The sequence below is a fragment of the Paludibaculum fermentans genome (assembly GCF_051172195.1).
GTDB classification, from domain to species: Bacteria; Acidobacteriota; Terriglobia; order Bryobacterales; family Bryobacteraceae; genus Paludibaculum; species Paludibaculum fermentans_A.
Genome location: NZ_JBPJAQ010000002.1, coordinates 1,727,942 through 1,785,612, shown reverse-complemented (window position 1 = coordinate 1,785,612; position 57,671 = coordinate 1,727,942). Strand labels below are relative to the sequence as shown.

General features: G+C 61.0%; 48 protein-coding genes (1 of these 48 cut by a window edge). 20 read left to right on the top strand and 28 right to left on the bottom strand.

Features of this window, described 5'->3' with window-relative positions:
- Nucleotides 1–229 precede the first annotated feature (229 nt).
- Together ACR9Y2_RS33695 and ACR9Y2_RS33690 are read right to left on the bottom strand one after the other, a co-directional pair.
- Complete coding sequence (locus ACR9Y2_RS33695) at nucleotides 230–1,162, bottom strand: sugar phosphate isomerase/epimerase family protein (protein WP_435046274.1); 933 nt, start codon at nucleotides 1,160–1,162, stop codon at nucleotides 230–232.
- Complete coding sequence (locus ACR9Y2_RS33690; RefSeq protein WP_435046273.1) at nucleotides 1,159–2,745, bottom strand: Gfo/Idh/MocA family protein; 1,587 nt, start codon at nucleotides 2,743–2,745, stop codon at nucleotides 1,159–1,161. Before ACR9Y2_RS33690 ends, ACR9Y2_RS33695 begins: the two co-directional genes overlap by 4 nt.
- Before the next feature lie 150 nt (nucleotides 2,746–2,895).
- Between ACR9Y2_RS33690 and hisC the strand changes: the two genes are divergently transcribed.
- The 8 genes from hisC to gpmA all read left to right on the top strand — a co-directional run bounded on the left by hisC (nucleotide 2,896) and on the right by gpmA (nucleotide 12,223).
- Nucleotides 2,896–4,017 carry a histidinol-phosphate transaminase gene (hisC, locus tag ACR9Y2_RS33685; protein ID WP_435046272.1) on the top strand — a complete coding sequence of 374 codons (1,122 nt, stop codon included), beginning with the start codon at nucleotides 2,896–2,898 and terminating at the stop codon, nucleotides 4,015–4,017.
- Nucleotides 3,990–5,090 carry a 4-hydroxyphenylpyruvate dioxygenase gene (gene hppD / locus ACR9Y2_RS33680; RefSeq protein WP_435046271.1) on the top strand — a complete coding sequence of 367 codons (1,101 nt, stop codon included), beginning with the start codon at nucleotides 3,990–3,992 and terminating at the stop codon, nucleotides 5,088–5,090. The genes hisC and hppD overlap by 28 nt, the downstream gene beginning before the upstream one ends.
- Before the next feature lie 118 nt (nucleotides 5,091–5,208).
- On the top strand, nucleotides 5,209–7,596 hold the full coding sequence (locus tag ACR9Y2_RS33675) for a hybrid sensor histidine kinase/response regulator (protein ID WP_435046270.1): 2,388 nt from the start codon (nucleotides 5,209–5,211) through the stop codon (nucleotides 7,594–7,596).
- Between the two features lie 14 nt (nucleotides 7,597–7,610).
- On the top strand, nucleotides 7,611–8,843 hold the full coding sequence (locus tag ACR9Y2_RS33670) for an HDOD domain-containing protein (RefSeq protein ID WP_435046269.1): 1,233 nt from the start codon (nucleotides 7,611–7,613) through the stop codon (nucleotides 8,841–8,843).
- A 39-nt stretch (nucleotides 8,844–8,882) separates the two neighbouring features.
- A complete protein-coding gene (locus ACR9Y2_RS33665; RefSeq protein ID WP_435046268.1) occupies nucleotides 8,883–9,665 on the top strand; it encodes a HipA family kinase in 783 nt (260 codons plus the stop codon).
- On the top strand, nucleotides 9,643–10,038 hold the full coding sequence (locus ACR9Y2_RS33660; protein WP_435046267.1) for a DUF3037 domain-containing protein: 396 nt from the start codon (nucleotides 9,643–9,645) through the stop codon (nucleotides 10,036–10,038). The genes ACR9Y2_RS33665 and ACR9Y2_RS33660 overlap by 23 nt, the downstream gene beginning before the upstream one ends.
- 139 nt (nucleotides 10,039–10,177) lie before the next feature.
- Nucleotides 10,178–11,464, top strand: a complete 1,287-nt coding sequence (gene eno, locus ACR9Y2_RS33655) for a phosphopyruvate hydratase (RefSeq protein WP_435046266.1) — start codon at nucleotides 10,178–10,180, stop codon at nucleotides 11,462–11,464.
- Nucleotides 11,465–11,473: 9 nt separating this feature from the next.
- Nucleotides 11,474–12,223 carry a 2,3-diphosphoglycerate-dependent phosphoglycerate mutase gene (gpmA, locus tag ACR9Y2_RS33650; protein ID WP_435046265.1) on the top strand — a complete coding sequence of 250 codons (750 nt, stop codon included), beginning with the start codon at nucleotides 11,474–11,476 and terminating at the stop codon, nucleotides 12,221–12,223.
- A gap of 99 nt (nucleotides 12,224–12,322) precedes the next feature.
- Here gpmA and ACR9Y2_RS33645 read toward each other — a convergent pair whose 3' ends face one another.
- From ACR9Y2_RS33645 to ACR9Y2_RS33615, 7 genes are all read right to left on the bottom strand, one after another.
- Nucleotides 12,323–14,599, bottom strand: a complete 2,277-nt coding sequence (locus ACR9Y2_RS33645; protein ID WP_435046264.1) for a response regulator — start codon at nucleotides 14,597–14,599, stop codon at nucleotides 12,323–12,325.
- Nucleotides 14,596–16,797, bottom strand: coding sequence for a sensor histidine kinase (locus ACR9Y2_RS33640; RefSeq protein ID WP_435046263.1), 2,202 nt, complete (start codon nucleotides 16,795–16,797; stop codon nucleotides 14,596–14,598). The genes ACR9Y2_RS33645 and ACR9Y2_RS33640 overlap by 4 nt, the downstream gene beginning before the upstream one ends.
- A 4-nt stretch (nucleotides 16,798–16,801) precedes the next feature.
- On the bottom strand, nucleotides 16,802–17,836 hold the full coding sequence (locus tag ACR9Y2_RS33635) for a phosphate/phosphite/phosphonate ABC transporter substrate-binding protein (RefSeq protein ID WP_435046262.1): 1,035 nt from the start codon (nucleotides 17,834–17,836) through the stop codon (nucleotides 16,802–16,804).
- Entirely contained in the window at nucleotides 17,837–18,814 is a 978-nt protein-coding gene (locus ACR9Y2_RS33630) for a phosphate/phosphite/phosphonate ABC transporter substrate-binding protein (protein WP_435046261.1), read from the bottom strand.
- 3 nt (nucleotides 18,815–18,817) lie between these two features.
- On the bottom strand, nucleotides 18,818–19,786 hold the full coding sequence (locus tag ACR9Y2_RS33625; RefSeq protein ID WP_435046260.1) for a phosphate/phosphite/phosphonate ABC transporter substrate-binding protein: 969 nt from the start codon (nucleotides 19,784–19,786) through the stop codon (nucleotides 18,818–18,820).
- A 2-nt stretch (nucleotides 19,787–19,788) separates the two neighbouring features.
- Nucleotides 19,789–20,658, bottom strand: a complete 870-nt coding sequence (locus ACR9Y2_RS33620) for a PhnD/SsuA/transferrin family substrate-binding protein (RefSeq protein WP_435046259.1) — start codon at nucleotides 20,656–20,658, stop codon at nucleotides 19,789–19,791.
- Between the two features lie 113 nt (nucleotides 20,659–20,771).
- Entirely contained in the window at nucleotides 20,772–22,250 is a 1,479-nt protein-coding gene (locus ACR9Y2_RS33615) for a TolC family protein (protein WP_435046258.1), read from the bottom strand.
- Between the two features lie 316 nt (nucleotides 22,251–22,566).
- On the opposite strand from ACR9Y2_RS33615, the gene ACR9Y2_RS33610 reads away from it, so the two are divergent.
- Entirely contained in the window at nucleotides 22,567–24,018 is a 1,452-nt protein-coding gene (locus tag ACR9Y2_RS33610; RefSeq protein WP_435046257.1) for a hypothetical protein, read from the top strand.
- An 18-nt stretch (nucleotides 24,019–24,036) separates the two neighbouring features.
- Here ACR9Y2_RS33610 and ACR9Y2_RS33605 read toward each other — a convergent pair whose 3' ends face one another.
- Complete coding sequence (locus tag ACR9Y2_RS33605) at nucleotides 24,037–25,341, bottom strand: Gfo/Idh/MocA family protein (protein WP_435046256.1); 1,305 nt, start codon at nucleotides 25,339–25,341, stop codon at nucleotides 24,037–24,039.
- Nucleotides 25,342–25,404: 63 nt separating this feature from the next.
- Between ACR9Y2_RS33605 and ACR9Y2_RS33600 the strand changes: the two genes are divergently transcribed.
- On the top strand, nucleotides 25,405–25,914 hold the full coding sequence (locus tag ACR9Y2_RS33600; protein WP_435046255.1) for a DinB family protein: 510 nt from the start codon (nucleotides 25,405–25,407) through the stop codon (nucleotides 25,912–25,914).
- A gap of 53 nt (nucleotides 25,915–25,967) precedes the next feature.
- Here ACR9Y2_RS33600 and ACR9Y2_RS33595 read toward each other — a convergent pair whose 3' ends face one another.
- The 4 genes from ACR9Y2_RS33595 to ACR9Y2_RS33580 all read right to left on the bottom strand — a co-directional run bounded on the left by ACR9Y2_RS33595 (nucleotide 25,968) and on the right by ACR9Y2_RS33580 (nucleotide 31,069).
- Nucleotides 25,968–26,687, bottom strand: a complete 720-nt coding sequence (locus tag ACR9Y2_RS33595; RefSeq protein ID WP_435046254.1) for an ATP-binding protein — start codon at nucleotides 26,685–26,687, stop codon at nucleotides 25,968–25,970.
- A gap of 120 nt (nucleotides 26,688–26,807) precedes the next feature.
- The gene (locus tag ACR9Y2_RS33590) at nucleotides 26,808–29,225 is read right to left on the bottom strand and encodes a VIT and vWA domain-containing protein (protein ID WP_435046253.1); all 2,418 of its coding nucleotides are present in this window, start codon (nucleotides 29,223–29,225) and stop codon (nucleotides 26,808–26,810) included.
- Nucleotides 29,226–29,291: 66 nt separating this feature from the next.
- On the bottom strand, nucleotides 29,292–30,593 hold the full coding sequence (locus ACR9Y2_RS33585; protein WP_435046252.1) for a hypothetical protein: 1,302 nt from the start codon (nucleotides 30,591–30,593) through the stop codon (nucleotides 29,292–29,294).
- On the bottom strand, nucleotides 30,590–31,069 hold the full coding sequence (locus ACR9Y2_RS33580) for an RNA polymerase sigma factor (RefSeq protein WP_435046251.1): 480 nt from the start codon (nucleotides 31,067–31,069) through the stop codon (nucleotides 30,590–30,592). The genes ACR9Y2_RS33585 and ACR9Y2_RS33580 overlap by 4 nt, the downstream gene beginning before the upstream one ends.
- Before the next feature lie 94 nt (nucleotides 31,070–31,163).
- Between ACR9Y2_RS33580 and ACR9Y2_RS33575 the strand changes: the two genes are divergently transcribed.
- The 5 genes from ACR9Y2_RS33575 (at nucleotide 31,164) to ACR9Y2_RS33555 (ending at nucleotide 36,523) form a co-directional block, all read left to right on the top strand.
- Nucleotides 31,164–31,685, top strand: a complete 522-nt coding sequence (locus tag ACR9Y2_RS33575) for a Fur family transcriptional regulator (protein ID WP_435046250.1) — start codon at nucleotides 31,164–31,166, stop codon at nucleotides 31,683–31,685.
- A 65-nt stretch (nucleotides 31,686–31,750) separates the two neighbouring features.
- On the top strand, nucleotides 31,751–32,086 hold the full coding sequence (locus tag ACR9Y2_RS33570; protein WP_194451280.1) for a hypothetical protein: 336 nt from the start codon (nucleotides 31,751–31,753) through the stop codon (nucleotides 32,084–32,086).
- 110 nt (nucleotides 32,087–32,196) lie between these two features.
- A complete protein-coding gene (locus tag ACR9Y2_RS33565; RefSeq protein WP_435046249.1) occupies nucleotides 32,197–32,790 on the top strand; it encodes a LolA family protein in 594 nt (197 codons plus the stop codon).
- Nucleotides 32,791–32,793: 3 nt separating this feature from the next.
- Nucleotides 32,794–33,903: a heparan-alpha-glucosaminide N-acetyltransferase domain-containing protein gene (locus ACR9Y2_RS33560; RefSeq protein WP_435046248.1), complete on the top strand. Its 1,110-nt coding sequence runs from the start codon at nucleotides 32,794–32,796 to the stop codon at nucleotides 33,901–33,903.
- A 112-nt stretch (nucleotides 33,904–34,015) separates the two neighbouring features.
- A complete protein-coding gene (locus ACR9Y2_RS33555; protein ID WP_435046247.1) occupies nucleotides 34,016–36,523 on the top strand; it encodes a hypothetical protein in 2,508 nt (835 codons plus the stop codon).
- A gap of 9 nt (nucleotides 36,524–36,532) precedes the next feature.
- Here the strand turns inward: ACR9Y2_RS33555 and ACR9Y2_RS33550 are convergent, their stop codons facing one another.
- Entirely contained in the window at nucleotides 36,533–37,462 is a 930-nt protein-coding gene (locus ACR9Y2_RS33550) for a pentapeptide repeat-containing protein (RefSeq protein WP_435046246.1), read from the bottom strand.
- 57 nt (nucleotides 37,463–37,519) lie between these two features.
- On the opposite strand from ACR9Y2_RS33550, the gene ACR9Y2_RS33545 reads away from it, so the two are divergent.
- Nucleotides 37,520–38,821 carry an acetyl-CoA hydrolase/transferase family protein gene (locus ACR9Y2_RS33545; protein WP_435046245.1) on the top strand — a complete coding sequence of 434 codons (1,302 nt, stop codon included), beginning with the start codon at nucleotides 37,520–37,522 and terminating at the stop codon, nucleotides 38,819–38,821.
- Here ACR9Y2_RS33545 and ACR9Y2_RS33540 read toward each other — a convergent pair.
- The 5 genes from ACR9Y2_RS33540 to ACR9Y2_RS33520 form a co-directional block, all read right to left on the bottom strand.
- Entirely contained in the window at nucleotides 38,818–39,684 is an 867-nt protein-coding gene (locus ACR9Y2_RS33540) for a universal stress protein (protein WP_435046244.1), read from the bottom strand. The genes ACR9Y2_RS33545 and ACR9Y2_RS33540 overlap by 4 nt on opposite strands.
- Nucleotides 39,685–39,702: 18 nt before the next feature.
- Nucleotides 39,703–41,139 carry a NapC/NirT family cytochrome c gene (locus ACR9Y2_RS33535; RefSeq protein ID WP_435046243.1) on the bottom strand — a complete coding sequence of 479 codons (1,437 nt, stop codon included), beginning with the start codon at nucleotides 41,137–41,139 and terminating at the stop codon, nucleotides 39,703–39,705.
- Nucleotides 41,140–41,184: 45 nt separating this feature from the next.
- On the bottom strand, nucleotides 41,185–42,846 hold the full coding sequence (locus tag ACR9Y2_RS33530) for a cytochrome b/b6 domain-containing protein (RefSeq protein WP_435046242.1): 1,662 nt from the start codon (nucleotides 42,844–42,846) through the stop codon (nucleotides 41,185–41,187).
- Nucleotides 42,847–42,969: 123 nt separating this feature from the next.
- A complete protein-coding gene (locus ACR9Y2_RS33525) occupies nucleotides 42,970–43,251 on the bottom strand; it encodes a hypothetical protein (RefSeq protein ID WP_435046241.1) in 282 nt (93 codons plus the stop codon).
- Nucleotides 43,252–43,290: 39 nt separating this feature from the next.
- Complete coding sequence (locus ACR9Y2_RS33520; protein WP_435046240.1) at nucleotides 43,291–43,653, bottom strand: hypothetical protein; 363 nt, start codon at nucleotides 43,651–43,653, stop codon at nucleotides 43,291–43,293.
- A gap of 398 nt (nucleotides 43,654–44,051) precedes the next feature.
- Between ACR9Y2_RS33520 and ACR9Y2_RS33515 the strand changes: the two genes are divergently transcribed.
- A complete protein-coding gene (locus ACR9Y2_RS33515; RefSeq protein WP_435046239.1) occupies nucleotides 44,052–45,398 on the top strand; it encodes a sigma-54 interaction domain-containing protein in 1,347 nt (448 codons plus the stop codon).
- On the opposite strand, the gene ACR9Y2_RS33510 is transcribed toward ACR9Y2_RS33515, so the two are convergent.
- Nucleotides 45,395–46,360, bottom strand: coding sequence for a nucleoside hydrolase (locus tag ACR9Y2_RS33510; RefSeq protein ID WP_435046238.1), 966 nt, complete (start codon nucleotides 46,358–46,360; stop codon nucleotides 45,395–45,397). The two genes, ACR9Y2_RS33515 and ACR9Y2_RS33510, sit on opposite strands and share 4 nt — an antisense overlap.
- 7 nt (nucleotides 46,361–46,367) lie before the next feature.
- Nucleotides 46,368–47,171, bottom strand: a complete 804-nt coding sequence (locus tag ACR9Y2_RS33505; RefSeq protein ID WP_435046237.1) for a DUF5829 family protein — start codon at nucleotides 47,169–47,171, stop codon at nucleotides 46,368–46,370.
- A gap of 56 nt (nucleotides 47,172–47,227) precedes the next feature.
- On the opposite strand from ACR9Y2_RS33505, the gene ACR9Y2_RS33500 reads away from it, so the two are divergent.
- A complete protein-coding gene (locus ACR9Y2_RS33500) occupies nucleotides 47,228–50,158 on the top strand; it encodes a TonB-dependent receptor (RefSeq protein ID WP_435046236.1) in 2,931 nt (976 codons plus the stop codon).
- A gap of 85 nt (nucleotides 50,159–50,243) precedes the next feature.
- Here the strand turns inward: ACR9Y2_RS33500 and ACR9Y2_RS33495 are convergent, their stop codons facing one another.
- From ACR9Y2_RS33495 to ACR9Y2_RS33480, 4 genes are all read right to left on the bottom strand, one after another.
- On the bottom strand, nucleotides 50,244–51,455 hold the full coding sequence (locus ACR9Y2_RS33495) for an AAA family ATPase (protein ID WP_435046235.1): 1,212 nt from the start codon (nucleotides 51,453–51,455) through the stop codon (nucleotides 50,244–50,246).
- A 145-nt stretch (nucleotides 51,456–51,600) separates the two neighbouring features.
- The gene (locus tag ACR9Y2_RS33490; RefSeq protein ID WP_435046234.1) at nucleotides 51,601–52,287 is read right to left on the bottom strand and encodes a 7-carboxy-7-deazaguanine synthase QueE; all 687 of its coding nucleotides are present in this window, start codon (nucleotides 52,285–52,287) and stop codon (nucleotides 51,601–51,603) included.
- The gene (queC, locus tag ACR9Y2_RS33485) at nucleotides 52,284–52,964 is read right to left on the bottom strand and encodes a 7-cyano-7-deazaguanine synthase QueC (protein WP_435046233.1); all 681 of its coding nucleotides are present in this window, start codon (nucleotides 52,962–52,964) and stop codon (nucleotides 52,284–52,286) included. Before queC ends, ACR9Y2_RS33490 begins: the two co-directional genes overlap by 4 nt.
- Nucleotides 52,961–54,133, bottom strand: a complete 1,173-nt coding sequence (locus ACR9Y2_RS33480) for an MFS transporter (protein ID WP_435046232.1) — start codon at nucleotides 54,131–54,133, stop codon at nucleotides 52,961–52,963. The genes queC and ACR9Y2_RS33480 overlap by 4 nt, the downstream gene beginning before the upstream one ends.
- Nucleotides 54,134–54,248: 115 nt before the next feature.
- Between ACR9Y2_RS33480 and ACR9Y2_RS33475 the strand changes: the two genes are divergently transcribed.
- Nucleotides 54,249–55,928: a hypothetical protein gene (locus ACR9Y2_RS33475; protein ID WP_435046231.1), complete on the top strand. Its 1,680-nt coding sequence runs from the start codon at nucleotides 54,249–54,251 to the stop codon at nucleotides 55,926–55,928.
- A gap of 204 nt (nucleotides 55,929–56,132) precedes the next feature.
- Nucleotides 56,133–56,570 carry a hypothetical protein gene (locus ACR9Y2_RS33470; RefSeq protein WP_435046230.1) on the top strand — a complete coding sequence of 146 codons (438 nt, stop codon included), beginning with the start codon at nucleotides 56,133–56,135 and terminating at the stop codon, nucleotides 56,568–56,570.
- A 54-nt stretch (nucleotides 56,571–56,624) separates the two neighbouring features.
- Here ACR9Y2_RS33470 and ACR9Y2_RS33465 read toward each other — a convergent pair whose 3' ends face one another.
- Together ACR9Y2_RS33465 and ACR9Y2_RS33460 are read right to left on the bottom strand one after the other, a co-directional pair.
- The gene (locus ACR9Y2_RS33465; protein ID WP_435046229.1) at nucleotides 56,625–57,086 is read right to left on the bottom strand and encodes a GlcG/HbpS family heme-binding protein; all 462 of its coding nucleotides are present in this window, start codon (nucleotides 57,084–57,086) and stop codon (nucleotides 56,625–56,627) included.
- Between the two features lie 104 nt (nucleotides 57,087–57,190).
- A protein-coding gene (locus ACR9Y2_RS33460; protein ID WP_435046228.1) for a dihydrodipicolinate synthase family protein crosses the window boundary here: on the bottom strand, nucleotides 57,191–57,671 show its 3' portion. It continues 407 nt past the right edge of the window; the window shows 481 of its 888 coding nt (coding positions 408–888); the start codon falls outside the window, past its right edge; its stop codon occupies nucleotides 57,191–57,193.

Sequence of the window (57,671 nt, the reverse complement as noted above, 5' to 3'; positions counted from 1 at the left end):
GAAAGGTCTTACTGGATGCTATTTTCTCCGCCTGGATGCGCACTGCCTGGGGATTGGCGGAGATCAGGAACCCTTGGAACTGTCCACTTGGATCAGTACCCTCTCTACCCTCTGGCGCCATAGTCCATTATCTAACCACCGCACCCCTATCGGCAACGCCGGAACGAGTTCGTTACATACCGGATGGTTGCCCTGGCGGAATCCACACCGGTTCCGCCAGAGCTAGCGGCTAAGCCAGGGCGTCCTGGCAGAACTTGACACACGTCTTCATTTCGGCCAGCACGCTGGAACCGGCCGGAACCTCATACTCCAACTCGATGTTTGCCGGCCACTCGTACTTCTCCTTTTTCATCAGCTGCAGCACTTCTTTCAGAGGAGTGTCGCCCTGGCCCCAGGGCGCGTTCCCCCCGCCCTTCGTACCGAACTTCTTGTCCTTCAGGTGAAAGCTGGTGATGCGGTCGTGATGTTCTTTGATAAATGGGATGGGCGACCCGTTGATCGCCTCGGTGAAGTGGCCCACATCCAGATTGATCGAGTTGTATTTCGATTGCGACAGCGCCACATCCCAGCTATGCGCATCCACATGCGTGTGGTTGTGGTAACCGATGAAGATCTTGTGTTTGGTCGCATATTCGCCTACGCGCTTGGAGTGCTCCGCCTTTGTGGGCAGCTCCATCGTGATGCAGTTAGCGCCCAGCGTCTTCGCCACCGTGCAGATGTACTCATACTCGTCATCCGACATAGAGGCTTCGAGTGGGAGCTTGAAAATGTCGATCTTGACACCGGCGTCGTTGTAAAGCTTACGGAATTCCTTGTACTTACCCATCGATGCCGATAGCCGCCACTTCTTGCGCTCATCCGCAAACTTCTGCATCGCTTCGCGGCGCTCCGGCGTCATCTCACGTCCAGCACTTGCCGGGAACTTCGGCGGGGCGGGCGCACCCGCAAATGACTCCGCGGGGTCGGACATCAGTTCGATCGAGCTCAGACCAAGCTCGACGCAAAACTTCAAAACGTCCTGCGCCGTGCTCGGCAAGGCGCGGAAGCTGTAGGTGATCGCGCCGATCTGCACGCCCCCGAACTTGGAATTCGCCGCTGCCCGAAGTGTGGCAGCCGGCAGCGCGGCCATTGCGGCTTTACCCAATTCCCTGCGCGTCATCATACCTTCACCTCCCAGCCCTTTCTGTAGGCGGGCTTCACCCATTGATTCGCCGCCTTGTTGTTGCTGAACTCGCCTTTGGCGTTGTCCCACAGCAGCTTGCCCTCGACATGAACCGCGGCCGAGCCCAGTACGAGCCATTCGGTATAAGGCGCCGCGATGGAGAAGTTGGAGCAGGCCGGCGCTCCCCCCTTGCAGGCGCGCACCCAATCGTGGAGATGCGCCGCATGGTTGCTGCCTGTGCTCGCACCGGGCGAACGCGATAGATATGGATCCGGCAGCTTGTATTCGCTCCAGCGCGCCCCGGGCAGCAACCCGACGCCCTCACCCCTTCCGCTGGTGCCCATATACCCCTTCGAGCCGGCGAAGATCAGATTGTACCCGCTGCGATTGGCTGGACCCGCGGGCCTGACTGCCGGACGAGGCGCCTGGGCTGGGGCCACGCCGCCCGTACCCATGCGGAAGCCACCCTGCCCTTGCATGGGCCCCACCTGCGGGCCCTCACCGGGAACTTTGCGTGCGTCCTCGATAGTCATGCCGGGCGGCAGATAGGCGTCGCCATTTGCGTGGTGATACCAATACACCGTCACTGGAGGCATGCCGGGACGTGCCGCGAAGTCGTACCTGATCGTGAGCTCGTCCGGGAAGGTGAACGGCGGCAAGTCACTCTTTTTGATACACTCCACGCTCACCAGGTATTTAGGGCTCAACTGCAGCGCCCAATTGGCGGGGCCCAGGATATGGACGCCCCAGTCGCCGATCAGGCTGCTGCCGAAATCGTAGAATCCGCGCCAGTTGAACGGCAAGTAGAATCCGAAACCATCCGTCGAATTCGGCCGGCCAGCTTTGGCATTGCGATCCGCCACAAAAGCCGCGTAGTCGGCATCTCCTGCCGCGAATGGCCTCGAGGCGGCTGTGCCCAGCCAAAGGTCCCAGTTGAGCGTATCCGGGACGGGTGCCGGTGGCGGCACCTTCGTCATGCCCTGCGGCCAGCTTGGCTTACCGGTCCAGGCGTGAACTTCCTTCACCTCGCCGATCTCACCGGCCCAGAAGATCTCGCAGGCAACGCGTGTGGCATCGTGCGAATAGCCTTGATTTCCCATCTGAGTGGCGACGTTATACCGCTCGGCTGCCGCCGCCATCATGCGCGCTTCGCCCGAGAGCCGGGTCAGCGGCTTCTCGACATAGACGTGCTTGCCCGCCTGCATGCAGTGGATCGCGCAGTAGGCGTGCATGTGGTCCGGTGGGCCAACGACAATGGCGTCGATGTCCTTGCCGGACTTGTCCAGCATCTCCCGAAAATCCCGGTAGCGCCTGGCGTCGGGAAATCGTTCGAACGATTCCTTGCCGCGGGCCCAATCCACATCGGCCAGCGCAACTACATTCTCAACACCGGAATGGGCTAGCTTCAGATCGGCGGCAGGCTGTCCGCCGGCGCCGATCGCGGCCAGGTTCAGCTTCTCATTTGGGGATTTGTAGCCCATGGCCTTCAGCGAGGCAACACTGCCGAAACCGCCCAGGGGGATCGCACCGGCCAGCAGTGCGCCATGGAAGAAATGCCGGCGGGACAAATGGGATGATGACAAGGGAAAGAACCTCTCAAAGAGCCTATCGTAATCAGCGCAATCGGCGCACCTGCCAGCAATGCACCCACAGCCGCGGCGGGTGACGGACGCCGGTCCAATTCCCAGCCGCTCGACGAGCCCGGCACGGTGTCTATAATAGGTGACGACCGAATGCCTCTAGTCCCGCCGTATATCGAAGCCCTCCGCCCCTATGTGGCGGGCATGAGCCCGGAGGCGGCGCGGCTTCGTTACCACCTCGAGCACGTCGACAAACTTGCGTCCAATGAAAACCCGCTAGGCCCATCGCCCCTGGCGGTGGAAGCGATGCAACGGACCCTGGCCGGACTTCACTTCTATCCGAGCGGAGGGGCGGCGCTCCGCCAGCGGATGGCCGAACTGTATGAAGTCAAAGTGGAGAACGTCATCGCGGGCAGTGGCAGCGAAGGCATTATGGCGAATATTATTCGCACCTTTCTGCTGGATGACGACGAAGTACTGACCACCGAAAACGCCTTCATCGGCTTCCGCGTCCTGGCCCAGTCACGGGGTATCGCTTACCGGACGGTGCCATACCAGGACTGGCGGTACGACCTGCCCAAGCTCGCAGCCGCCATCACCGAGAAGACCAAGATTGTTTACCTGGCGAACCCCAACAATCCGACAGGCACGATCTTCACCCGACACGAATTTGACGAGTTCTACAGCCACGTCCCCGAGCGCGTCCTGATTATTCTCGATGAAGCTTACTTTGAGTACGCCAAGGACCATCCGAAGTACCCGGATTCGATGCATTACCGGTATGACAACGTCATCACGCTGCGGACCTTCTCGAAGATCTACGGTCTCGCCGGCGTCCGCATCGGCTACGGCTTTGCCCACGAGAATCTCATCGCCAATCTGCTCAAAGTAAAGCTGCCATTCGAGCCCAGCACAGTCGCCGAGGCAGCCGGCATCGCAGCGCTCGAGGATCGTGAGTTTTTGCACCGTTCACTGGAATTGAACGCCCGGGGCCTGCGGTTGTTCATGCAGGCCTTTCAGGAACTTGGGTTAGCTACCGTCCAGAGCCAGGCGAATTTTGTGATGCTGCCCATGTCTTCGCCGGACCAAGCTGACCGCATTGCCACGAAATTGTTGAGCCGGGGCACCATCGTAAGACCGCTCCATGCCTTCGGCCTGCCCGCCTGCCTGCGGATTTCGACAGGGGCCATGGATGCGAATGAACGGTGCGTGGAAAACATGCGCCTGGCCGTTATGGAGGAGAAATCATGTCCGAGTCCGACCTCTTCCCGCTGAGCGGGATCGATCATATTCACTTCCTGGTGGCCAACGCCAAACAGGCGGCTTACTACTATCGCGCCGCCTTTGGGTTTCGCATCACGGCCTACCGCGGTCCGGAGACGGGCACTCGCGAAGCAGCCAGCTATGTATTGGAGCAGGACCGCATTCGTTTCGTCCTCTCTACGCCGCTCAGCAGCGACAATCCGATGTACGACCATATCCGGCGTCACGGCGACGGCGTACGCGACGTGGCGTTTCTCGTGGAAGACGCCGCCGGAGCCTGGCGCGGTGCGGTCGAGCGTGGTTCTGAATCCGCTTACGAGCCTTCCGTCCTGGAGGACGAGAACGGCATCGTCCGTATGGCAGGCATCAAAACCTACGGTGACACAATCCATTCTTTCATCAGCCGCCATGGCTACAAGGGCGTCTTCCGCCCGGGATTTGTCCCGGTCCCGCAGGAAGATGAAGCGGCAAGACCAGTTGGTCTGCGCCAAGTGGACCACATCGTCAGCAATGTACCCCTGGGCGAAATGACCCGCTGGGTTTCGCACTATCAGAGCACCCTCGGATTCTCCCTATTCCAGAGCTTCGACGATCGGGATATCAGCACCGAGTACACCGCGCTCATGTCGAAGGTCATGGCCAACGGCAATGGCCGCATCAAATTCCCCATCAACGAGCCGGCCCCGGGCAAGCGGAAATCCCAGATTGAGGAGTATCTCGAAGCCTACGAAGGCGCCGGCGTCCAGCATATTGCCATGACAACAGGCAATATTGTAGAGACTGTGAGCCGCATGAAGGCGCAGGGCGTGGAATTCCTGCATGTGCCGGCTTCCTACTACGAGCAATTGAAGTCCCGCGTGGGCTCAATTGACGAACCACTGGACGAGTTGGCTCGCCTGGGTATTTTGGTGGACCGCGATGAAGAGGGCTACCTGCTTCAGATCTTCACGAAACCCGTGCTCGACCGCCCTACCCTGTTCTACGAGATCATTCAGCGCAAAGGCAGCCGCAGCTTTGGGAAAGGCAACTTCAAAGCCCTGTTCGAAGCGATTGAAAGGGAGCAGGAATTAAGGGGAAACCTTTAGGCGCGCTGGAACCGCACCTTAGTGTGTGACACGATACTGCCCGATTGCGTTATGGTTAAGGCGTCCATGTCTGAAATTGGTTGGTGACGAGTAGTCCGTCGCGCTTTGGAGCCGAACCATGAACGATCGGGAATCGTGCACTGCCCGCCATATCGTTCTCGTCGTTGACGACGACCAGCAGATCCGTCAACTCCTGGCGGATCGCCTGGCGAGGGACGGCTATGATGTCAGGGCTGCACATGGTGCGGCGGAAGCGCTCCAGATTACAGCCCGCGAACTGCCGTGCGTCATTCTTTTAGATGTTGTCATGCCGGGCATGACTGGCATCGAATTGTGCCGCCATTTCAGGTCCGATCCGCGAACCGCGCAGATTCCAATCATCATTCTCACTGGAATGGTCACTGAAGAGGACGTCGAGGCTGGTGCGGAAGCGGGCGCTTCGGACTACATCAAGAAGCCCTTCGACCTGGATGAGGTGCGGTTCCGAGTCCGCGCACAGATCCGGCTGCATGAGGCGATTCGCAAACAAAGCCGCACGCAGGACCGGCTGAGCCTCATCAGTAGGGCCGCCAAGGACGCCATTATCCTGCTGGACGATGAAGGCCGCGTGGTTCACTGGAACGAGGCGGCTATAGGCATGTTCGGCTACGAAACCTCAGAAGTGATCGGCCGCAACATGCACTCCTTGCTGGCGCCAAGCCGTTTTCTCGACGCCCATCGCTCAGCGTTCTCCAACTTCCAGAAGACTGGCCAGGGCGCCGCCGTCGGAGTCACTCTGGATTTGGTGGCGTTGCGGCATTCCGGCGAGGAGTTCCCGATTGAACTCTCGCTCACGGCTACCCCTGTGGATGACAAATGGTGGGCGCTTGGCATCGTCAGGGATATCAGCCACCGCAGACAAGTGGAAAGAACACTGCGCGAAAGCGAAGAGCGATTCCGGCGCCTGTTCGAAGAGGGGCCTCTCGGTATTGCACTGATTAATCCGGACTTCCGGGTGAATCGCGCCAACGCGGCCCTGGTGCGCATGCTGGGTTACAGCGAAGCCGAGATGCAGGACCTCTCCGTCATCGAACTAACCGCACCGGAAGACATCGACGTCACCCTGAAGCAGGCGAACGGGTTGCTCCGCGGCGAAATGCCGCACTACCAGTTGCAGAAGCGGTATGTAACCAAAGCCGGATCAGTGATTTGGGCCAACACAACGGTTTCCCTGATTCGCGACGAACAAGGCGATCCCATCTATGGCCTGGTGATGATTGAAGACATCACGGCCAGGGTGGAGTTCGACCAGAATCAGCGGATGGCCGAAGCCCGGCTGCGTGAGAGCGAGAACCGGCTGACCAAGATCCTTGAAAATGTACCCGTTGGGATTGCCATCGTCAGCCTCGACAAGAAGATTCGTTGGGCCAATCAGGCAGCATTGAGTATGATCGGCGCCCCCGAGTTGGAGATTATCGTCGGTCAGCCGTGCAACCAGGTGCTCTGCCAGTTCACCGATTCCAATTGCCCCTTCTGCGATGGCAACGATGCGGTCTTCAGCGCCGAAACAACAATGTCGCGCAGCGACGGTGCGCTTCTGCCGGTGCTCAAGAGTGCCCACACCGTGGAGTTCGACAACGAGATTGTGCGACTGGAGACCTTCATGGATCTCCGCGATCGCAAGCGCCTGGAAACGGAACTCGGCCATTCCCGGAAATTGGAAGCAGTCGGCCAGTTGGCCGCCGGCGTCGCCCACGAAATCAACACGCCCATTCAGTACGTGGGCGATAGCGTCCAATTCCTCAAAGAAGCGTTCGACAGCTTCGTCCAGTTGCTGCCCAACTATCGGAAGCTTCTGATCACGCCTCATGCCACCAGCGAGTACGAGGCTCTCTCGCTGGAGACCAAACGATTGGAAGAGGAGATGGATCTCGATTGGTTGTTGAACGAGATCCCGTCCTCATTCAGCCGCTGCCTGGACGGAGTGGAACGCGTCGCGCGAATCGTTCGTGCCATGAAGGAATTTGCCCACCCTGATCAGCGGGAGAAGGGGCCAGCCGACCTGAATCACGCCATCCAGAGCACACTCACCATCGCCCACAACGAGTACAAGTACGTGGCCGACATTGAATCGCATTTCGGTGACATCCCCAACGTGATCTGTCATGTCTCAGAGCTGAACCAGGTCTTCCTCAACCTGATTGTGAACGCGGCCCATGCGATTGCCGGCCACCTGGGCGGCACCGGCCTGCGCGGCGCCATAGGCATCACTACATCTAGACAGGGGCCGAACGTCAGAATCGACTTCGAGGACACCGGCGGCGGCATTCCAGACGAGATCCGGGATCGGATTTTCGATCCCTTCTTCACCACCAAACCGGTAGGAAAGGGCACCGGCCAGGGGTTGGCCATTGCCCGGTCCGTCGTAGTGGACAAGCATGGCGGAACTTTGACATTCCAATCCAAGCACGGGCTGGGCACTACGTTTACGGTGCTCCTGCCTATTGACGGCAAGCATTCGGAGTAAAGTGAGACGGTCAGATGAGTAAGAAAACGGTCCTCTTCGTGGATGATGAGCTGAATGTTCTGGAAGGCCTCCGGACGAGGCTGCACCGCCAGCGCAGCAAGTGGGACATGGTGTTTGTCCAGAGCGGCAGGGAAGCCCTGGAGCGGCTGGCACAAGGCGATGTGGATGTTCTCGTCACCGACATGCGCATGCCGGAGATGGACGGCGTTACACTTCTGAAACGAGCCCAGGAAGAGCACCCTCGCGTGGTCCGCATCGTCCTCTCCGGCCACGCTGAGCTGGAAGCGGCCCTCAGGGCCATCCACGTCGCGCATCAGTTCCTCAGCAAGCCCTGCGAAGCCGGTGTCATTGAAAACGTGGTGGACCGCGCCTGTAATCTGCAATCGCTGCTCCACAACGAGGCGCTCGAGCAGACCGTGGGCCGCATCGAGAATCTGCCTTCCCCGCCGGTCATCTACTCGCAGCTGATGGTTGCCCTGAATAACGAGTTCGCAAGCCCGATCACGGTCGCTTCCATCCTGAAACAGGATATGGCGATGTGTGCGAAAACGCTGCAGCTCGTCAATTCCGCCTTTTTCGGCTTCACCCACAAAATCACCGAAGTGCAGGACGCCGTCACTTACCTGGGTTACAACACGATCCGCCAGATTGTGCTCACCGTCGAGGTGTTCCATCGGCCAAAGAGCAAATCAATGCCGGCCATCACCCTGGAGGCACTGCAGACGCACGCCTGCCTTGTGGGGGCGCTCGCGTCAAACCTGCTGACAGACAAACGGGATAAGGAAGACGCCTTCATTTCCGGCCTGCTCCACGACATCGGCAAGCTGGTAGTCGCCACCGAAATGCCCGACTCCTATAAGAAGCTTCAGATGCTGGCGCTGAAGCCGGAATTGAGTTCGCTGGAAGCCGAGATGCAGGTGTTGGGTGTGACTCACGCCGAGATCGGCGGGTATCTCCTCGGCTTATGGGGCCTGCCCTACTCCGTGGTGGAGGCGGTCGCGAATCACCATAACCCCGCCAAGGTGGAGATCCCAGGACTTAGCGTTTTGGCTGCCATTCATGTCGCAGACGCCCTGCTACATGAGGAGATGCGCATCCGCCGCCCCTCTTCGAAGCCTCATCGGCCGATCCTGGACTACGCTTTCATCGAGCAGCAGGGCTTGTCGAAGAGCCTGCCCATCTGGCGCGACAAGGCACGCCAACAGATGGACCTCGGCGCTCGTGGCATGTCCAAAGCCCTGGGTTAGGATGCGCCGCCGGCCTGTCAGCCGATACACTTTGAATTCATGTTGCGAACAGTGCAGGCAACCCGCTATGTCACACCATTGCGTGAAGGCGGCTCTCTGCCGGCGATCGTGGAAGCAGACGATCTCGGCCTGTATGTGGTGAAGTTCCGCGGCGCCGGCCAGGGACCGCTTGCCCTGGTTGCGGAACTCATTGCCGGAGAGATCGGACGGGCCCTGGGTTTGAACGTGCCGGAATTGGTCTTTATTGAGGTCGACGCAGGCCTCACCCGCAACGACCCCGATTATGAGATCCGGCAACTGCTGCAAGCCAGCGTGGGCCTGAATCTCGCCCTGGACTACCTGCCTGGTTCCACCATGTTCGATCCCGCCGCACGAGACAAGGCGCCGGCGGACCTCGCCTCCATGGCCGTGTGGTTTGACGCCTTCGTCACCAATATCGACAGAACTGCCAGCAACCCCAATCTGCTTGTGTGGCACAAAGCGCTCTACTTCATCGATCATGGCGCGGCCCTGTACTTCCATCACAACTGGCAGAGCCTCGACCAGATGGCGCAATCGGCGTTCCCCGCCGTGAAGAAACACCTGCTGCTCCGCTGGGCCTCGAATCTCCAGCAGGCCGAGGCGGAAGCATTGTCGAAACTGGACGAATCTGTATTCGCGAGAATTCTGGACCAGGTGCCGGAGGCGTGGCTTGCCCCGAATCCGGGAGATGGAGATGCATCCGGCCGCCGAGCCGGCTACCAGCGGTTCCTTACCGAACGGCTGGCTGCATCCGCGAGCTTTACGGAGGAGGCCCGGCGTGCCCGATCAGAGCTCGTTTGACTATGCAGTCCTGCGCCTCGTGCCCCGAGTCGAACGCGAGGAGTTCATCAACGCCGGCGTCATTGTGTACTGCCGGCAACTGCGGTTCCTCTCGGTTAGCCTTGGTTTGGACGAACCACGGGTAAAGGCCTTGTGGCCGGAGGCCGACCTCGGTGATCTCCGGTGCCGCCTGGAAGCGTTCCAGCGCATCGCCGCAGGCGACCCGGACGCCGGTCCCATCGCCCAACTGACACAAAGCGAACGCTTTTACTGGCTAGCCGCACCCCGCAGCACGATCATCCAGGTCTCTCCCATACACAGTGGCCTCTGCCGTTCACCCAAAGAGGCGCTCGATACCCTTTGCCAGCGCCTGCTGGCCGCAACCACCCTCTGAATCCTGACGTTGCCGTGGTTCCCGTTACAGACCGGTGACCGCCGCTCAAGGCTCAGAAGGAAGGCTGTCTGCCGCCCGAGATGTGCGAAAATAAGGGAGTCAGCCCTCTGATTCCAATCCCTTGAGAGAAGACATCCATATGACCGAAATCGTAGATATCGTCGCACGTGAGATTCTGGATTCCCGCGGCAATCCCACCGTTGAAGCAGACGTTTACCTTTCCAGCGGCAGCATGGGCCGCGCGGCCGTCCCCTCGGGCGCTTCCACGGGCGAGAACGAAGCCTGCGAACTGCGCGACGGCGACAAGTCGCGGTACCTGGGCAAGGGTACGCTGAACGCCGTTCACAACATCGGCGAAGAGATTCTGCCCGCCGTGCTCGGCATGGACGCCGGCCGCCAGCAGGACCTCGACGCCAAGATGATCGAGGTGGATGGCACCCCGAACAAGAGCCGCCTGGGCGCCAACGCCATTCTGGCTGTCTCGATGGCCGCTGCCCGCGCCGCCGCCGACGCCTATGGACTGCCGCTCTATCGCTACCTCGGCGGCGTGAACGCCCGCACGCTCCCCGTGCCGAACATGAACATCATCAATGGCGGCGCGCACGCTGACAACAGCGTCGACTTCCAGGAGTTCATGATCAGCCCCCACGGCGCCGACACCTTCTCGAATGCCATTCGCATGGGCGCGGAAGTGTTCCACACCCTCAAGGGCGTGCTCAAGAAGCGCGGCTACTCCACGGCGGTCGGTGACGAGGGCGGTTTTGCTCCGAACCTGAAGTCGAATGATGAAGCGGTGGAAGTAATCCTCGAGGCGATCGAGAAGGCCGGCTATAAACCAGGCGAGCAGATTTCCATCTCCCTCGACCCCGCATCCAGCGAGTTCTACGACCGCGAGAAGCAGAAGTACGTCTTCAAGAAGAGCGACAAGCGCGAACTGTCCAGCGACGAAATGATCGCCTTCTGGGCCAATTGGGTTGCCCAGTACCCGATCCTCTCCATCGAAGACGGCATGGCCGAGTTCGATTGGGACGGCTGGAAGAAGATCACGGACCAACTCGGCTCCAAGATCCAGTTGGTGGGTGATGATCTGTTCGTCACGAACCCCGAGATCCTGGCCAAGGGCATCGCCACCGGCACCGCCAATTCGATCCTGATCAAGGTGAACCAGATCGGCACGCTCAGCGAGACCCTGGATGCGATGGAAATGGCATTCAAGGCTCATTACACCTGCATGACCTCGCATCGCTCGGGCGAAACCGAAGACTCGTTCATCGCCGACCTCGCCGTCGCCACCGGCTGCGGCCAGATCAAGACCGGTTCCGCCAGTCGTACCGACCGTATGGCGAAGTACAACCAGTTGCTCCGGATTGAGCAGGAGCTAGGCGCCACCGCCCGCTACGCTGGCCGCAAAGCGTTCAACCAGTAAGGATCCCGCATGTATAAACTCGTCCTCATCCGCCACGGCGAAAGCACGTGGAATAAGGAGAACCGCTTCACCGGCTGGACGGACGTCGATCTCAGTGAGAAGGGCGTTCAGGAGGCAGTGGAAGCAGGCCAGGTACTGGCCAGAGAAGGCTTCCTGTTCGATCTGGCCTACACCTCGGTGCTCAAGCGCGCTATCAAGACGCTGAATACCGTGCTGGACCAGATGGACCAGCTCTGGATCCCGGTGGAACGTTCGTGGCGGCTGAATGAACGCCACTACGGCGGCCTGCAAGGCCTCAACAAGTCGGAGACGGCCGACAAGTACGGCGAAGCCCAGGTCAAGATCTGGCGCCGCAGCTATGACGTACCGCCACCCGCCCTGACAGCCGATGATGAACGGTTCCCCGGCCGCGACCGCCGCTATACGGATGTCGCCGCGTCGGACCTGCCGCTCACCGAATGCCTGAAGGACACCGTCGCCCGGTTTCTGCCCCTGTGGCACGAATCCATCGCGCCTGCCGTCAAGAGCGGCAAACGCGTGGTCATCGGCGCGCACGGCAACAGCCTCCGGGCCCTGGTGAAGTACCTCGACAACGTGAGCGAAGCCGACATCCTGGAACTCAACATTCCGACCGCCATGCCGTTGGTTTATGAGCTGGATGCCGATTTGAAGCCCATCAAGTCTTACTACCTCGGCGACCCCGAGAAGGTGAAGGCCGCCATGGACGCAGTCGCGAAGCAGGGCCAGAAAAAGGCCTGACCGCAGTTCCGGTCGAATATCGAAACGGAGGGCCCGATTCCCCAACAGGAATCGGGCCCTCGCTGTTTTTAACCGGCGGAGGAGCCGGAGCGCATCAGCTTAGGCAGCCAGATTGGGGCCGCTCTCCTGTTCCTGGCCCACCGGCTCCAAGTCAGACACCTCCGCATGCTGCTCCTGCGCGCCGCTGATATTCTCCAGCCGGGCAGTCGTCACTCGCTCACTCGCCGACCGGATGAGGTCGTTGTTCATGTCCGGCGTCTGGCACTGTCCCCACAAGTGGAGCGCGCGGCGCAGCTCTTCGAATTCAATCGGCTTGCTCAAATAGTCGTTCATTCCGGCTGCCAGGCAAGCCGTCCTGTCCTCAGTCGTGGCCGCCGCGGTTAGCGCCACAACTGGCACACACGATTGGGAGGAAGGCATCCGCCTGATTCTTCTCGTCGCCTCCAGCCCATCCACGGCCGGCATGTGGACATCCATCAACACGATATCGTACGCGTTCGTCTCCACCCGGCTCACCGCCGCCCGCCCGTCACTGGCGAAATCCGCCTGGCACCCCAGCTTCTGCAGCATCCGCAGAATGACCATCTGGTTCACCATGTTGTCTTCCGCCACAAGGATCTTCAGCGCCTTCAGGTGGCCGCTCTCCGCCAGTTCCACAGGTTTCCTGGCCGCGGCGGCGATGCCCGCGGAGATTGTGAACTCGAAATCTGTGCCCTCGCCCAAGCGGCTGTCAACGTGGATCTCACCACCCATCATCTCCACGAGACTCTTCGAGATGGCCAGCCCCAGGCCCGTTCCGCCATAACACCGGCTGGTGGAAGCATCCACCTGGCTGAATGACTGAAACAGGCGATCGACTCGATCCTCGGCAATCCCAATCCCGGTGTCTTTTACCGAGATCCGGATAAACTGCCGACCTTCCATCGGGCCCGGCCCGTCCAGATGAGCCTCCATGCGAATGGAGCCCTGTTGAGTGAACTTCACCGCATTGCTCATCAGGTTCGCGGTAACTTGGCGTAACCTCGTCGCATCGCCCAGCACAATGGCCGGGAGACTCTCGTCCAGGCGCAGCGAGTACTCGAGGTTCTTCTCCTCGGCGCCCTTTCGGAACAGTTCAAAACTCCATTCCAGGCAGCCTCGAATGTCGAACGGCTCTTCTTCAAGTTCCAGCCTTCCGGACTCAATCTTGCTGAAATCTAGGACGTCGTCGAGCACGCGCCGCAGAACTTCCCCCGAGGTCCGAATCAAACCCATCATCGGGCGCAAGTCATCGGCGTTCGGCTCCTCTTCCAGAAGAAAGCTAAGCCCCAGGATTCCATTGAGCGGAGTTCTGATCTCGTGGCTCATGTTGGCCAGGAACTCGCTCTTCGCCTTCGCAGCCGCATCGGCGCCTTGGCGCGCCCGCACCAGTTCTACTTCCATCCGTTTACGGTCGCTGATATCCAGCACAAAACAGAGCGAGTACCCGACACCAGCTATGACCACCCGCCGCGCCCACAACAATCCCGTGCGATTGCCCAACACCGAACTGCGATAAGTCAATTCGTGCGAGTCGATGCTCCGTCCCTCACTCAGCATTTCCTGAATCTTGGCAAAATCGGCCGGATCGTGGACCCACTCCAGATCCACCATGCGCCGGCCAATGATCTTCGCCTTCTCGAGTCCGATCAGCTCTTCCATTGCCCGGTTTACGTCGACGAAGGAGCCGTCCAGCGCAGACAGGGTGATCCCGATCGGGCTGGATTCGAATACCGTGCGGAACGCCAGTTCCGCGGCCGCCTTCTCCGCCAACTGGCTCTTGATCCGTTCGTTCGCGTCGCGCAGTTCGGCCGTACGCCGGGCCACCATCAGATCCAGGTCTTCCAGTCGGGCTTGCGCCTGGCGGCTCACCAGCCATTTGCGGGTCAGCGCGTGCGCCAATTGGATGACTTCAATGTTGTCGAACGGTTTCTTCAGGATCAGCAGGTTCTCAGACTGCCCCAGGTGGCGTTGTATTTCGTTCCACGAGTAGTCCGAGTAGGCCGTGCAAACGACCACCTGCAGGCTTGGATATGCATGCCATAGATGAGTGATCGTCTCGACGCCATCCCACCCGGGCGGCATCCGCACATCCACGAACGCCAACGCATAAGGACGCCCTTCCACCAGCGACTGTTCCAGCTTTTTCAGCCCCTGCTGCCCTTGAAAGGCTGAGTCGATCTCAAACCGCGTCAGCGGCATAGGATCTGCGCCAAAGAGAATGCTCTCATCCTCTTGCAGATTCTCCTGCGCCGCAATCTCTCCCAGCAGGATCTTCTTCAGATCATCGTGAATTGCCTTGTTGTCGTCGATAACCAGAATTCTGTGGTTCGGTTCCAGGAGACTTGGTGTTGTCATGTCACGACCCCCTTCATGTCCTCGGCAAGTTTCATCGGAAGTTCGAGCGTGAAGGTCGCACCCTTGCCGGGTCCATCACTCTCGGCTCTCAAGGAGCCGCCCATTTCGCTGGCCGCCAGTGCGCACGAGTGCAGACCAAAGCCATGGCCATTGGCCTTGGTCGTGAATCCATGTCCAAAGATACGAGTGAGATTCTCGGCCGGCAGGCCGACGCCGTTATCCTGCACACTCAGGCTCATGCGCCGCTCCCCCTTGCGCCGCACACACACTCGAATCGTCTTCTCCGTGGTGCCATCCACCTCCTTCAGCGCCTGCTTCGCATTCCGTAGAAGGTTGAGCAGTATCTGCAGGATCTTGTGCTTCACCACCGCAATCTCAGGCAGCGTCTCGAAGTCGCGCACAACGGTAATCCCATGCCGGGCGAAGCCCGGATCCAGGATGCGAATCGCATCGTCCATCATCTCGGGTATCTTGATGTTCTCCACCAAACCCGATACTTTGGCGTAGCTCTGCTGCGTGGCCACAATCTGCTTGATATGACCTACGTGGGAACTCAGCATTTCGAGTTCCTGCAGGATGCCATCCCGCTCCGACTTGAAGTGTCCCCCGAGCTTAACCAGATAGGGCAGCACCCGCTGTCCCTTGGGATCGTTGGTCAGGAAACCCGAAACATCGCTTGAATGCTGTTCCAGCATCCCGACTAGCGAAACCAGATTGTCTACCCGCGACTCGCGAATCTTGCCTGCCACCAGCGAGGTCGACACATTCACACTGTTCAGGACGTTGCCGACATTGTGGAGCACACCCGTCGCAATCTCGGCCATGCCTGCTTCACGTGACAGTTCAATCAGTCTCTGTTGCGCCGCGGCCAGTTCGGAGTGCGCCCGGTCTTTGGCAGCGATCTGCTCCTGCAGTTCCTTCGTCCGCTCAATCACCCTCTGTTCCAGGGTTTGCTTGGCGTCAATCAATGCCGTTCTGACCCTGTGCCGGGCAATGGACGCGCCCAGCATGTCAGCCACCGCGCGCAGACTATCCTTTTCAGCCTCGCCCCATTCGCGCGGTTGGGAGAAGTCGTCGATGCAAACTACACCCCACCACTGGCCGGTGACAATTACCGGGACCAGGATGGCCGAACAGATGCGCGCCTCGATGTCCTCACTCAGCAATTCCGCAGCGCCGGCGGGGATCACCGTTACGATGTTGCCCGCCTGGAGCGATTCAATCCAGCCGCTGGCCGGCTCGCCCGACCAGTTGAAACAGGCCCAACCCTTCAAGTTGGCATCTTCTCCGGGAGCAACCCACTCCCTTTGCAGGGCGACCTGGATCCCCTCTTCCAAACTGGAGATCTTGAGAACACACGCCCGGTTGGTCCCGGCCGCCTGCCCCACCCTCTCCAGCACTTTACCGATAATCGTGTCTCCATCACCGTCCGACAGGAACTCCTTGGCCGCAAAACTGACGCTATCCAGAATCTGGTTTCTTGCCAGGATCGTGCGGGCCATGTCATTAAATGCTTCCGCCAGCCTCTGGATCTCATCCCGGCTGCGAACATCGGCTCGAGCCCGCAAATCGCCCTGCGCCACCTGCTCCACCGCGGAATGCAGAATCTGGATCGGACGCACCAGGCGCGCGGCATACACCAGCGAAATCAGAAGACTCAGGCAGCCGCACAGGATGGCCAACCCGGCCGTGCGGGTATAGGTGCGCCGCACACTCTGGTCGTACGCCTCCAAAGACAACCCGACATGGATCCAACCCCATTGAATGCCGCTGTAGTCGAACGGAAAAGCATACTGGAATACGCGCCGGCCAAACAGAGGCACGATTCCGATCGAACTGGTAGGAGTTCGTGCCGCCGGACGCCATGTTTCATTCAACTTATCGATCTTCCAGGTTGACCGGTCCACTACAATTGAGAACCCGTCATTCTTGGTCACCACCACATAGTCGATCGCTGTATCGCCGGAGAGCACCTGCATCGCCTGATCGACAACAGAGGAGTAGTCCTCTGATACTGCCGCACCAGCAGCTACGCCTCGTATCGACACCGCGACGCCCCGCGCTTTCGATTCCAGGCCCAACTCGAACTCGCGCTTCTGTTCCGGCACGATCACCATGACGAAGACGGCCAGCGTGACAAGCGTCACCAGCCAACCCAGCAAGGTGATGCGGAGAGTGATGCCCTTCGGCATATGCATTGCCTTAATTCCTCCCCTTCCCTCTGTCCAAATTGCCGTACTCCGCGATTGGGAGCATGGAAGGTACACGATTCTGCGCGGCACCCGGCAAATGGGAATACTCCCGCCACAGCTCCCTGACTGGATCGAGATCGCCCGCCTGGAGCCGTACAATCCGATCGGTCTTGAAGACCATCAGCAACTGGCGATGGCGCACATCTTCGTGCAGCGAGAGAATCGCGTCCACCAGTTCCGCCCGATACGGGTGGGGCTCAACGGGCGTGGCAATCACGCTCTCCACCAACGGCCGGGAACGCATCAGCACTTTCAACCGCGATAGTTGAGGATTCATCTCCTTGGCCAGATTCAGATTCACCTCGTCGACCACACATGCATCCACCGTGCCGAAAAACAAAGGTAGGATGCAGGCCTGCGCCTTGGGCGCCAATCGGATCGAACTGAAAAAAGTCCCGGCCCGCCCCAGTTTCTCCCGGCTCAGGGCAACATCCGTCCACGCAAGGGCCGTGTTTGATCCGCCCCGCGAAGAGACCAGAATGCTCTTTCCGCGCAACTCGGCCAGCGAGGTCACCTTGCTGGCAGGATTCACCAGTAGAACGTAGGAGTAGGACGCACTACCGGAGTTCAACGCCAGCGTGAGAATCGGCACCATCAGGTGACTGCTCTCCAGATCCAAATACTCCGCAATACCCGGGATAACCACATCAACGGACTTCTCCAGCAAGCGAGCCTTCAGGTCGGCGGAGCTTTCGACAATGTCTACTTTGCAATCCAGCAGGAACCCGCGCTGGCGCGCTACCGTCTCGAACCAGACCTTCAGAGCCGAACGAACGTCGTTCTGATTAACGCCGTACAACATCCTGTCGCTCGTGACCACATTCACTCGCGTACGACGCAATGCACGGCCGCCGGCGCCCTCCCCGTTTACCTGACCCGCAGGCTGCGCGATGGCCAGCACTGACACGCACACCAACGCAAGGAAGAATCCCACCGGCGTCGCTTGCACGGGGTGACGAAGCTGTTCCGGGCGGCCCTGCTGCATCTATGGCCGTCCCTTCGCTGCCGCATCTTCCAGGCGCACGGGCCGCTGCCCCATTGCAGGGCTGGAGGATTCCACGATGTGGCGATATTTTGTGCGCAGCATGCGGACCGAATCGAACTGCGCCTTGTTGGCACGGACAAGCGGGCCAATCCTGAAGACGATGCCAAGTTGTTCACCAGCCGGCGTCTTGTGCATGCTCAGCAGGGAGGCCAGCAATTCCGCCTGGTATGGATGCGGCTGCAGCGGCATCGCCACGACGCCTTCCAGGAATGGCTCAGACTGGGCCACAACCCGCAGCCGGCCCAACTGCGGATTCAGCTCCTTCATCGCTTCCCAGTTCGCTGAATCCACCACGCAACCATCAACCCGGCGAAAGAACAGGGGCATGACACACTGCGAAGCGCGGTAATTGATCTCGAGACTGCTGAAGTAGGCGGATGCCCGCCCCAGCCTGTTCTCACCCAGCAGCGTCTCCAGCCACATGAGACCAAGGTTCGATTTCGTCCTGGAAGAAATCACGATCTTCTTCTCTCGGAGGCTGCCTAGCGGACTCGCCCCGGGGGCATCATTCATCAGCAACAAGTAGGAATAGGCCGCCGGCTGACCCCGGTTTGTTCCGGCAAAAACAGTGTCCAGCAGGTTCATGTCGGCAAGTGTCAAATAATCGGATGTGTCCAGAACCAGTAGATCGACCGCCCGTTCCTTCAGGCTCTGCCGCATCTGCGAGATCGATTGGGCAATCCCCACCTTGGCGTCCAACTGAAAGCCTCGCAGCTTCCCTAGCTGGTCCGACCAGACTTTCATTGAGGCAATCGCGTCCGCCTGGTTCACGTTGGCGAAAACCAACTCGCTCGCCGCGACACGCAGGTATGAGCGAGTCAAACCCGGCACCCCCGGCGAGTCATCACCGCACGCCCGCAGCGGGACGTCATGAATGGCAAGCACGAGGAAGAGCAATGAAGCCAGGCGCACGGTCATGGCTTACCCTTTCCTCGCCGGGAGCCTATGGCCCCTCACCCGGTCGGCCGCGTCCAGAATGGCAAGAGCAGTCGTGAGACAGCCCGCATCCTTCACCATCAACTCCTCGAATTGGAAGAGCGTGGCCAATTGCTGCCCGGCAGTTGAGTTGCGCAGGCCGGAAATTACCTTGATGAGCCGTCGCCGGTTCTGCTCCTGGTAGTGCCTACGGAAAATGTAGAAACTCAACACCATCAACGGCGAACTTGCGATCGCTGTCAGCTCCCTGGCCACCTGCGGGTTCAACTCGCACATCGTCTCGAACCCACGCTTCGAGGTCAGACAGGCTTCGGCCTGCCCGAAGAATACGGGTAGTACCACCCGCGAGAATTTGGTATCCACCGTGATGGAGGAAAAGAACTGCCCGGCAGGACCCTGATGCGCCGCATCCAATATGGTTAACAGCCAGTCCGAGGCCAGGCACATCCTGGGCGATTTCAACAGACAGAAGCGTTTGCCCTGCAGATCACTCAGCTGCCGGATCCCGCTATTCTGTTTCACCAGAATCAGGTATTGCTCCAGTCCCGCCGCGCCGCCCGCCGCCACAATCTGGCTGGAATCCAACAACTCGGCAATCTGCCGGTACTCCAGGACGTTCAATGCAGCCGCATCCAGGTCACCCTTGCGCATCCGGTCTTGAATTTCCTGGGTGGTCGAGAACAGCTTCGGATCGATCTGAACGTTCAGGTCCTTCGTCATCAGGGCAACCCACACCTTCATGGCGGCCCGCGCATCATTGAGATTGACGTCACCTACGATGCTTTCCGAAAGGGCAAGCCGAACAGGGACACTCTCATCAAATGCGAGCAGCGCGCCAGGCAGAAGCGGAACTCCGCCGAGGGCAAGTGCCAGGACGCTGCGGCGCGTCGCCTTCTCTCGATGTGTCTCCACCGCGAGGGTCCTCAGGATCTTCTCTGTCGGATCGAGTCTCATGCCTAAATATCCTTGCGGCCCGCAGGACCGCGGCGACCTCGAATCCTGTCGGCTGCCTCCAGGACGCTGAGTGCGCTCGAGAAACAGCTCGCATCTCGCAGAGTCAACTCGTCGAATTGAAACAGCATGGCTAGCTGGCGCCCCGCTGCGGTGGAGCGCAAGCCGGAGAGCGCCTTGACGAACCGCTCGCGGTACACCGTCTGATAGTTCTTCCGGAAGAAATACGCGTTGACAATCATGCCGGGGGAGGTAGCAATCGCCTTCAACTCCTTCGCGACTTGAGGATTCAATTCGCACATGGAGTCGAACCCCCGCTTCGTCGTTATGCAGGCGTCTGCCTGGCCAAAGAACACGGGCAAAACAACTCGTCCGACTTTGCTGTCCGTGAGGACCGATGCGAAGTACTTATCCCCGGGGCCGGAATACGCTCCATCCAGAACTGTGGTGAGCCACGCCGGAGCAACACACATCCTCGGATTCTTGAGCATCATCAGCCGGCTGCCCTTCAAATCCGCCGGCTTGTGGATGCTGCCGCTGTTCTTCACCAGAATGAGGTACTGTTCCGGTCCGGCAGCGCTTCCCTCAGCGACAACCTGACTGGAATCCAACGTCTCCGCTACCTGCCGGTATTCAAGGACATTCAGGGCGACGGCATCGAACAATCCCTTGCGCGCCCGGTTCAGGATCTCCTGGGAGGTGTCGAAAGCCTTGGTGTTATAGTCCACGGCTATGTTCATCTCCTGGGCAATTCGCTTCACCCAGATGGACATCGCCGCACTCGCGTCATTGGTATTCACGTCCATCACCAGGCTCTCCGAGACCGCCAGCCGCAATGGCGGCACCTGCTCCGTCGCTGACCACGCCGCAGGCAAGGCGCTTCCGCCCAGCAAAACGGCTAGCGCGCGACGGCGGGTACTTACCCTGCCGGCTGCTTCTCTCATCGGCCCTGGAATGCGGTGCTCCATTGCAATACTCGGCCGCCGGGTTATGGCTTCGAAGTAATCCTCTCGCTGACCTCTTTTCCAATCACCACCGAAAGCCGCGACTCGATCGCCACGTGGTCATAGCGCGTCTTGTAGAACTGCGCGCTCATCAGTGCCTCGAAAAGCTGCGCGCGGATCACTTTTTCCGTATCCACCAGCTCGTTCTGATAGGCCCTGGACGTCAACTCCCGGTTCTCGCGCGCAGCCACCATCGCACGCTCCGCCGATTGGTAAGTCTTCGACGCTGCTTCGAGGCTCAGAAACAACTCCCTGATCTGCAGCCCGATTCCTTCTCGCAACAGGAGCTTCTCTTCCTTCAACTTCGCGATCCGCGCCAACGCCTCGCTTACGCGGTTTCTGGTCAGAAACCCGTCAAAGATCGGAATCTCCGCGCCGATCCCGATCGTCCACCCTGTCTTGTTCCTCGCCGTGGCCGTTCCTGATGAGTAGTCGTTCCACCAGCGATGCACTTCCCCGGTGAGTGCAACCTTCGGATAGTAGCCGCTGCGCGCCGTCGAGAGTGCTCCATCCAGCGCCTTCAGGCCGGCCTCCACCTTCGCCCAATCCGGATTGAACTCATACGCCGAGCTCACCAGGTCCGACGCATTGCCGGCGAATGGGCGGTGCGGCACTTCCTCGCTCGCAGGAACCACCGTTGCATCCCACGACAATCCCATCGTGTAGGCCAGCGCGGCCTGTGCCGCGGCCTCGTTCTTTGCCAGCTCCGCCACCGTCGACCGGATGGTCTCGACCATTACGAGATTGTCCAGATAGTCGGTCTTGTTCACTCGCCCCGCGCCGTTCTTGTAAAGCGATTCCGTCAGCTCCAGCGTCACCTCCATGCGCGCCAGGGTGTCCTGGCCCAGCTGATGCAACTGCCGGGCCAGCACCGCCCCGTAGTAGAGGCGGACAACACTGTCGGTGAGCTCCAGGTCCGTACGCCGCACGTCTGCCTGCGCCGCCATCTTCCCGCCTAGCGCCTGCTGCCTGTATCCACTCCGCATGCCCCCATCGAAGAGCAGCCAGGTGAAGTTGCCGCTCGCCGTCACACTCTGCGGGTCCATCAACTTGACGTCTTGTTCAGGTATTGGGAACACCTGCGCGTTCGTGGTGATGCTCTGGCCCGGGAACGAAACCGGCATCTGCACAGCGACTGGTGGAAACCCGGGACCGAACGCATTGGCCGGTATCGTCACTGCGGTCGAACCGCCCGGCACCGTCACCGTCTGCGACGGAATATACATGTTGCTGGCCGGAAAGACGAAGTTCGGCGCTTCGTCCAACCGGAACCAACCAGCTTTCGCGTTCACCTGCGGCCAATAGCCCGCCAGCGCCTGCCGGTGCTGTGCTTCCGCCATCGCCACTGCAAACCGGGACGCGGGCCGGCGATGGTTTCTCTCCATCGTCATCTTCAGGCACTCGTCCAGGGAAAGCACCTGCGGAGCAGCGGCAGGCTTCGTTGCAGCCGTTTGCGCTGTCAACCCGCCGCCAAACAGTGCAGCGCTTCCGACTGCGACGCAAACAAAGCGTACGAAAGAATATAACATACAGATCCCATTATCTGATTTCAAAACGAGAAAGACCCTTGGCGATAGGCTCCTCCTCCTGTCTGTTATCGGGAAGATTGATTGGGATCTTTAGCGCAAAACGTAGTGGATGCAACTCCGTCAAGCCGATTGCCCTCAACAACTCAGGCAAATCTTCAGTCCACCCTCCAAATCGGCGCTCGCGCGCAGCCCACCCTCCTCAAATGGAGGTCATCCTACCCGGCATGGTGGTGTGCTGCAATAAGGGTTCATGCAGTGGTTCCACGTCCGGCGCGCTCCCTGGTTCTGGGCGGGTCCGCTCATCATCCTTGGTTACTTCCTGTACTTCGCCGGCGACGGGCTCAACACCGGCTTCTTCCCCGACGTGATGATGAACATCAGCGGAGCCGTGGAGCGTCCCTTGCCGCGCTTGCTGCTTGATCTCGTTTACCCGGACGAATCGGCCTACCGGCCCGTGGGCGCCCTCGCCTACCGCGGCCTCTACCAGGCCTTCGGTCTTACTCTGGCTCCCTACCGCATCGCCAGCTTTCTGCTGCTGAGCGGAAACCTGCTCCTCGCCGGTTGGCTCGCCCGCCTCCTCAGCGGCTCGCGCTGGGCCGCCCTCTGGGCTATGGCTCTCTTCTCCTACCACGCCTATCTGTCCGACCTCTACTACAGCTCCGCGACTCTTTACGACCTGCTCTGTTGCAGTTTCACCCTCGCCTTCCTCGCCCTCTACGCGCACTGGCGCGGCCGTGGCTGCGTCATCGGCCCCGGACGAACCATCGCGCTCCTCTCCCTGCTCCTGGCCGCGATCGGCGCCAAGGAACTGGGACTCCTCCTGCCCTTGTGCCTCGTCCTGTTTGAACTTGCCTACTTCGGACTCTGGCCGCGCCCGAGCCTGCGCTCGATGATCCCCCTCGGGCTATGCCTACTCACCGGGCTCTCCGCCGTTCTCGCACGGTTTGCCGTCACTACGAAGTTTGGAAGCAATCCCGCCTATCAGGTCGGCCTCTCCGCCGACCGCATCATCGCGAACCTCCAGCACTATGGCGGAATGCTCTTTTATCTCCACCGCGATCTAACGCCCATGGAACTCATCTACGTCGCTCTCGCCGCCGTGGTCCTGATGGTCTTGGTCTACAGCCGGAACGCCGTTCTCTGCCTGACCCTGTTCTTTTTACTTCTCGCCCCAGTGGTAGTCATCGAGCCCCGCAGCTTGTACGTCATCTACATCCCCTATGTCTTCCTCTGCGTCTTCCTGGCCATCGTCCTGCACCGCGTCACCTGCCTGCGCTTCTGCCCCGAAACCATCATGGGCCCGTTGCTCCTGCTCGCCCTGCTTTCCGGGCTCGCCCCGCTGCATGCCTACCGCAAACCCTTCGGCAATGCCTGGATCCGCAATGATGAGTCTCAGGTGGATTCGATCCTCAGCGAATTCCGCCGCGCCGCCCCTGCCCTGCCCCACGCTGCCCGGCTGTACGTCAATTCGGATTCGATCCCGGAAGATGATTATCTGCTCACCTTCACCTTGCGATTGCTGTACCGCGACCGCTATCTCGAGGTCGTGCGCCGCAAACAGCTCCACCATTGCCCCAGCGAAGAGGAATGGACAGGCTACACTCGCGCCTATGACTTCGACGGTTGGAAGTTGAAGGAGATCCGCAGCCGGACGACCGCTTGTGGGGAGAGCGCCGGGGCCACAAGCACCCCGGCGCGTTGAGGAGGAAACTGAACCGTACTACGCGATCTTCGGAACTTCGAAACCCTTGCGATACGGACGCGTGAACATGGCATTCGCCTCGGCGTCGCCCTTCACTTCGCACTTCACCGGATCCACGGTCAGGCTGCGGCCCAGGCGGTAGCTGATATTGGCCAGGTGCATCAGGGTAGCGCTGAGGGCGCCTTCCTCGATGGGCCCATTCAACTTCGAGTAGTCGTTGGCACGCACAGCGTCAATGAAGTTGACCCAGTTCGAACCACCCGCGCTCTTGGCCGGACCCGGCTCCGCTTCGCGGCCCAGGAAGGTCTTGTAAGTGGCATAGCCTTCCACCGCCATATAACCCTTTGAACCGTAGAAAACGTTGCCCACCGTGTTGCTGTCTTTGCGCTTGCCGCCTTCGCCAATGCCGGCTTCATGGTTCGACATCCAGTGCCGCACCTCGAATACCATCATCTTCTTCTTGCCGGCTTCGTCGAACTCATAGGTGGCGGTCAGGACGTTGGGCGTCTCCTGGTCGTCGTCGAACATGAAGTGGCCGCCCATGGCATGCACCTTCGTCGGCAGTTTGACGCCCAGCAGCCAGCGGCAGATGTCCACTTCGTGGATGCCCTGGTTGCCGAAGTCGCCGTTGCCCGTATCCCAGAACCAATGCCAGTTGTAGTGGAAGCGGTTCTTCGTGAACTCACGTTTGGGCGCCGGGCCCAGCCACAGGTCGTAATTCACGCCAGCCGGCACCGCTTCGGGCTTTGCCCGGCCAATCGTGTCGCGCCACTTGTAGCACAGGCCGCGAGCCATATAAACGTCGCCAATCAGACCGTCCTTGATCTGCTGGGCCGCTTCCCGCAAGCCTTCGGTGGAACGCGCGTTCACACCGTGCTGCACGATCTTGCCGTACTTCTTCGTCGCCGCAACAATCTGCTTCGACTCATAGATGTTGTGCGAAGCGGGCTTCTCGACGTACACATGCTTACCCGCCTGCAGCGCCCAAATCGTTTGCAGCGTGTGATTGTGGTTGGGCGTGGCAATGGAGATGGCGTCAATCGACTTGTCTTCCAGCAGCTTCCGCAGGTCGACATAGCGCTCCGGCTTCTTACCCGTAGCCATCGAAACTTCACCCAACCGCTTGTCGAGAATGCTCTCGTCGATATCGCATAGCGCGGCGATTTCGACATTCTTCATCCCCTCATACGCTTTGATGTGGCCGTTCCCCTGCCCGCGAAGACCCACGCAGGCAATGCGGATCGTATCGTTCGGACTGGCCAAGGCACTGGCCGTTAACGGGGCCGCGGCGGCTGCGCTCATCAGGAAGTGGCGGCGGTTCATCTGATCTCCTTTGCGGGCTGCCAATACTATATAACAGGACGGATGGATCCTGAGGTTACTGATATGCCATTCAGTCATGACGAAGCCAAACTGATCGCTGGTTACACCCTCGCCAACTACGAGCGGGAAAGAAATACAACCAAATCCGTGATCGCCGCGATCCCGGCCGGCCAGGAAGATTACAAGCCTCACGGCAACTGTATGGGCGCGCTTAAGTTGGCCTTCCACATCGTGGCCAGCGAACGCTTCTTCCTGGATGGCGTCATCAACGGAAAATTCGCACGCGGCGGCGGCGACATGCCGGAATCGATCAAGACACCAGCCGACGTACTTGCCTGGTATGACGCCAACGTGCCGCCCGCCCTTGATGAAGTGAAGGCCCTGCCCGGAGAAACCATCGGCCAGACTATCGATTTTTTTGGAATGATGCAGTCTCAGGCGATCTCTTATCTCACGCTCATGGTGAGCCACTCCGTGCATCATCGCGGCCAACTGGCAGCCTACTTGCGCCCAATGGGTGCAAAAGTGCCCAGCATCTATGGGCCGAGTGGTGACTTTGGAGTCAACGGCTAAGTACCGGGATTGGCCTCTCGGCGCCCCTGTATCGTCGTCGAGAGGCCTGACGGTTAGCGCCGCATCGCCACCCGGAAATCGCCCACCTTGGGCATCCGGATGATCTTACACATTTCGAACAGGCGCGAGCGCGCCCGCATCCCGATCTTTTCCGCCAGCGTGGTCTTCACGTCGAAGCGCGCCGGCGAGCCTTCCGGCATGCGTTCAATCAGCGTGCCGCCCATCTCGGCGTCCGGCAGATTCGTGGTGGCGATGATCGGCTTGCGTTCATTGCAGCGGTAAGTGATGATCGATGTCACCGTATCTTCCACCCAGTCCGTCACACGGTGGGCGCCCAGGTCGTCCAGCAGCAGCACATCGCATTCCAACGCCATCTCATAGGCTTCCCTGGGACTCTCGCCCGACGATGGATCATAGCTCGCCCGGATGCGCTGCAGCAGGTTCTGGTAGTCCACGAAGATCCCCTCGTGGCCTGCTTCAATCAGTCGCTGCAACACGGCCACCGCCAGATGCGTCTTGCCTGTCCCCGGTTCGCCAATAAACAACAGCCCCGGAGGATCCACCGCCGGAAACTCCTGGCAATACCGCGACAGCTGCAATTGCATCATGCGCAGCTCCGAAGAGCCGCGGTCGGAAAAGTTATCGAACCGGTCGCCCAGGTAGTTGGCCGGAATCCGGGCCCGCTTCCACAGCGAATCAGCGCGGGAGTCCACCCGGCACTCGCACCGCTGCGCCGCCGTCAGGCCGTCCTTCTCCAGGATCTTCCAGCCCATGCCGCCGCAAATAGGACAGACTTCCTCAGCCATAGGGATCGCAGACCGATTTTAGCAGGCCCAGACACGAAGAAGCCCCCTGGCCCGAGAGGAGAGGTGGGCCAGGGGGTCTGAATGGGCTCAGTTTGTGGCGGCCCGAACGTTCAGGACAGCGTCGAGCCGGGACAACTCTTGGAGTTTATCCAAACTGATGCGTCCTGTGCGAATCTTCGCCACCTTCGATGGCTTCGTCTCCTCGAAGCCAAGCTTCTTCAATTGCTCCAACACCTCGGGCGTTGCTTCGGTCAGCCAGATCTCCACTTCGATCTTCCCGCCCACGGCCTTCTGCTTTACCTCCGCCGAAAGCAGGTGCGCGTCGAGCTTGGAGTCGTTCTCTTTCTTCAGCTCATCGGCGGCATTGCCGCTCTTTGGCTTGGCCGGAGGGAGTGAAGAATAGGGAGGCGGAGGTGGGGGAGCTGAGGCTTGATTCCGGGAAGCTATGATGCCCCCGATGACGCCGCCAGGCGCTCCGCCGGGTACTCCGCCGGGTACTCCGCCAACCGTACCAGTGCCATATCCGGCGCCTCGCCCCATGCCGACCATGGCAGGTGATCTCAGCATCCTCGCCTCGGCTTTGTCACCTCTGGCTCCAAACACGCCCTCATGGCTCACGCCTTCCGGCATCTCCACCGGCACCTCGATCCGCACAGGCTTGCCGTCACGGGTCACCGACTTCTCTTCGACAGCCACGAACGACGTGTACTGCGTCATCAACCGGTAATCCAGCCCAAGCCGCGTCACTTCCTGGACGTCCGGATTCTGCGGGTTCTGATGCATCAGATCCTCGATCTTCGTCCGCGCCCACAGTGTAGCCAGCACATCGTGTTCCGGTTGCTGTGCCGGCAGGTTCACCTGGATATTCCGCGAGAACGGCCGCCCCGACATCCGCCCGTGCAGTGTAATCATCCCGCTGGTTCCGCTCGAGTACCGCCCGCTCAACACCACCGGCTTGGCACTGAACAGATCCGGGATCCGGTTCGGATAGATGTCCGACACCGGCAGCCCATGCCAGTCGATCGTCACATCAGTGAGCAGGGGATTGCGTACCCGCTCATGGAACCTGCGTGCGGCCGCCGAGCCGTCATCGTTCAACGCGACATACTCCACTTCCCCTCGACCCACCTCGGCCATCTTGTCCAACAGGTAACGGTTCACCGCGCTGCCGATTCCGAAACTGAACACCCGCGCGTTTGAGTTCTTCTGGATCTCGGCGATGATCTCGGGTTCGTTTCCGACATAGCCGTCCGTCATGAAGCACACGATGCGCACCTTCTCCGGATCGCCGGAAGACTGCAGGGCAGCCCGGATCGCCTTCATCATCTCCGTACCGCCGCTCCCATACGTCCCCGCCAGGAACCGCCGCGCCTGCCGCAGGTTCTCCGGAGTCGCCTGCACCGCCTGCGGGAACAGAATGTGCGTATCACCGGCAAACGTGATCAGGTTGAACGTGTCGCGAGGATACAGCCCAGCCAGCGCGAGCTGCATCGTCTCCTTCGCCTTCTCAATCGGGAAGCCGCTCATCGAACCGGAGGTATCCAGCACGAACACCAGTTCCTTCGGGGTCACGTCCTCCTGCGTCACACGCTCCGGTGGCTGCAGGATCAACGAGAAGAACCCGCCGCGTTGCGCCTTGTGCGTCAGCACCGCATCCTGGATCTTTGCGCCCGCCACGTCGTACTTCAACACAAAGTCTTTGTTGGGAATCACCGCATTCTGCTTCAGCGTAACCAGCGCTTCATGCGATGAACGCCGGTCCAGCGCGACCTCGTGCGTCTTTGAGCTGAAGCTGTCGATGGCCACACCCGCGTCCAGCTTCACTTTCAGGGAAACGTCGTGCCCTGCCCTGGTTTCCGGCGGAGCGTACTTCGGCGTCACCGCCTGTGCCTCCTGCTGGCTCATGCTCGCGGGGTTGTAGCGCGGTCCCACCGTCATCGGGAACGAGAATTCGTACGAGCCCTCGTCGTACTTCAGCGTCTCCACATAACTGATCACGATCTTCACCTTCGCGCCGGGCTCAATATTCGTCACCGACTGCGTGAAGACGTTCGGCCGCTGCTGCTCCAGCAGCGACGCAACCTGTCCCCGGTCACGTGCCTGCTCGTAAATCTGCCGCGCTTCCTCGCGGCGTTTAATCTGCGCCTTGACCGTCCGGCTGCCCACCAGCATGGTCATATCGTCCACGGCCGCCATCCGGGGCAACGGGAATGTGTAAATGGCTTCGATTTTGTCCGGAGTGGAATTCTCGAATTCCTGGGTCACCGTGACGCGCGCCAGAAACCCCGAGATCTCGGCATTCACGTCGGTGTGTTTCAACGGGCAGAGCTCGCCCGTATGCTTGCTGTAAGGATCGACTCGGATCAACGATCCCTCGCTCACTTCGCCGTTCGCAACCGCTCGATCCGCTGGTTTGGGTGGGGTGGGCCGGCCGCCGGCGCCGGAGAGAATCAGGGCCGCGCCCAGCAGGGTGGCCGCGACGAGTGTAATGTCAGCTTTTTGCATCGGGCAAACTCCTCAAAGTAACTTGCACCCGGGAAATGCCACGTTGCCGCCGATCCTTTCAGCGATTTATTCGATCTTCAGGAGAATCGACCGCACCAGCGCACTGCTGACAGTCAACGGACCTTGGGCCGGCCCGCTGGCCGCCAGCCCGGCCGGAGGCGGAGGAGCCGGCACAGCGGAAGATCGCCGCATGGCACGCGTTGGCGCCGCTTTGCTGCCGCTGTCTGCCCGCCCGCCCGAGGCCTGCCTCTCCAATGCGCCGGTGTCGCTCACCGTTACGACCAGCGGCACTTCGCCCTTTTCGCGTGGAGGCAGGTAGAGCGCAAGCGGCGTTCCGCCCTGGATCGCTCGCGGCGGACTCAGCGGGGGGCTCAGCGAAATCGTCCCGCTCCGCTCGCTCGTCACGGTCAGCCTCAATCCGCGGCCCGAAGGAGCGGCAGACCCCGCGACCACATCGTGCCAGGTGCCATCCGGCTGGAGAAAGGCCAACGCAAGCTGCAACGGCTCGACAGCCGCCTTGGCTTTCGCCAGTTCACTCTTTACGGGCGCGGCATCCGTCGCGGCCACCGCGGGCGACACCGTGACGCTCTCAGTGGCCGCAGTGGCACGAAGGTCCTCTTCCACCGCCTTCTTCGCTTCCTGCTGCCTGGCAGGCTTTGGAGGAGGGGGAGGAGGCGGAGCCGCCGCGTAAGAGCGCTGAACAGTGAGCGGGTCGACCGGATAAGGCGGAGGCGCGACGATGCCTCCAATCACCCCACCCGCGGCGCCACCCGGGATGCCTCCGACGACGCCCCGCGGCGCCTGATCCCTCTCCGCCCGCTCTTTCGCAGGCTGCGGAGCACTCTCCGGCGCGGCGAGCTGCCCCGTTCCTGTCCCGCCCCCGGCGCCCTGGCCCACCTCATTCTGTTTTTCCAAACGATCACTGACAGAGCGGGCCTCGGGCGTTGCCGTCAAAGTCTTTGGCGTCCGCACTTCCGCCACCACCGGTTCCGGCTTCGGCAGCATCTGGGCGATCTCCGAGGACGCTGTTCCTGCACCCTGCGCCAACTCCGTCGTGGGCACAGGCTTCCGCACCACCGTCAGCACCAGCACGGCCACCAGCGCAGTCGCCGCCGCCGCCCACGGCCACGGAGCCTGCCACCACACCCGAGCCTTCTCCCCCGGCCGCAAAGCCGCCAGCAACGCCGCCCGCGTGTCCCCATCGGCCAGCGTTTCCCGCAACGCCTCTTCGTCCATCAGCGCATCGAACAAAGTCTGGTCGTGCAGGGCCGCCTCCATCAGCGCCTTGTTCTCTTCCGGCGTGAGCGTACCCGTGGCGTAGCCGCCCAGCAGCATCTCAATCTGTTCGGGAGTGAACCGTTCTTTCATCGCGATCTCTCCCAGCGTCCGCCCAGCCTCTCCAGCAGCGACTTCCGGCAGCGCGAATCCCACGTGTAGATCGTGTTGATCGAATCCACTTCGAAGTGGACCCGGATCTCCTCAAAATTGCGGCCCAGCAATTTCAACCGGAAAATCTCCCGGCACCGGTCGCCCAGACCGTGAATCGCCTCCAGCAACTGCCTGCGCAGCTCGGCCCGCGACGCGGCCCGTTCCGGATCATCCCCCGGGCTATGCAGCGGCAGCTCATCCACCGGAACCGCCGTGTGTTCGCCCCGCCGCACCGCTTTGCGTACCGCGCCCGACATCTTGAAACGCACGATCTGGAAGGCAAGAGGCAGAAGTTCAGCGGGCTCCGCCACTTGCGGATACTTCTCGTGGAGCACGAGCATCGTCTCCTGCGTCACGTCTTCCGCCGCCTCCCTCGATAGACGTGATGCCGCGAAATGGAAAATCCTTTCACGCAAAACCCCGAGAGTCTCGTCTGCTGGCACGGATATGGCTCACTGCCAAGATAGTAGAAGCGGAGGCTCATGGTAAAGTTGGTCTGAGGTCCTATTGATGCCCGAAGCAGCCCACGGCGCCGCCAGCGGTGTAGCCAAAGACTCTTTGAAGCAGCGTGGAATCCGCCTGACCCGGCAGCGCCAGCTCCTTCTGGACCTGCTGGATAAGTCCGGCCAGCACCTGGATGCGGAAACGCTCTACCAGATGGCGCATCAGCGCGATCCCAAGCTGAACCGAGTCACCGTCTACCGCACTCTCAAGTTGCTGAAAGAAGGCGGGCTCGTCGATGAGCTCGACCTCATGCACCACACCGGGGATCAGCACTTCTACGAGACCCGCACCAAGCAGGAACACGCCCATATCATCTGCCTGCGCTGCGGCAAGGTCGAGGAATTCTTCGGCGACCCCTTGCAGCGCCTGCGCCGCCAGGTGGAGGCCCACTTCGGCTTCCAGATCATCATCGCCCGCACCGAGATCGGCGGCTATTGCTCACACTGCCAGGTGCTCCGGATGCAGGAAGTCGACGCCGCCCGCCAGCCCGAAGTAGTGGAAAAAGTCTCGAAACGTAAGAGTTCCTGAAACTCTCCCTACTCCCAACCATCTAATAAGTGAGCCAGCGCAATGTTACACTGGTTCTGGAAGTAATGAAGCGTCTGATCTTTTGGGAGTTCCCTCGCGGGAGCCGTCCCTACGACATTGCCGTCGCGCTGATCTTGCTGTTTATCTTCGGCGTGCCCCGGGACGTCTTCAAGGATCAGCCCCGGCCCGCCAGCATAGTCCAGATGCCCTCTGAACAAGGGGCCATCATCTACTGGATAGAAACCGGACTCTTGGCCGACACCCCTGAAGCGATGCGCCCCAAAGTAGCGACTGACCTGCTGGCTGCCCGAACCGGAAAACGACTGAATGTGGCACGTGTCGAGCCTTTCTACGACGCCGAACAGGAAGTCCGGGGCTTCATGGTCATCGTGAAACAGTGAACTCCTACCATTTCTCTTCGCTCCCCTCCAGATTGGCCATTCCCTTAGTGGCCGCTCTTCTGCTTTGCTCCTCCGCCCAGGCGAATAGCCTCGAAGAAGCGCTCGCCCGCATGGACAAAGCCGCAGTCGGTTTTCGCGGTCTCTCCGCCTCACTCAGCAAGACCTCTTACACGGCCCTCATTAAGGAATCCACGGTCGAGAGCGGCACCATGACTCTCTTCCGGCCCAAGCCGCGCGACATGCGCGTCCTGATTGAGTTCAACAAACCAGAGGCCCATGCCGTCGGGTTCCAGAACAAGAAAGCCCAGATCTATATGCCCAAGGCCAATGTGGTCCAGGAATACGATCTCGGCAAACAAAGCTCCCTGGTAGACCAGTTCCTCCTGCTCGGCTTCGGTACACCGGGCAGTGAGATCAAAAAGAGCTACGCCGTCAAGTACTTAGGCCCCGAAACCGTCAACGGCGTCAAGTCCGACCATCTCGATCTCGTACCGAACTCGGAAGAGGCCCGCAAGGCCTTCCGCCATTTTGAGGTCTGGGTCTCCCAGGCCGACGGGGTTACCGTCCAGATGAAGGCGCACCAGCCGTCCAACGACTACGTCCTCTTCGTCTATACCGACATCAAGGTCAACCCCCCAATTAATGAAGAATCGGTACGGTTAAAACTGCCGAAGGGCGTAAAGAAGGAGACGCCGCAAAAGTAAGCGATGGGTAACTCGACTAGCAGGAGCGGCCAGCGGCTCGCATTTCTGGACTGGACACGCGGCTTCGCAGCCATGATCATGCTGCAGGGCCATGTCTTCCACTCCTTTACCAGCAAGGAGTTGCGCTCAGATGGGCCCTACACGCTCTCGCAGTTCTGCGGCGGCCTCACTCCGGCGGTCTTCCTCTTCCTCACTGGTGTCACCCTCGGCTTTCTGATGGATTCCGGCTGCCGCAAAGGCCTCTCCGGCTGGCAGCGGACCACCGCCGCCCTCAAGCGCGCCGGCTACCTCCTGGTCATCGCCATCGCCTTCCGCTTCCAGATGTGGGCCTTCGCTTTTGGACAGAGCCCCTGGACCGATATCTTCCGCGTCGACATCCTCAACTGCATGGCCCTCGGCATCGCCATCCTGGCTCCGCTCGCCATCTTTGAAACCCGCGAACGCATCCGCTTTGCCGCCATCAGCGGCCTCGCCATCGCCTGCGCCGCGCCCGTGATTAGCGCCTTGAACCTCGATTGGGTGCATCCGTTCGCCCGCCACTGGTTCGTGCCGGATTCGAACTTCTTCGCCTTCTTCCCCTGGGCCGCCTTCATTGCCTTTGGCCTCAGCGCCGGCTCCATCCTCCGCATCGCCGCCGAAGCAGACATGCAGCGCGTCATGCAGTGGGCCGCACTCGCCGGGCTGGGCCTCATCTTCGGAGCGCAGTACTTTTCGAATCTTCCCTATTCCGTCTACTCCACTTCGGACTTCTGGGTGAACAGCCCCGGCCTCATCTTCATCAAAGTCGGCGTGATCCTCCTGCTTGCCAGCTTCGCTTACCTTTGGACTACCTTCATGAACCCGGGTTGGAGTTTTGTGCGCCAGCTCGGCGGCACCTCCCTGCTGGTCTACTGGGTACACACTGAGCTCGTGTACGGCCGCTGGTTCGGCTTCTGGAAGGAATCGCTCAGCGTACCGCAAACCGTTGTGATGGCCGCTTCCATCGTCGCGTTGATGATCGTTCTCAGCATTGCCCGCACCGGCTGGAAGGGCGGCCCCGGCTTCCATGTCTGGTTCCGTCAACAGTGGAATGCCTGGCGTTCCATGACGCCAGACCAGGCAACCGGCGATTGATCTCAAGTTCGCCGCAACGCAGCACCCAGCCTCGTCCGTCCATCCTTAAGGAGGATTTCGTGCATGAGGAACCAGGATGCCCGCAAGTCCTAGAGATCGCTACAATTGTAAGGTGATCACCCGCCTTCCCTGGCTCGTCCTCACCTGGGCCTCCATTCTGGCCTTCGCGGCGCCAATGCCCCCGCTGGTCTGCCCGGCCGGAGCACCCATCGGCAACGTCGATTTACGAGTAATCTCGGCAGGCAATGCGGAACCGCTCCCCCTGCGGACGATCAACCGCGTCCAGGAAGGCGACCGCCTCCAATACCGGCCCATCCTGCGCTCCGGCGAGGAACGCAAGGGCAAGGTCTCCATCGTGCTCGTCCCGGCCAATCGTGAGGCCACCGGTGGCAAACTGCTCATCCTGGAACCCAAAGACGCCAAGAAGGTTCAGGAATGGACGGTACCGTGGCGTGTCGGCGTGGTCGCTTTTGTCTACGGCCCGTCCGGTCTCAATGAAGGAAAGATCAAGAACTTCCTGTCGCGCGACGACGAACTCGTAGCCCAACTCGCTGACTACGCTGAAAAGACCGCCCAGACCGAGGCGCTGATCTCCGCGCTCTCCTCCCCCAACTCGTCCTCCGCCCTCGTCCAGTCAGCATTGCAGGGCTTCTCGTCCCAGTTCGGCATTAACGTCCAGATCGACAAGAACGCGCCCACCAACCAGCAGGCAATGGCTTTGTTTCGTAACATCAACCCGGCCATCGCAAACTACGACCCCATCGCCCCGCGGGCCAGCCAACAGGTGGGACAGACCGCCAGCCTGGCCACCTCCGTCGCCGCGCTCTTCTTCGGCAGCCCGGTGGGTCTCGCCGCCGGCGGCACCGCCATGGTCATGGAACTACGCTCCATCGCCTTCCCCAAGGCGGAGTTTCGCTCCCTGCTTTCGCAGTCGATGCCCGGTGACGCCATGGGCCTCTGCGGACGCGTCGATCCTCCAGGGCCGCATACGAAAGTCGCCTACCTCTGGGCCGCGCGCCTACCAAACCTGACCCTGCCCGAAATCTACGTCAAAGAGGCCAACGTCCTCCCGCCCGGCGTGAAATCACCGCTCCCCGTCACCGCGTCGGATGAGGAATGGAAATTCATCGACCGCGCCCGGACCTGGGCCCTGGAGCCCGAAAGCGGTCTGCCGATCCCCGTCACTGTCCACAGACTCACAGACCCTAAGCAGCTCGAGATCGAGCTCCCGTCCAACCTGAAGCCCGGTAAATACAAAGTCGCCGGACGCTGGGACTGGGATCCGTTCCAGCTTCGCGGCGAGATCGTCGTCCGCCCGCTGGCCGACTTCCAGAGCGCCCGCCTCACACCCAGCTCCCAGGACCTCCTGGTCGCCCGCACCGGCAAAGTCCCCCTCACCCTGGAAGGCGCCGATTTCGAGTTCGTCAACAAGATCGAAATCGTGAAGGTGAACGACAAATTTGCCTCTCCCTCCTCTGTGCCCTTTGTCCTCCCCAGTGGCATCCGCCGCGGCCAGCAGGACCGCATGGATATTCAGCTCAATACCATTGACATGGACCCTGGCCCCTACAGGCTGGTGCTCTCGCAGGTCGATGGACATCCGCACTCAGTCCCGCTCCAGGTGCTCCCTGCCCCGCCCCAGGTCGAGAACTTCCCGGTCACCCTCAGCCAGGGCACCGGCTACACCGAATTTACCCTGCGCGGCCATCGCCTCAACCTGATCACCGGCATCGAAGTCTCTCGCGGCAAGGCGGAACTGGCCCCGCCCACAACCGATCCCAACGTCCGACGCGTCATCCTGCGCATGGCTACCGATATCGACGCAGGCACCAGCCTGGCCGTCCGCGCCTTCACCAATGGACGCACAGAGCCGCTCACCTTTGCCGACGCCGTACGCATTGTCGGACCGCGTCCGCGCATCAATGAACTCCGCGTCTCCCAGTTACCCCCCACCGACGTTCAGCTCGATCGTGGCGAACTGCCCGGCTCCGTCCTCCTCTCCAGCATGATCAAAGCCGATCACCTGCAGTCCAACAGCGTCGTGAAACTCACCTGTGCCCAACCCAACTCAGCCGTCGTCACCCTGCGCCTAGGAGAACGGTCCGGCCAGATGAGCCTGCAACAACTCGCGCCCGGACAGCTTTTCATGTCGTTCGACACCGGAATCTGGCTCAATGGTTGCGTCCTGGGCGCCACGATCCTGAACGGCAATGAAAGCGAATCAGAGGTCTTTCAGATCGGCCGGGTCGTCCGCCTGCCGCGCGTCGAATCGCTCACGGTCACCCCGGACGGCCCCGCTCCAGGAGCCACGCTTTCCGGCCAGAACCTGGAGACCATCGAAAAAGCAGGCTGGAGCGACAAAGAAGGCGTAGCCGTTCCCGGCCTTCCTCTCAGCATGATCGGCGAACCTCAGAAACAAACCCTCGAGATTCCGCTTCCGCCGCCCACACCCGAACAAACCCAACTCTTCGTCTGGCTGCGCGGCGAGGAGAAGGCGCGTCCCACGCGGATCCGCCTTCCAGCCCAGCCCGCAAAACCGCCGCAGGCTGCGCAGACACCGGCGCCTCCGGCCCAGCAGGCCCAGACCCAGACGGTCAAATCCGAACAGCCCAACCAGTAACCATCGGCCTTACTTTCCGTTCTTGCGATAAGGTCCGGGTGTGCCGTTCGGCAATACCGTGGTCTCATCCGTTCGCGATTGTGACAACTGCTGCGGCGTCAATTCCCGCGCCCCGCGCAGGTTGGCGCCACGGAAGTCCGTCCCGAAGGTCTTGGCATTCTGGAATCGTGCGCCCTCCACCTTTGAGCCCTGGAACGCGCATGCCCCTAAATCCGTCTCGCGCAGATCAGCGCCCCGCATACTGCAGGCCCGGAAGGCCGTCCCTCGCAACGAAGTCTGCGCGAACCGCACATTGTCCAACAGGCAGTGATCAAATGAGCAGCACTCCAGTTTCGAGCCCGTGAAATTCGCCCCCAGTGCACGCGTCTCGCGAAAGCGGCAAAATTGCAGGGATGCCTTGTAGAACAGCGCTGCCTCCAGATCGCTCTCCACAAACGAGCACTCGATCAACGAGACATGGTGCAGCGACGCCTGCCTCAGGACGCACTGCGTGAAATCACAACGCGACAATCGGGCCTCCAGCCAGCGCGATCCAGGCGCCTTCACCTGCTGCAGGCTCGCCGTCTGCATCTCCGCCTCGCACAGGTTGGCCGCCGACAGGCTCGCATCGTTCAATCGCGACTTCAGCCAAACACTGCCCGTCAGGTCGGACGACGAGAGATTCGACATTGACAGGTTGCACTCTTCGAATTCCACTCGCGCCAGATTGGCGCCGTTAAAGTCAGAACCCGGCATCTCCAGATGCCGGAATATCGCCGACCGCAACCTCACGAGCGGGGCCTGCAGATCCACCAGGTTCAGATGCTCCAGCACCGCCCGCATCCCGCCCGGCCGCTGCTCCAGCCAGAGCTCATGCGGCCCCAAGGCCTGCTGCCACAAGTCGATGGATACCGGCCGGCCTTCGTTTTCCACGTTCTGTCCTTCAATTCGCATTGGCATGCAAATTGCTCATCGGTATCAGAACATACTTATTGAACCCTTCCCGCAAAAACCCACATGAAGAACTGGTTATCCGTGTATGAAGGCCGCCGCCGCACTGCCGCCCAGGCGCTCGAAGCAGTGCAATCGGGCCATCGCGTCTTTGTTCATATGGGCGCAGCCGCCCCACTGCCCCTGCTGGATGCCCTCTGCGGCCACGCCGACCGCCTGCAGGACGTCGAGGTGCTGCACTGCATCACCATCGGCAACGCACCTTACACCGACCCTTGCTACTGCGGCAAGTTCCGCCACAATGCCCTCTTCGTCAGCGGCAATACGCGCTGCGCCGTACAACAGGGCCGCGGCGACTATATTCCCGTCTTCCTCCACGAAATCGAAGGCCTCTTCACCAGCGGGATCCTGCCCCTCGACGTCGCCCTCATCCAGTGCACTCCGCCCGACCGTTTCGGCTTCATGAGCCTCGGCACCGGCATCGACATCTCCCTCACCGCCGCCCGCCAGGCCCGGCATCTCATCGTGCAGGTCAACCCCCGCCTGCCGCGCACCTGCGGCGATACAATGCTCCACGTCGAGGAGTGCCACGCCATCGTGGAAGCCACCCACGAATTGCCGGAGTTCCTGCAGGGCGATGTCACCCCGGCCCATCGCGCCATCGCCGCCCACGTCTCAGCCCTCATCCCTGACGGCGCCACCCTCCAGATCGGAGTCGGCGGCATCCCCGAAGCCGTCCTGGCCAGCCTCGCCAACCACAAACATCTCGGCATTCACACCGAGATGTTCAGCGACGGCATCATTCCGCTCTTTGAATCCGGTGTGATCACGAACGACCGCAAATCCCTGCATCCGCACAAAGCCGTCACCAGCTTCGTGCTGGGTACACGCGCCATCTACGATTACATCGACAACAACCCTGTCTTCGAATTCCTTACCAATCGCTATACCAACGACCCTTATGTCATCGCGCAGAACGACAGGATGGTGGCCGTCAACGCCGCCCTTGAGGTCGATCTCAGCGGCCAGGTCTGCTCGGATTCGATCGGTTCCCTGCCCTTCAGCGGAGTCGGCGGCCAGGTCGATTTCATCCGCGGCGCCGCGCGCTCAAAAGGCGGCGTGCCCATCATCGCTTTGCCCGCTACCGCCAAGAACGGCGCGCTCACCCGCATTGTGCCGCGCCTCAAACCAGGCGCCGGAGTCGTCACCTCCCGCGCAGATGTGCACTGGGTGGTCACCGAGTTCGGCGCCGTCAACCTGCACGGCCGCAATCTGCGCCAGCGCGCTGAAGCTCTCATCGGCATCGCCGATCCGAAGTTTCAATCGGAATTGCAGCGGGAGGCCGCGGTCCTGTTCCAGAGGAGCTAGACGCTCACCACCGGGCAGCACGACTGCCGGATGATCGAGTAAGCATTGGCCCGCAGCCGCCCAAATACGCCCGCGGCCGATCCTCGCCCAATCACCAGGACGTCCGCCTTCGCTTCCTGCGCCAGTTCGCACACCGTCGTGGCGCTCTCTCCGCAGGCGACCATCAGCGGAGCTTCGACGCCCACGCGCCCCATCAGCTCAGCCGCCTCTTCCCGGACCGCCGTCTCCATGTGCTTCTGCCAGTTGGGATCGAAATACTCGCCTGCGTAGCCTTCCAGGTTCGGAGTAGCGTGGATCACGTTGAGCTCCGCGCCGGCCAGTTCAGCAAACCGCTTGCCCCACATTAGCGCCCGTTCACTCTGCGGCCCCATGTCGATGGCCACCGCGATCCGCTTCCACTGCAGGGCATCCACCGCCTCGCACTCCAGATGCACGCCGGTCCACACCGGACAATCCGCGTCGTGCAGCACCTTGGCGGTGACTGACCCGAGGATGAATCGCCGGAAGGTGCCATAACCGTGCGTCGGCATCACAATCAGCCCGGCGCCTTGCTCGTGCGCCAGCTTGATAATCTCCGTGGCCGGATCGCCCTCTTTCAGCAGCCGCTGCGTCGTCTCCGGCGGCAGTTCGCCCGCCAGGAACGATGTCAGGTCCTGCTCCGCCTGCTCCACACGATTCCGGAACAGGTCTTCGAGCACACTGCCGCCCACTTCCATCGCGCCGAACTCATAGTGCGGAGCAGGCAGCACGTGCAGCAACGCCACCTTGCTGCCAAAGCGGCGCTGCATCGCTTCGGCATAACGCGCAGCCCCTTCGCTTTTCTCGGAAAAATCGACTGGAACAACTACATCGCCGAGCGGCATACCACGCCTCCCTGCTTCTTAATGACCCACGGCTCTGGGCTTGTCAAGCCCCAGATCGGCCAGCACCTTGGGCGATTCCTCGTCCTGCGCCAGCGTCTTGTGGCAGGTATCGCAATCCTGCGGAATTGTACGGTTTCCCTTTGTGGAGGGACGTTCATCATGACACCGGAAACAGCCGTCAAAATCCGTGTGCCCAAGGTTCACCGGATAGGCGCCCCACTGCACATTCATCTCCGGAAATACGCTACGGCTGAACACACCCAACACGGCCTTCGCACTGCTCTCCACTGCCGCCTTGCGGTCGCTCCATACCTGCGGATAGTTCTTCTCGTAATACGACTTAAACCTCGCCGGGATGTCGCGCTCAGACGCTTCCGTCGTGTCGTATTTCGCCTTCAGGATCTCCAGTGTGATCTTACGCACGAACGGCAGGTCGCGATCGATGTCACCCGAGGCCAGGGCCCGGTTCACGCCGCGCTCCGCCAGTTCATAAGTGTGCGACGGCCGGTTGTGGCAGTCCATGCAGTCCATCGTGCGGACGTCCAGGCCGCCGGGTCCATCTGTCTTATACCCATCCGCCTTAAACGTAAACGTCTGCCCGTCCTTGCCCGTATATTCCACCCACGGGATCTTCTGGCGCTGCTTATCGCTATGCGCGTAACGCACCTTGACCCCCGGCCCCATGTGGGCGCCGTGGATGCCTTCATACCCGTTGCCGCCGCCAATGTGCATCAGCAGCACCGACTTCGTCCACTTCGACTTCTCGTCATCCGAGAAGTTGTTGAACACCCGGATCCGGTCGCCGCCAAACTTCTGCGGCCAGTGGCAGACTTCACACGTTTCCCGCGCCGGCCGCAGATTCTCGATCGGCGTCGGAATCGGCCGCGGGTACAGCTTCAAAGTCACTGAGATCACCTGCCACGAACCGGAGATCTTGCTCTTCACAAACCAGTTCGCGCCTGGACCGATGTGGCACGACACGCACTCCACGCGCGAGTGCGGAGAATTCTGATAAGCCGTAAACTCGGGCTTCATCACCACATGGCAAGTCTGCCCGCAGAAATTCACGCTCTCCATGTAACTGACGGCTTTGTAGGTCAACTGCCCGCCGATGATGACATTCGCCAGCGTGGTCGCAGCCAGAAACGCCAGCAGGCGGCGGAATCGCGGGTTGGTGAAATCGAGGGGCGGAAAGACGTCCGGCAGCCGGCCCTTGTTCCTTTTCTTGAACCACCACACCCCGGCCGGAATCAGCCCCAGGCCGAAGAAAAACACACCAGGCAGCACCATGAACTGCAGGATGCCGATGTAGGGATCCGGCGAGTGCCCGCGCAGGGTGCTCGGCAGAAGAAAAAGCCATAGAATGCCGGACGTCGTGACCAGGACCACGCCAATCAGGCTGATCCAGTTGCTGGCCAGGTAAACGATAGGCGCCAACCATTCTTTCAGTTTCATAAGACCTTGTTAGCTTACTCGCTTTTTCTCCTCAATCAAGCAGGCTCAGTGGCCATGCTTCTTGCTGTCGTCCGGCCGCGGGCTGTAGCCGGTAAGCCACGAAGGATCCATCGGGTAGACATCCGGGTCGAAGATCACCGAATAGAAGTGCCATACGAAGATGGCCAGGGTCGCCAGCACAGCTTCGTAGAAATGCACCGACCGGGCAAAGTCGATCCACAACTTGGGCAGGAACTTCATCGACCAGTTGTTGGCCCACAACAGTACACCGGTCGCCGCCATCACGATAGTGCCCCACACCAGCGCCCAATACTCGATCTTTTCGATGTAGGAATGCGACGACTGATACGGTTTCTCCTTGCGCAGGCCCAGCCGCCATAGGGTGCCTTCCACCATCTCGCGCAGGTCGCCCACTACCGGCAGGAACTCCTTCCAGTGGTTGCGCAGCCGGCTGCTGACGAACAGCGTCACCACATGCAGGATCGAGGTCAGCACCAGTATCGCGCCGGCGGTTCTGTGGACCACGCCGCGCACCGGATACGCCTTCTCCCAGGCCAGCGTCGGGCGCGCCCACCACGAATCCGGGAAATGGAGCGCAAAGCCCGTATAGGCCAGCGTGATGAAGCTCAACGCCAACAGGATATGTTGTATCCGCTCCCATTTGTACATCCGCTCATGCCTGGGTTGTTCCGGCTTCAGCATCTGCAGCGGGATCATCTTGCCCTGGAACCGCATCCGCATGGTCTTGACGACGAAATCGCCGCCGTGATGCAGCAGCATGAAGCCGATCGTTCCCGGGATCACCAGGATGTAGAAGAACTGCGCATACTGCAGCGGCAGTGGAGCCGTTTGCCCCTGCACCTCATGAATGCTGCCGATCACAAATCGTGACCCGGCGCCCGGATGGCAAGCTCCGCAGGTCGTCGCCAGGTTCTTGGCGTTCGTACGCGACTTCGGGTTGTCAGAGGCCAGGATGTCGTGGAACCCGTGGCACGACGAACAGTCCGCCACGCTCTGGCTGCCGGCCTTCAATGCCAACCCGTGGAAACTCTCGTTGAATGAGGTGATCCGGTCCAGCGGCAGGCCGAAGCGGGACATCAGCCGCACATCGCCGTGGCAGCGTCCGCAGGTATCCGGCACACTGCCCGAGAAAACCGTCGATTTCGGATTGTCCGGCTTCAGGATCTTATGCCCGCCATGGCAATCCGTACACACTGGTGCGTCTTTCACTCCGGCCGCCACGGCTTTCCCGTGTACGCTCGAATTGAATTGCGCCGCTTCCTTGTCGTGGCACATGCCGCAGGTCTCCGGCACGCTCTTATGGAAGGACTCAGACAGCGCCGGGGCCAGTTCATGAACGTTGCCGTGGCAGGTTGAACACTCCGGCGCCGCCCCGTTGCCCTTCTTCATCTGCTGCGCATGTTCGCTCTGCGAGTAGTCCGTCGCCGGCTGTTCGTGACACGTGATACACGCCGGTTTCGGCAGATTCTCCGGATGCGGGTATTGGTCGTGTTTCAGGTGGCACGACGCGCAGGCGACTTTGTTGTGCGCCGATTTCTCCAGCTTCGCGCCCTGGTCATGGCAATCCAGACACACCGAGTTCGGACTGGTGGGCGCCGGTACGGGCTTCTGGCCCGCCCACAGCCCGGTGGCCACCACTAGACACAACACGGCACTACGAGTGAAAACAGGTATCCCCAGTTGCATGAACTCTTCCTTCATCACTGGCGCAAACGAACCCCTCTCCGCCGCGCCGGCGATCTTCAGCCCAATTCAGTCTCGTTGAGATCAGGCCGGCAGCCCGGTCGCCGCCGGCCCACAATCGATGTTTTAGCCCAGGCCAGCCTTTGAGGAGGCTTCCCACACCTGCATCCCATACAGAATGACTAGGGCGAGTCCACTCACTCCCAGAACCACGGTGAGGATCTTGCCCCACTTGTCGATGGCTTCCAGCTTCTTGGCGGTGGTTACCTGCTGATCGATCGCGCCCGTGGTCGCCCCCAGGTGGATCGAATCGTCTTCATTGGCAGTGACGCTCCTTCTCATGAGCGCCAACGAAAGAACAATGACACCCAGAACAGCCCATGCAATCGCAAACGGCATTAGGTTCATGATCGTATCTCCTTTACAGCAACTGCGGACGGCCCGTCCTCAATGTTCGTTCCGGCCACCCGCCGACTTCGGTCTCGTCGTACCCGTGCGTAAACACGCGGCCAGCACTGCCAGCACTACCGTGTTCATTGGATCCTGCTCAGAGAGCACGGAATTCACACCCGCTTCCCAGGCCTCCCGGAGATGCCCGGCGTCGTTCCTGGTAATCAAAACTATCCGCTCAGGATGCGTCAGCGGCGGCGTCATCGTCCCAAACCGCTCTCCATCCATCACCACTACGCACGCAGAATTGAAATCGGGACATTCCACGCACTGCACCGGCACATGCGTGCTTCGCGCCAGCATGGCGCGCAACGCATCGGCCCGGGCCGCGTCGCTCATCGCTACTTGAATGGATCCCATAGTTCCCGCCTGCTCTTTCGCCTCGCTCCGGCTGGCCTACACGCGGCTGTCGCGATTCTCGTCTCCAAAACTTCTTCCGTCCGGCCTGCTCGCCGGAACCCGGTTCCTTTCCACTTCAACGGCACTTCCAGCGGTTCCCACCGCCGCCCGAAACCGCTGCCCGGCTCCGGTATACCTGATTCTTTCAAGAACTCTCTTTCACTCCTGCAATCAAGAGGCCAATGCCAGAATCATAAGCAGACCCTCATATCCTTATTTCCTTGTTCAACTTACAGGCCTCCGCCCGTCGCCGTTCCACCTGCTGCCCTACTGAGCCATGGGGCAATTCCCCCACTTATCTGCGCTAGTCCCTTTCATCTCCCCCTCAAGAGCCATACAATAGGTCTTCACAGGGGCATATGGCCAAACTCTCGGCAACCTGGCAAAACGCGAACTTCCTCAGCGACGTATTCGACCAACTCTCTGATGCTTTGGTGCTCTACGACACCAATCACCTCATCACCGGAGTCAATGCGGCCGCTGAGAAGCTGTTTGGCATGGGCGCGGAAGAACTCGTCGGCAAGGACTGCCACGAAATGTTCCGCTGTCAGGATTGCGAGCCCGGCTGCGGCATGCACACCGGCCTCAGCCAACCCTCCAACGGCAATTCCACCGTGCGGCTCCACACCCAGAACGGCATGGAACGCCTCGTCGTCATCCGCACCAGCCAGATCCATAACGCCGACGGCGAACTCGAAGGCGCTGTGGCCGCCATCAAGGACGTCACCGCCGAGGTCGAACCCCAGAAGCGCGAAATCATCTGTGAATCGCCGGCCATGCTCGAGATGATGCACTTCGTCCGGCGCGTCGCCATCAGCGAAGCCACCACCATTCTTCTCGAAGGCGAAAACGGCGTCGGCAAGGACCTCATCGCCAAGACCCTGCACTATCAAAGCACCCGCCAGGCCGAGCCCTTCATCGCCATCAATTGCGCCGCCATCCCCGATACCCTACTCGAAAGTGAATTATTCGGCTACGAAAAGGGCGCATTCACCGACGCACGCGCTCAGAAGAAGGGCATCTTTGAGCTCGCCGACAAAGGGACCTTATTTCTGGACGAAATTGGCGAGATTCCGCTGATGCTCCAGGCGAAACTCCTGCGCGTGCTCGAAGAGCAGTGCTTCCGCCGCCTCGGCGGCCTCAAAGACATCAAGCTCGAGCTGCGCGTCGTCGCCGCCACTAATAAGAATCTGCGCGAAGCCGTCAAGGAAGGCGCGTTCCGGCAGGATCTCTTCTTCCGCCTCAACGTCATCCACATCACCATCCCGCCGCTGCGCGAACGGCCCGAGGATGTCCCCCCACTCGCCAACTTCTTCCTGCAGCACTACAACAGGAAATTTAAGCGGCATATGGACGGCATCGCCCCCGACGCCATGCGCCTGCTGATCACCCACGATTGGCCCGGCAATGTCCGCGAACTGCGCAATGCCATCGAACGCGCCATGATTCTGGAAGATTCCAGCTACATCACCGCGCCCAGCCTGCCCATGAGCGTCAGCCACAGCAACGCCATCGCCGCGGCCGCCGCCCCCGCCGCGTTCGCCCCGGGCTTCCCGGACGAAGGCATCTCGCTCGAGGACAGCGAACGCCGCCTGCTCGTCTCAGCCCTCGAGAAGACCAGCGGCAACCAGACACAGGCCGCACGCCTGCTGCGCATCACCCGCGATACCTTGCGCTACAAGATGAAGAAATTCGACCTTCGTTAGACTAGCGCCATTTCCAGGTTCCGCTGCACCAGTTCGAAGAAACCCGGAGTATCCACTTTCAGCGCCACCCGGTGCCGGCCGCCCTCCACCAGCGTCGTACGCCCGCGGCAGGGCCCGCCGCCCGCTTCCACCTCTACCGTCGCCTCGACGGTCTCGTAGAGCTCCGGCGCTTCCAGGTATGCCAGGACATTGGGATCGTGCAGCGGCCCGCCGGCGGTGCCACAGCGCGACCTAGTCCAGGCCCCGTAAGCTCGTAAGGTATCCGCCAGGCGCGGTCCCCACGAGTCCAACCCCGCAATCGAAACTAGGCGATCCTCGGTGACCAGCGTCCGGTGCGATGCATCCAGCGGGACAAACACCAGTTCCAGACCGCTGGCGGCCACCACCTGCGCCGCCTCGGCGTCGGCCCAAATATTGAACTCAGCCCACTCCGTGACGTTTCCCTGCGACGACAGGGCCCCGCCCTGCCCCTGCACGGCGTAAGTGCCGAATCCACCGCCCATCACCACCACCTGGCCCAGCAGTTCGGCGATACCCGGATCCATCCGCAGCGCCAGCGCCACATTGGTCAACGGACCCAGGCACGCCACACGGAGGCTTCGCGGCGGACACTTGCGCGCCATTCGGCACAGATACTCGGCCGCCGTACAGCGCCCCGGTTCCGCCTGCGGCGCAGGCAAAGCCATCCCCTGCAGCCCATCTGCCCCATGCACCTCGGAGGCTGTCCGCAATGGAACCGACAGCGGACCCTCCGCCCCGGCATATACCGGCACATCCGGCCGCCCCGCCATCGCCAGGATCCCCAGGGCATTCCTCGTCACCTGGGCCAACCCGACATTGCCGCCGATCGTCGTCAGGGCCTTCACCCGGATCCGCCTCGACCCCAACGCCGAAAGAATGGCGAACATGTCATCCACGCCGGGATCCGTGTCAATGATCACGGAATCGTTCAGTTCATTCATGAGACCGTCAGAACTCCCAAATCGCCGTCTTGTCCGGCCGCAAGGTCAGCACGGAGCGGGCCCCAAACCGCACCGTCATCCTCTCCGCCGGCGCCCTTCGCAAGCGGAACGAAACGCTCCGCAACCCATGTGGCCCCTGTCCCATCGGCAGAAACCGGATGGTCACCGCCGGTTTCACCTGCCCCATCCAGTGCATCATCCGCTCCATCTCTTCCGCCGGCAGCGCCAACGTCAGGCCCGTGACATCATCCAGATAGCCATCCGCCGGTCTATCCGCCAGAACGCTCTTGTAGCGCCTCAGCACTTCCGCCCTCGTCACGCCCTGCCCGACACCGCCTTCCGGCCGCCACTCGGCCAGGAACTCCGGAGTATACTCCATCACCCACGACTCCAGGCCCTTGGCCAGTTGCGGCACCGGACTCAGCCTGTAAAACCACGGAATCTGACGCCCGTTCCAACCGCGCGTGATCAGGTCTCTGTGCGCACCCTCCACCTGCGGCATCGCCCCCACCGCGTCCACACCGAAGGCCACCGCTGTCTCGCCCACGGCCCGGTTTTCTTTTGTGGAATCGAAAAACTCGAAGTAGGTCTTGGTCCCGTAAAAGTAGATGCCCGTGTAACTGCGGTCCGCGCGCACCGTCGTTCGCTTCTCGAACGCCGCAAACTCCTGTTTCAAAAAGCTGTTCTGCTCGATGGCCGCATACGTGGCCGAGTCCACCGTCACATAAAAGTGGTTCAACTCTATCGCGCTTTGGGCCATTGCAGGTGACATCATCAGGATCAATAGATAGGGATTCGTCAGAAGATTCATTGTATCTTTATGCGCACTTCATTGGCGCCGGAACTTGACCATCTTAAAATGGTTTCATGCCTAGATTGCTTCAACTCGCTCTTGGTGTGTTTATACTCACCGGAGTGCTCTTCGCCCAGTCCGAGGCCGGTGGGGCAACCGTCACCGGCACCGTAACTGATCCCAGTGGAGCCGCCGTAACGGGCGCAAAGGTTACACTGAACAGCGACCAGACCGGTTACACCCGCGTCTTCGAAACCAACGCAAGCGGCCTGTACAACTTCGTTCGCGTCCCCGTCGGACGCTACAGCCTCATCATCGACAAGCCCGGCTTCAAAAGCGTCAAACGCACCGACATGGAACTTGCTGTCGGCGCCATGTTGACCGTCGACGCCGCTCTCACCGTCGGCTCCACCTCGGAAAGTATCACCGTGAGTGGAGATCTGCCGCTCGTCGAAACCACCCGCTCCCAGACCTCCACCAACGTGGACGAGCGGGCCGTCAAGGATCTGCCCATCAACGGCCGCAACTTCCTCGATTTCACGCTGCTGACGCCCGGCGTCAACCGTGACCCCCGCGGCGGCGACCTCTCCTTCGGAGGCCAGCGCGGCACTTCCAACAGCCTCCTGGTCGACGGCATGGATTCCAACAACCTCTTCTTCGGCCAGAGCGCCGGCCGCGCCGGCACCCGCAACCCCTATTCCTTCTCCCAGGACGCCGTCGAGGAGTTCCAGGTCAACACCAACGGCTACGCCGCGGAAATCGGCCGGGCCGGCGGCGGCGTCATCAACGTCGTCACGAAGTCCGGCACCAACGCCTTCCACGGCAACGCCTTTGAGTTCTTCCGCGACCGCGAACTCAACGCCAACACCTTCATCAACAAGTCGCGCGGCATCGCCCGCCAGCCCTACCACTACAATCAGTTCGGCGGCACCGTCGGCGGCCCCATCAAGAAGGACAAGATCTTCTTCTTCCTCAGCTACGACGGCCAGCGGAACCTGAACCCCAATCCGGTGTTCTTCAACTTCACCGTCCCCACCGATTCCCTGTCCCAGGCCGGTGCGGCCGAACTGGCCAAGTACCTGACACCCTACACCACGGGCTACCGCAACGACATCGGTCTGGCTAAGGTCGACTGGAACCTCTCCAACACCCAGCGCCTCAGCATCCGTGCCAACATCCACCGTTTCACCGGTATCAATTTCGAGAACGGCGGCAGCCAGAGCGCCCAGGAGCACACCGGCAACTCGCTGGTCTCCACCAACAGCCTGGCCGTCAACTACAGCAAGGTGTTCGGTTCCGCGGTCGTCTTCGATTCGCGGTTCAACTGGGTGAAGGACGACGAACCCGGCGAAGCCAACTCCACCGCCCCCGAGACCGTCGTCAACCAGAGCGGCGGCAGTTTCACCTTTGGCCGCAACAACTTCTCGCCCCGCTATACCAACGCCAAGCGCTACCAGTTCATCGAATCCGTCAGCTACCTGCGCGGCAAGCACGCGTACAAGATCGGCGGCGACCTGAACTTCGAACGCATCGACAACTTCTTCCCCGGCAACTTCTCCGGCGTCTACCGCTTCAACAGCCTGGCCGACTTCGCCGCCCGCAAGCCCTTCCAGTTCACCCAGGGCTTCGCCGGCGCCGGCACCGATGGCCCGCTCACCAAGCCGAACGTCAAAGAGTTCGCCTTCTTTGTACAGGATGCCTGGCGCGTCACGGACCGCCTGACGCTCAACTACGGCTACCGGTATGACATCGCCTCCTACGCCCAGCCCTCAGTGTTGAACCCCGATGCCGGCCTCACCGCCCAGGGTCTGGCCACTAATCGCATCAACACCGACAAAAACAACCACGCGCCCCGCTTCGGCTTCGCCTACCGGCTGGACGAGAAGGGCCGGCAACTGCTGCGCGGCGGCTACGGGATCTTCTACGCCCGCACCCCTTCCATCCTCACCGGTACCGCGATGTCCCAGAACGGCATCCAGGTGCAGACCTACACGCTCAGCGCGAATCTGCCCACCTACCCCAACATCCTCTCGGCGCCGCCCACCGTCTCCCGCACACCGGACATCTACGTCGTCGCCCCGAACTTCGTGTCGCCGCTCACCGCCCAGTGGAACTTCAACTACGAAGTCCAGCTGAGCAAGGATTACGCCGTCACCTTCGGCTACCTCGGCCTGCACGGCTATCACCTGTCCCGCACGCGCGACATCAACCTGTTCCCGCTGTTTGCCGACACGGCCACATACGCCAACGGCACCCCCACCACCATCTACACCCGCCTGGCCACTCGCCCCAACACGAACTTCGGCCGCATCAGCCTGTTCGACTCCGGCGCCGATTCCACCTACCACGGAGCCTTCGTGCAGGGCACCAAACGCTTCTCCCGCAACTTCCAGTTGCTGGCCAGCTACACCTTCTCCAAAGTCATCGACACCGTCCCTGACGCCACCAGTGTCGTCGTCGGCAGTGATGATGCGAAGGTGGCGCTCGACACGCTCAATCCCAACAGCGACCGCGCCCTGGGTGACGCCAACGTCAAACACCGCTTCGTCGCCTCCGGCGTGTGGGACATCAACTACTTCCAGCGCTACGACAACGCCTTCGCCCACTACGTCCTGAACGGTTGGCAGCTCTCCGGCATCTTCAATGCCCGCAGCGGCCAGCCCTACTCGGCCACGGTCGGCGGCAATGCCGATATCAATCGCGACGGCAACACCCGCAACGACCGCGCTCCCATGACGGGCCGCAATATCTACACGCTGCCCAACGTCTACACCCTCGACGCCCGCGTCACCAAGGTCGTGCCGCTGTATAAGGAAAGCGTCCGCCTGCGCCTCGTCGGCGAAGCGTTCAACCTGGCCAACCGGGCCAACGTCGCCAACGTCAACCGCACCCCGTTCAACTACAACTCCACCACCAAGGTCTTCACCCCGGTGGCGATCTTCGGCACTGCCTCCACGGCGGCCGATCCGCGCATCCTCCAGATCGCGGCCAAGATCGAGTTCTAGCCGGAACACACCCCTAGACAGGAAAAAGGCCGGGCACCTGAGCCCGGCCTTTTTCACTTAGCAGATGGGTTCGTTCACTCAAAAATCAGCCGGCCGACTTCTTCGGGTCCGCCCCAACTGAGGAGTAACGCGACGGCAGGATCGAGAAGTACTCCACAAACCGCTTCTTCGTATCGATCTCCATCGTCTTCTTTTCCAGGATCGCGTTCGCCAGGTTGGTGAACTGCTTGCCGAGTTCCGTTGTCGGATCCACGGCCCGGCCCGACTGCAGCGCGCGATGCACGCCCTGATAGTCGTTCGAGAAGTTCATCATCACCGGAACACCCAACAGATCTTCGATTTGCGCCGGACTCACGACGCTGCGCTTGTGGCCGCGATTCAGCAGCACACTCACGCGGTCGCCCAACTCCAGGCCGTTCAGGAAATTAAACTTCTCCCTGGCAAGGTGCAGCGACGGAATTTCCGGCGTCACCACCAGGAAGATCCGCTTCGCTTCGTGCATGATCTCCAGCGAATAGCGTTCCAGGTTGCCCGACAGGTCCACGCAGATGGCGCGGTAGTGCCGGCGCGCAAACTCCAGCAGATGCCTCACTTGCGAGGATTCAATGCGGAAGTCCGGATTCAGCCGGCCGGAATGCAGCACGTCCATCTGGCCGACGCGCGTCACCAGTTGAGGCCAAAGGGATTCGTCCAGCGTCAGGGCGTTCTCGGCCGCTTCCACCACGGAATGCGCGTTGTTCAGCTTCAACATGAAGCCAATGATGCCCGACGTGAGATCCATGTCCAGCAGGAGGACACCCGTCTCCGGGTTCCGCGACAGGGCAACCGCCGCGTTCAGGGCAACTGTGGAGGTGCCCACACCCTGTTTCGATGGCAGGAAGGCAAAGAGCTGATCAGTGGCATTGACGGCCGCTGGGCGTCTCTGCGCCACTTCCTCCACCCGTGCCAGCGTGTCGAAGATGGCCTGCCGCGCAAACGGCAGGGACAGAAACTCACGGACCCCCGCCCGCATGATGTCCAACAAAACTTCGGCGTCGGTCGAACGATGCACCGCCACCAGTTGCAACCCCGGGAATTCCCGGTCCACCAGACGGATGATCTCGGTCGCCTTGGGCAGCGACTCTGTGCTGAGAAATACTACCTGCGGTGCATGCGCCCGGGCGAACCGCATGAACTCAAGTTCCGTCGGATAGCGATCGAGATCGCGGACCAATACAATCTGGCCCGTCTCCGACAGAGCTTGTTCCAGCCGTTCCGCTAACTCGGAATCCGGGCAGATGACAAGTCCCCTCAACATAGTCCTATATCCTAGCTATCAAATTAGAGCGGATGCTCGATCGCGACAATCGAGCTTTCGCCCTAGCCCTGCTCCCTAAAGTGATACGTACTCTAGGGCGCCAACTAAGGTCTACCCCGGACAAACCCTGCTGCCTACCCAACCCTCACACTCCACGCCGATTGCCGTATAACAGCACGTGCAGCCGCGGGCAAAACCGGTAACCGTTCTGCTTGCAGATCTCTACAAGCCATTCGGATCGCTCTTGCAGTCTATCGGCGGAAACCCCTTCGGGCATGAGGAGGGTGCGCTCGGGTTTCGCACCGATTTCTGACACAATCTTTTGGACCTCATCCAGGTCCCCCGGTTCGGACACCACAAACTTTACCTGATAGTCGTATTCCTTCACCAGGCGGCTCAGCACCTCCGGCCGGTACCGCATCCGTTCGTGGCTGGACGAATACCGCCCCTCTTCCCGTTCCCAGGGGGTCGAGTTCCGCAGCTTCGGACTCACGCTCATCAGGTCGCAATCCACCGGCTGCCACACTGTACCCGCGGTTTCTATCGTGATGTGCCGGCCTATCGCCCTCAAACGCCGCGTCAATTCCACCGTCTCGACAAACAGCATCGGCTCACCGCCGGTAATCACCACGTGCCGGTAGCCCGGCTCCAACTCTACCCGCCGCACCAGAGCGTCCAGATCCGCCTCTTCCCCCTCGGGTTGCCAGGAGGTGTACGGCGTATCGCACCAGGTGCAGCGCAGGTTGCAGCCCGAGACACGAATAAATAGCGAAGGCACCCCGGAGAGAATTCCTTCTCCCTGGATCGTGGTGAAAAACTCGGCTACTCTCACCCCGCGTACTCCAGCGGATCCCTCAGCCCGGCTTCCGCGAATCCGGCCAGCCGCAACTGGCACGAGTCGCACCGCCCGCAGGGGCGGTCACCGACGGGATCATAACAGCTATGCGTCAACCCGTAATCCACGCCTAATGAGACACCTAGCCGGATAATCTCAGCCTTCGACAAGCTGATGAGCGGGGTATGGATCTTCAGTCCGCCATGCCCTTCCACACCCGCTTTCGTCGCCAGGTTGGCCATCTTCTCAAAGGCTTCTATATACTCGGGCCGGCAGTCCGGATAGCCCGAGTAATCCACCGCATTCACCCCTAGATAGATGTCCGTCGCGCCCAGCACCTCAGCCCAAGCCAGGGCGATGGACAGGAAAACCGTGTTCCGCGCCGGGACATACGTGATCGGAATGCCCTCTCCCATTTCGGCGGTGGGTCGGCCTTTCGGGACATCGATGTCAGCCGTCAGCGCCGAACCGCCAAAGGCCCGCAGATCAATCTTGATCACCTTGTGCGCCGCGGCGCCCAGTGCATCAGAGACCCGATTCGCACACTCAAGCTCCACTTGATGTCTTTGGCCGTAATCAAATGAAATACTATATACTTCAAAGCCATCGCGGAGTGCACAGGCGAGCGTTGTCGCCGAATCCAATCCGCCACTCACCAGACACACTGCCCTCATCGGCCAATATCCTCCGGCAATCTTCTTGTCAGCACAAATCCCATCGCTGGGAAGATCAACAAACTGAACAGCGCCGCGTGCAGCGACGCATGATCGGCTATCCAGCCCGTAATCGGGATGAACAGCATGCCTGCCATGCCCCAGGCGAACCCCATCAGCAAGGCCGAAACCGTAGCCGCCTGCGAGGGAACAAGTCTTTGCGCAACAACCACATTCACAGGAATAGTGAACAAAAGGATGAACCCACCCAGAATCAGGCTGGCCACACCCACTGGACCCGGCACCAGGAAGAAAACAGCCATGCAGGGCACCGACCACAGGAACGAGTGAACAATGATCCGCTTCGCCCCAAAACGCTCCGCCAGATGCCCGCCCAGGAATCCACCCACCGCTCCAAAGCTCAAGTACAACGTCACCAAATAGGCCGCATCTCCCAGAGCATAATGCCGTTCTCTACTAAGGTAGAGAATCAGGAACTGACCGTAGGTCACCTGCACAGCCGACCGGAAGAACACGCCCAGGTACAGAATAGTCATCGGCCCACGTACTGCCCGCAGGGCCGCCCAATCGAAACTCCGCACCTTCGCAGGCCCCATCTCGACCGGAGCCCGCACCAGCGCCAACATCACCACGCTCAGCAACACCCCGGGAATGGCCGCCCACAGCAGATGATCGAAGCCAATCCGTTGGATCACTTCCTTGAAGAACGCTGGCGACACGGCCATGCCCAGCGTACCCGCGCTGATGAACACCGCCATCCAGCCGCCCCGATCGCTCCGCATGCCCGACGTGGACCACGACGAACCCTGCGGATGAAACGCGCTCACGCCCGCTCCACCCAGCATCATCAGCACCAGCAGAGCCCCATACCCGGGCGCCATCGTCGCCCCCAGGATGAACAATCCCGCCACCGCGGGCCCTAGACAGGAGAACAACTTCGAGCGGTACCTATCCGAAAGGTAGCCATAAACTGGCTGCGTCACCGAGGAACTGAAGACAAGAAGTCCGCCGATCAACCCCGCCTGCGACAGATTCAGGCCATACCGCGCCACCAGGAACGGTTGCAGCACCCCAATCGAACCGGAGTAGATATCCACCAGAAAATGGGCGAGCGAGAACAAAGCCAACGTGATTGCTCCGGCACGGAGCCGGGACCACGATGACGCCACGGGCCATGTTCCAATGCCTGCGCTCATCGGGAAAAGGTGGGGTGAACTCTAAGTATAGCGGCCCCCGGGCGCCTGGCTCTTCTAAGGCCCCATCCGCCTCGCTACAATAGCCCTGATGTCTTTCTGGCGGGGTGCCGCGCTTTACGCCGCGCTGGTGCTGTTCTTCCTCATCGCAAATCGCGGAGCCTACAAAGGCTATTTCAACGACGACGACCTCGACAACCTGGTCCAGACGCGCGGAGCCGCCGTCTCCCTCTTCGCCGAAGGCCTGGTCAGTCCCAAACTCTCCCCCAGCAACTTCCGCCCCGCCGGCCACTTTTTCTACAAGGCGATGGGGCCGCTCGCCGGCCTCCACTACCCCCCTTACGTCGCCATCCTCCAATTCGTCCACCTGCTGAACGTCCTGCTCCTCTGGTTCGTTCTTCGCCGGTTAGGAGCCCCGCCCATCTCCGCCGCCGCCGGCGTGCTCTTCTACGCCTTCCACATGGCCTGCTTCGACGGCTATTGGAAGCCCATGTTCATTTTCGATGTGGCCTGCGCCGCCTTCCTGCTGGCCGCTCTCCTGCTCTACCTGCGCGGCCACTGGCTGCTGGCCCTCATTCCTTTCTGGATCGCCTACAAAACAAAGGAGCCCGCCGTCGCTCTCCCCGCCGTCCTGCTGCTCTACGAGTTCGTCCTGGGCGAGCGCCGCTGGAAACGCGTCCTGCCTTACCTGGGCATCGCCGCCCTGTTCTCCGTCCAGGCCATCTTCCAGAACAAGGGCACCAACAACGACTACACCCTGCGCTTCACCTTCCCTGCCCTCTGGACTACTTTCTCCTTCTATTCCTCCAAGGTCCTGCTGCTTCCATATGCCGGCGCCGCCCTGCTGCTCCTCCTGCTGCGCCGCGACCGCCGCATCCTCTTTGGACTCGCGTCGCTCGTCGTCCTCATGGGCCCCATGTGGTTCCTGCCCGGCCGCCTCTTCGGCGTCTACCTTTATATCCCCCTGCTCGGCCTGGCGATCGCCTTCACCTTCCTGACCGAGAACTGGAAACCCGCCTGGATCGCGCTCTTCTTCGCCATCTGGATCCCCTGGAACCACTACTGGCTTCGCGAGCAGCGCCGCGCCACGCTCACCATCGCTTTCGAAAACCGGCCCTATGTCGAAGCCCTGGGCCAGTTCCTGCAAAGCGAGAAGGACCTGCAGGCGGTCCTGTACGACGGCGGCCCCCCCAGGATGAACAACTGGGGCATCGAAGGCGCCATCCGCTGGTTCCTGCCCGACCCCGACCTCAAAACCGGGCCGCTGGAGGATCAACAGACCCACCGGTACCTCCAGTCGCCACAATTGGCCATCATCAGTTGGGATCCCATCCGGAAGCACCTCATCACCAGCACTCGCCACAAGGGCCAGCCGGACCCTTCCCAGATCGTCATGGCCACCGGCAATCCCGTCTGGCTGCTGGGTGATGGCTGGTTCCCCCTGGAAAACGGCTTCCGCTGGATCAAACCCACTGCCACCGCCCACCTGACCCGCCCCGCCGCCGCAAAGGAATTCTTCGTCCGCATCAACCTCGGTCCGATCCAGTTCAAAGACCAGGGCCGCGTCGAATTGGAACTGTTCCTCGACGGCCGCTCCCAGGGCACGCGCGTCTTCGACGAGGTCGCCTGGCTGGAGCGCCGCTGGCCCGTCCCGCCCAATCTGCCCGCCCAGGTCGAAGTCGCTATCCGTTCCGTCAACCCCTATAAACCTTCCAACGGCGACCCCAGGGTCCTGGGGGCTGCCATTGCGGGCTTCGGTTTTATAGACTAGCTCTCGTCGCCGCATTCAGCCAATCCTCGCGCGGGCTGTAATGAAAATGCGGCTGGACGCACAAATCGGAGAGGAGCATCACTTGTGCCATCGAACTTACAAACCCGGGGCGGATTCGAAATCTCCTGCCCTGACGGTTCCGACCGCCTGGTCGTCAAAAAAGGCGGCATCGTTCAGCTCGAAATCGACTTGGGAGTACAGGGCATGAAAATTCAATCATCGGGGGACCTGGTGATCCAGGCCGGCGGCACCCTTTCCCTCAAATCGGGAGGCAGTATGTCGGTCTCCTGCGGATCCAACCTGGTCGCCGCAGTAGGCTCCGCCCTGGACCTCTCCGTCGGCGGCCAGGTCTCTGTCAACGCCCGATCCAATATGACGATGTCCATCGGCAGCGCCATGAACCTCACCGCCGGCACCACACTTCAACTCAGCTCGGGCAATCAGTTCAACCTGTTGGGCGGCCACACCGTCAGCCTCAAGAGCGGCAATGAGGTAGCGATCGAGACCAAGAAGCTCGTCGCAAAGGTCGCCACCGATACCGTCCTCGAAGCCAAGGATTTCACCGTGAAGGCCGACGGCAAGATTTCGATGAAGGCGGGCGGAGAATTGGTATTGAAGGGCAGCAAGGTGACGCAGAACTGAACCGGCGCGGCGGCTCAACTCGTGGGCCGCCGCCGGATCTCCAATTCCGCCAGCTTACTTCAGCAGCGCGTCAATCGCGGCCTGCCCGATCGCCTCATCCACGGTCGAAGGACCACCGCTGATCGCAATCGCGCCGATCAACTGACCGTCGACCTTGATCGGCAGTCCGCCCTGGTTCGGGAAGAACGACGGGAATGCCAGCGCGGCCACATTGCCCGCTTTGATCGTATCCGCGGCCGACTTCGACGGGCTGCCGTTCAGGGCCGCGTGCCGGGCCTTGCGCTGCGCCCATTCCAGCGTGTTGATGGAAGCCTTGTCGCCCTTCTGCAGGAACAGGATGTTGGCGCTGTCATCCATAATGCAGATCGTGACGCTGACGTTCGCCTTATCGGCCTCCGCCTCGGCGACAGCCACGAGCTTCTTCACCGCCGCCAGATTCAGGTATTTTTTGGACGGAAGTTCCGCCCCGGAAGTGATGGACATCGCAATCAAGCCTATCGCAACGAGTCGCAGCATGCGCAACAGACTATCACAGGCAGCCGCCTGCCCCGGCAATTAGTAGCGTCAAATAACCGCGGGAGGAGGACCATGGCCCTCCCCCACCGCAGCCGGCGGTCCAACTAGGGCCGCGTCGCCAAAGCCTCAGCGATCACAGCCTTCGCCTCGGCCAGTTCCGCCCCGGTCAACTCCAGCCGCGGAGCGCGCACCCTCGCATTGCCCATCCCCACTTCCTGCTGCGCCAGTTTGATCAGCTGCACAAACTTCGGCACCGTATCCATCCGCAGCATCGGCAGGAACCACTTGTAGATCTCGAACGCCCGCACCTTATCGCCACGAATTGACGCGTCGAACAAGGCCACCGACTCCGCCGGAAACGCATTCACCAGCCCCGCAATCCAGCCCGAAGCTCCAGCCAGCGCGGCCTCAAAAATCAAATCGTCGACACCCACCAGGATCTTCAGCCGGCTGCCTGCCAACGCCCGCAGCGCCGCCACCCGCCGTACATCCGCGCTCGACTCTTTGATCGCCACCAGCGTCGGATACTCGGCCAACAGCTCACACACCTGCTCCGGCACGAAATCCGTCTTGTACGCGACCGGG

Bases quoted from the DNA above. Each gene is read 5' to 3' on its own strand.
- ACR9Y2_RS33695 (WP_435046274.1), bottom strand. From the start codon at position 1,162: ATGATGACGCGCAGGGAATTGGGTAAAGCCGCAATGGCCGCGCTGCCG.
- hisC (WP_435046272.1), top strand. From the start codon at position 2,896: ATGCCTCTAGTCCCGCCGTATATCGAAGCCCTCCGCCCCTATGTGGCG.
- hppD (WP_435046271.1), top strand. From the start codon at position 3,990: ATGTCCGAGTCCGACCTCTTCCCGCTGAGCGGGATCGATCATATTCAC.
- ACR9Y2_RS33675 (WP_435046270.1), top strand. From the start codon at position 5,209: ATGAACGATCGGGAATCGTGCACTGCCCGCCATATCGTTCTCGTCGTT.
- ACR9Y2_RS33670 (WP_435046269.1), top strand. From the start codon at position 7,611: ATGAGTAAGAAAACGGTCCTCTTCGTGGATGATGAGCTGAATGTTCTG.
- ACR9Y2_RS33665 (WP_435046268.1), top strand. From the start codon at position 8,883: ATGTTGCGAACAGTGCAGGCAACCCGCTATGTCACACCATTGCGTGAA.
- eno (WP_435046266.1), top strand. From the start codon at position 10,178: ATGACCGAAATCGTAGATATCGTCGCACGTGAGATTCTGGATTCCCGC.
- gpmA (WP_435046265.1), top strand. From the start codon at position 11,474: ATGTATAAACTCGTCCTCATCCGCCACGGCGAAAGCACGTGGAATAAG.
- ACR9Y2_RS33645 (WP_435046264.1), bottom strand. From the start codon at position 14,599: ATGACAACACCAAGTCTCCTGGAACCGAACCACAGAATTCTGGTTATC.
- ACR9Y2_RS33640 (WP_435046263.1), bottom strand. From the start codon at position 16,797: ATGCATATGCCGAAGGGCATCACTCTCCGCATCACCTTGCTGGGTTGG.
- ACR9Y2_RS33635 (WP_435046262.1), bottom strand. From the start codon at position 17,836: ATGCAGCAGGGCCGCCCGGAACAGCTTCGTCACCCCGTGCAAGCGACG.
- ACR9Y2_RS33630 (WP_435046261.1), bottom strand. From the start codon at position 18,814: ATGACCGTGCGCCTGGCTTCATTGCTCTTCCTCGTGCTTGCCATTCAT.
- ACR9Y2_RS33625 (WP_435046260.1), bottom strand. From the start codon at position 19,786: ATGAGACTCGATCCGACAGAGAAGATCCTGAGGACCCTCGCGGTGGAG.
- ACR9Y2_RS33610 (WP_435046257.1), top strand. From the start codon at position 22,567: ATGCAGTGGTTCCACGTCCGGCGCGCTCCCTGGTTCTGGGCGGGTCCG.
- ACR9Y2_RS33605 (WP_435046256.1), bottom strand. From the start codon at position 25,341: ATGAACCGCCGCCACTTCCTGATGAGCGCAGCCGCCGCGGCCCCGTTA.
- ACR9Y2_RS33600 (WP_435046255.1), top strand. From the start codon at position 25,405: ATGCCATTCAGTCATGACGAAGCCAAACTGATCGCTGGTTACACCCTC.
- ACR9Y2_RS33595 (WP_435046254.1), bottom strand. From the start codon at position 26,687: ATGGGCTGGAAGATCCTGGAGAAGGACGGCCTGACGGCGGCGCAGCGG.
- ACR9Y2_RS33590 (WP_435046253.1), bottom strand. From the start codon at position 29,225: ATGCAAAAAGCTGACATTACACTCGTCGCGGCCACCCTGCTGGGCGCG.
- ACR9Y2_RS33585 (WP_435046252.1), bottom strand. From the start codon at position 30,593: ATGAAAGAACGGTTCACTCCCGAACAGATTGAGATGCTGCTGGGCGGC.
- ACR9Y2_RS33575 (WP_435046250.1), top strand. From the start codon at position 31,164: ATGCCCGAAGCAGCCCACGGCGCCGCCAGCGGTGTAGCCAAAGACTCT.
- ACR9Y2_RS33570 (WP_194451280.1), top strand. From the start codon at position 31,751: ATGAAGCGTCTGATCTTTTGGGAGTTCCCTCGCGGGAGCCGTCCCTAC.
- ACR9Y2_RS33565 (WP_435046249.1), top strand. From the start codon at position 32,197: ATGGACAAAGCCGCAGTCGGTTTTCGCGGTCTCTCCGCCTCACTCAGC.
- ACR9Y2_RS33560 (WP_435046248.1), top strand. From the start codon at position 32,794: ATGGGTAACTCGACTAGCAGGAGCGGCCAGCGGCTCGCATTTCTGGAC.
- ACR9Y2_RS33550 (WP_435046246.1), bottom strand. From the start codon at position 37,462: ATGCCAATGCGAATTGAAGGACAGAACGTGGAAAACGAAGGCCGGCCG.
- ACR9Y2_RS33545 (WP_435046245.1), top strand. From the start codon at position 37,520: ATGAAGAACTGGTTATCCGTGTATGAAGGCCGCCGCCGCACTGCCGCC.
- ACR9Y2_RS33540 (WP_435046244.1), bottom strand. From the start codon at position 39,684: ATGCCGCTCGGCGATGTAGTTGTTCCAGTCGATTTTTCCGAGAAAAGC.
- ACR9Y2_RS33535 (WP_435046243.1), bottom strand. From the start codon at position 41,139: ATGAAACTGAAAGAATGGTTGGCGCCTATCGTTTACCTGGCCAGCAAC.
- ACR9Y2_RS33530 (WP_435046242.1), bottom strand. From the start codon at position 42,846: ATGCAACTGGGGATACCTGTTTTCACTCGTAGTGCCGTGTTGTGTCTA.
- ACR9Y2_RS33525 (WP_435046241.1), bottom strand. From the start codon at position 43,251: ATGAACCTAATGCCGTTTGCGATTGCATGGGCTGTTCTGGGTGTCATT.
- ACR9Y2_RS33520 (WP_435046240.1), bottom strand. From the start codon at position 43,653: ATGGGATCCATTCAAGTAGCGATGAGCGACGCGGCCCGGGCCGATGCG.
- ACR9Y2_RS33515 (WP_435046239.1), top strand. From the start codon at position 44,052: ATGGCCAAACTCTCGGCAACCTGGCAAAACGCGAACTTCCTCAGCGAC.
- ACR9Y2_RS33510 (WP_435046238.1), bottom strand. From the start codon at position 46,360: ATGAATGAACTGAACGATTCCGTGATCATTGACACGGATCCCGGCGTG.
- ACR9Y2_RS33505 (WP_435046237.1), bottom strand. From the start codon at position 47,171: ATGAATCTTCTGACGAATCCCTATCTATTGATCCTGATGATGTCACCT.
- ACR9Y2_RS33500 (WP_435046236.1), top strand. From the start codon at position 47,228: ATGCCTAGATTGCTTCAACTCGCTCTTGGTGTGTTTATACTCACCGGA.
- ACR9Y2_RS33495 (WP_435046235.1), bottom strand. From the start codon at position 51,455: ATGTTGAGGGGACTTGTCATCTGCCCGGATTCCGAGTTAGCGGAACGG.
- queC (WP_435046233.1), bottom strand. From the start codon at position 52,964: ATGAGGGCAGTGTGTCTGGTGAGTGGCGGATTGGATTCGGCGACAACG.
- ACR9Y2_RS33475 (WP_435046231.1), top strand. From the start codon at position 54,249: ATGTCTTTCTGGCGGGGTGCCGCGCTTTACGCCGCGCTGGTGCTGTTC.
- ACR9Y2_RS33470 (WP_435046230.1), top strand. From the start codon at position 56,133: ATGAAAATTCAATCATCGGGGGACCTGGTGATCCAGGCCGGCGGCACC.
- ACR9Y2_RS33465 (WP_435046229.1), bottom strand. From the start codon at position 57,086: ATGCTGCGACTCGTTGCGATAGGCTTGATTGCGATGTCCATCACTTCC.